The following is a 55412-nucleotide window of genomic DNA, read 5'->3' as shown; positions in this document are numbered from 1 at the left end:
CCAAAATCATCTCCCGGCAACATGACGCACAGCCAAGCACAACTTGTCGCTCATGCTATCTCTTTTGATTCTAAACCATCAAGGCGCATAAACCTAAAAACAGCAGTTGCCGTAGGTGCTTTGCCGCGACTTTTGTTCTGAGCCGTTGTTGTTCTTGGCGAAATCCTGCGCCCGTCAGGAGAGCTGTTTGAGCCCGTAGGGCGAGTTCTCTCCTGACAGCAGGATGAGCCATAGAACAACAGGCGAGGAACAACGGAGCAAAAAGCACCCATGGCAACTGCTGTTAGGATAAACACAAAATGCTGCCGCCTTACGCCGCTTGTCGCCGACGGTCTTGACGTTTAGACTCTTCCGGCTCTGTTTGATGATTAGAAAAGCACACAATGCCTGCTCAGATACCCGCTGATTCCGTTGGACTGGTAACCCCGCAGACGGTCACTTTTCCAGCTGACCTGCAACTGGAGTGTGGGCGCAGCTTGCCGGGTTACACCCTGGTTTATGAAAGTTATGGGGCCTTGAACAAGGATCACAGTAACGCGATTTTACTCTGCCATGCGCTTTCTGGTGATCATCACGCTGCCGGGTATCATCACATGGATGATCGTAAGCCGGGCTGGTGGGAGCATCTGCTTGGACCCGGCAAGGCCATGGATACTGAACAGTTTTTTTTCGTCTGCGCCAATTTTATTGGGTCCTGCAAAGGCTCAACGGGTCCAGCCAGCATCAATCCTGAAACCGGCACTCCCTGGGGTCTGGATTTTCCTATGGTCACCGTCCGCGACTGGGTAAAAACCCAGGCCGACCTGGCCGATCATCTGGAGATTGAACAATGGGCAGCGGTTATTGGCGGCAGCCTGGGTGGCATGCAGGTTATGCAATGGAGCATGGATTATCCGGACCGGCTGCGTAACGCCGTGGTCATTGCTGCTGCGCCCAAACTGACGGCGCAGAACATCGCCTTCAACGAAGTTTGTCGCCAGGCCATCATGACGGATCCGGATTTTCACAATGGCCGCTATTATGCCCATGACACCAAACCGCGCCGGGGACTGTCACTGGCACGGATGATCGGCCACATCACCTATCTTTCCGACGACGCCATGCGCACCAAGTTCGGCCGGGATACCCGGGGCGGCAAGGCCTTTTCCTTTGGCTTTGATGTGGATTTTGAGGTGGAAAGTTATTTGCGCTATCAGGGTTCAAGCTTTGTCGAACGCTTTGATGCCAACAGCTATTTATATATTACCAAGGCATTGGATTATTTTGATCCGGCCAGTGCGTATGGCGGCAGCCTGGCGGAAGCCTTTGCGCGGGTGCAGGCGGCATTTTTGGTAGTCTCTTTCAGTTCTGACTGGCGGTTTTCCCCGGAACGCTCCCGCGAAATCGTGCAGGCACTATATACCTGTAATCGCGATGTCAGCTATGCGGAAATTGAGGCCACCCACGGCCACGATTCCTTTTTAATGCCCATTCCCCAATATGTCGCCGTTCTCGGCACTTATCTGCAACGCGTTGCAGAGGAAATCGGACTATGAAGCTACGCCAGGATCTGGCCATTATCGCCGAATGGATTCCCCCGCAAAGCCGCATTCTCGATCTGGGCTGCGGGGAAGGAGAACTGCTGGCCTATTTGCGCGCCGAAAAGGGCGTGCAAGGTTATGGGGTGGAAATTGAGGAAGATCGGGTCGTCGCCGCCATCCGACGCGGAATTCCGGTCATTCAGCAGGATCTTGATCAGGGACTCAAAAATTTTGCAGACCAGAGTGTCGATACAGTAGTACTTTCCCTGACCCTGCAGGCTTCTACCTATCCCCGTCAGTTATTACTGGAAATGTTACGCGTCGGCCGTGAGGTCATTGTCACCTTTCCCAATATGGGACACTGGCATGCGCGCTGGCAACTGGGCGTGCTGGGCAAAATGCCCACCACAGACGCCTTGCCCCATACGTGGTACGATACCCCCAACATCCATCTGTGTACGATTCGTGACTTTGAACAACTCTGTGCCGACAACGGCATCGCCATCCATCAGCGGGTCGTGCTCAATGAGCGGCGGCGCAGCACTTGGCGCAACCGTTTGTTACCCAACCTATTTGGAGAAGTCGCTTTATATCGTTGCGCCCTGGTCGCACGCTGAAGCTCATGCGAGGAGAACGCCATGACCCTGGAACTGATCAGCTTCCCCCTCTGCCCCTATGTACAGCGTTCGGTGATTACTCTGCTGCACAAACAGGTAGTCTTCAAACTGACGCACATTGATCTCGCCCACAAACCCGAATGGTTTCTCGAACTTTCGCCCATGGGCAGGGTCCCCTGCCTGAAAATCGGCACTGACGCCGTACTGTTCGAGTCTCAGGTGATTAATGAATATCTGGATGAAACCATTGCACCGCCACTGCATCCTTCTGACCCGCTGGAACGCGCCCGGCACCGCGCCTGGATTGCCTTTGGCAGCGAAATGATTGGTGATCAGTTCCAGATGATGGTGGCCCAGGGTGAAGAACCTTTTACGGCGGCCAGTCGCCAGCTTTTTGACAAGCTTGAGCGGTTGGAAAAAAACATGGCCGAAGGACCATTTTTTGCGGGTCAACATTTCAGTCTGGTGGATGCTGCCTTTGCTCCCTTATTCATGCGCATGGAAATTCTGCACGCATTACGGCCATTGCCGCGTTGGGAATCCTTGGGCAAACTGCGCCGCTGGACGGCCTTACTCATGGAATTACCCGAGGTAGCAGGCTCCGTAACCGCCGACTTTCCAGAACGGCTGCGGAATTATATCAGCGAAAAAGGCAGTCTTCTGCTACGCTCAGTCTGAATACAAGCTGCCGCATTTACGATTTGCACAGGAGTCATGCGTATGAGTGATCAACAGGGAGAGGACATGCAGGATCAGGCGCTCGTGCCCACCACCCACTTTGGTTATCAGGAAGTTCCGGAAACGGAAAAAGAACACCTGGTCAAAGGGGTTTTCAGCAGTGTCGCGGGTAAATACGACCTGATGAACGACCTGATGTCACTGGGTGTGCATCGCCTGTGGAAACGCTTCACGGTTGACCTCGCCCGTCCCCGTCCCGGCCAACGGGTGCTAGATCTCGCCGGAGGCACGGGTGACCTGGCTGCCGCCATTTATCCGCGCATCAAACCCAATGGTTCCATTGTGGTCTCCGATATCAATCCGGAAATGCTGGCGGTTGGCGAAAACCGCCTGGCTGATAGGGGCATCATCGCCGGGGTTGAGTTTGTCGAAGCCAATGCGGAAGAACTCCCCTTTCCCGACCGCGAATTCGACCTGGTCACCCTGGCCTTTGGCATCCGCAACATGACCCATCCCGAACGGGCCTTGAAGGAAATTCACCGCGTCCTCAAAACCGGCGGGCGGGCGTTGATTCTGGAGTTTTCACACCCGCGCTGGCCGGGGTTGCAGTCCATTTATGATCTGTATTCCTTCAAGTTACTGCCGCGCATTGGCGAACTCGTCGCCAGGGATCGGGACAGCTATCAATATCTGGTGGAATCCATCCGCCGCTTCCCCGATCAGGAAACCTTCAAAATGATGATGGAAGAAGCCGGTCTGGAACGGGTTGACGTGTTCAACCTGTCGGGTGGTATTGTCGCCCTGCATCGTGGCTTTCGCATGGACTGATGAATGCTTTTCATCTGAACGCCTAAAAATTCCCTCTTGAGCAGAGACTCCGGGCAGGGCATGATGGCGACAATTTTCGCAGAGGAGTAATGCCCATGACGTCCGTTCACAGTCTCGGTTTTCCGCGTATCGGTCATAAACGCGAACTCAAAAAAGCACTGGAAAGCTTCTGGTCCAAAGAAATTGATGAGCAGGAACTGCAGTCCCGCGCTGCCCAGTTGCGTGACCGTCACTGGAAAATCCAGCAGACCTGTGGGATGGACTTCATCCCGGTTGGTGATTTCAGCCTCTACGATCACATGCTGGACATGAGCTGCACCCTCGGTGCCATTCCTCCCCGTTACGGATTCTCCGGCGGTCTGGTGGGTCTGGATACCTTTTTTGCCATGGCACGTGGCTCCAGCACCCAGCCCGCCATGGAAATGACCAAATGGTTTGATACCAACTATCACTTCATTGTGCCGGAATTCCATGAAAACATGGAGTTTCACCTGAGCAGCGAACGCCTGTTCGACCAAATCAAGGAAGCCCAGGCCCTGGGCCTCAAGGCCAAGCCCGTACTGGTCGGTCCCATCACCTATCTGTGGCTGGGCAAGGAAAAAGATCTGAATGCCGAAGCCCATCACGAAGCCCAACATCATCATGACGACAGCGCCTGTCATGGTCATGGTGCACCGGTGGGTAATGCCTGCTTTGACCGTCTGACTTTGCTGCCCAAGGTGCTGCCTGTTTATGCCGAAATACTCGAGCGTCTTGCCGGCATGGGCGTGGAATGGGTGCAAATGGATGAACCCGCTCTGGCACTGGACCTGCCCGCCGAATGGCACCAGGCTCTGACCTCTGCCTACCAGACCCTCAGCAAGGGCAAAAGCCCCAAGGTATTGCTGGCCACCTATTTTGATTCTGTAGCGGAGCATGCCGAGGCTCTCAAAGCCCTTCCCGTCGCCGGCCTGCATCTGGATTTGCGGCGCGCTCCGCAGCAGCTGGACAGCTTCCTGAAAAATTATCCGGCTGACAAAGTGCTTTCTCTGGGCGTGGTAGATGGCCGCAATGTTTGGCGCGCCGACCTGGATGCTGCCATCAAGATCCTGGAACCTGCACATAAACAGCTGGGAGACCGTCTCTGGGTAGCGCCTTCCTGCAGCCTGTTGCACACCCCGGTTGATCTGGATCAGGAAAACGAACTCGACGCCGAATTGAAATCATGGCTGGCTTTCTCCGTACAAAAGCTCGATGAAGTTGCCATTATTGGTCGTGCCCTGAATGAAGGCGTGGCAGCCGTAGCGCAGGAACTGTCAACCGCACGTGCCGCCGTACAAGCACGTAAAACTTCACCACGTATCCACAACCCGGCCGTTGCCCAGCGTCTGGAAGGTTTGGGCAACGATGATGGCCAGCGCAAAAGTGCTTTCCAGACCCGTGAAGCCGCACAGCGTGCCCGTTTCAAACTGCCGGCCTTCCCCACCACCAGTATCGGCAGTTTCCCGCAGACTCCCGAAATTCGTAAAGCCCGCCTGCAAAATCGCAAGGGCGAACTGAGCAATGCCGACTACCAGAAAGCCATGGAAGCAGAAATTGCGCTGGTCGTGAAAGAACAGGAACGTCTGGGTATTGACGTGCCGGTCCATGGCGAGCCCGAACGCAATGATATGGTGGAATACTTCGGCGAACAGCTCGCTGGATTCGCTTTTACCCGGCATGGCTGGGTGCAGAGTTACGGTTCACGTTACGTCAAGCCGCCGTTGATTTTCGGTGACGTATCCCGTCCTACCCCCATGACCGTGACCTGGAGCAAATATGCCCAGTCTCTCACCCAGCGGCCCATGAAAGGCATGCTTACCGGCCCGGTGACCATCCTGCAGTGGTCTTTTGTACGCGATGATCAGCCCCGTGAAAAAACGGCACTGCAGATTGCGCTGGCCATCCGCGACGAGGTCAAGGATCTGATCGACGCCGGTATCGGCATCATCCAGATTGACGAACCCGCCTACCGTGAAGGACTCCCCCTGAAGCGCAAGGACTGGGATCAGTATCTGAACTGGGCATCGCGTGCATTCCGCATTTCTGCGCAAATTGCGCCTGATGACGTGCAGATTCACACCCATATGTGCTACTCGGAATTCAATGACATCCTCCCCGCCATTGCGGCCATGGATGCAGATGTCATTACCATTGAAACTTCCCGTTCACAAATGGAGTTGCTGGATGCTTTTGCCACTTTCAACTACCCCAATGAAATCGGACCTGGCGTATATGACATTCACTCTCCCCGCGTTCCCAGCGTGGAAGAAATGGTCGGCCTGATGGAAAAAGCGGTCAAAGTGGTTCCCGCAGAGCGGCTGTGGATCAACCCCGACTGTGGTCTGAAAACCCGTAAGTGGGCAGAAGTCACCCCGGCTCTGGAAAACATGGTCGAGGCAGCCAAACAGGTACGTGCCAAACACGCCTGATTGAAGACCGGCTTCAAACTGACAAGGCCCCATCCGGGGCCTTTTTTAATGCTTGCTGATTACCAGCCCCCCCTATACACTCACTGGCAATTAAAAAGATACCATGTGATTGCTTGCACCGTGCTCCGCGACTCATAAGTTTCCTGCTATCTTTTTGGAACTTTTCATGAATCAGTCAATCAATCTTTCCCCACTCAAAAATCTACGGGCCGATGCGCCTGCCGCCGTGGTCGTCGCTCTGGTCGCCATGCCCCTCTGTCTTGGAGTCGCCCTGGCTTCCGGCACCCCACTGATTGCGGGTTTGATCGCTGGCATCATGGGTGGGGTTCTGGTTCCTCTGTTCAGCCGCTCGCCCCTGGCCGTCAGTGGCCCCACCCCAGCCATTGTGGCCACGCTGCTGGTGGCCATGGAAACCCTGCACAGTTTTCCGGCGTTACTGCTCGCTGTGGTTATTGCTGGCGGCATTCAGATTATTCTGGCGCTCTTGCGTGCAGGGGTGGTGGCTTATTTTTTCCCGTCGGCCGTCATCCAGGGTATTTTGTCGGCCATCGGGATTATCATCATCCTCAAACAATTTCCCTATGCCATTGGTTTTGATATTGGCGAATTTGGTAATCAGGATTTTTTTGATGCCCATGGAGAAAACACCTTCAGTGCCGTTATTGCCGCACTCGCCCATGTGGAATGGGGAGCGCTGCTGGTCAGCGTACTGGCCCTGGTCATCCTGATTGTCTGGGATAAGATAGCCATCCTGCGCAAACAGACCTGGCTCTCCGGCCCGTTGATGGCGGTGGTGTTCGGAACCCTCCTGAATGTGCTGTTTGTCCATGCCCTGCCCGGGCTTGCTATCGACAAAAGCAATCTGGTCAACCTGCCTGAAATTCGTTCTCTGGCGGACTTAAGGGGCATGCTGCAAATGCCTGACTGGGGCATGATCGGTTCAAAAACCGTATGGATGACCGCTATCGCCATCACCTTTATTGCCAGCCTGGAAAGCCTGCTTTCCACAGAAGCCTCCGACAAACTGGATCCTTTCAAAAGACGCACCCCTCTTGACCGCGAACTGCTGGGACAGGGAGTGGCCAACATCGCCAGCGGCCTCATTGGTGGACTTCCGGTTGCCGCCGTCATAGTGCGGAGCACGGCCAACGTGGCGGCCGGGGCACGCACCAAAGCCAGCGCCTTTCTGCACGGGATTTTTCTGTTGCTGGCCGTCCTGTTTCTGGCTACGCTGATGAATCACATTCCGCTGGCTGCCCTGGCTTCCATCCTGATTTTCGTCGGTTTCAAACTGGCTCATCCGAAAATTTTTCAAAAAATGTTCAAGCTGGATAAATCCCAGTATTTGCCCTTCCTCATCACCATTATTGCGATTTTGTTCACCAGTCTGATTACCGGCGTAGTCATCGGACTGCTGGCCGGTATTTTCTTTGTGCTCAAGGCTAACTATCACAGCGCCATCGACATCGGGCGGGAGGGTAACGCCTACAAAATCTCCCTGAACAGGGAGGTAAGTTTCGTCAACAAGGCACGTCTTTCCCACATTCTGGAAAGGCTGCCCAGAGACGCCGAAGTGATTCTGGATGGCAAAAAGGTCCGTTTCATTGATCACGACGTGCTGGAAGTCATTCGTGAATTCGAACGTGCCGCCGAACTGAAAAACATCCAGTTACGCGAACAGAATTTCGACACACCGATACTCAAAGCCCCCGTATAATCCTTACAATCGGCCCTGGGAGAGCAGCTCCGAGTTGCCTCCTGCTGCCGTGGTGTTGATGCTCACCGTCTGTTCGGCCACCATGCGCAATAAATAATGGGGACCACCGGCCTTCGGGCCGGTTCCACTCAAGCCTTCGCCACCAAAAGGTTGCACACCAACCACCGCGCCAATCATGTTGCGGTTGACGTAAACATTGCCGCAGCGCGACCGCGCGGCGATATGGGCCGCCCGCCCATCAATCCGCGTTTGGACACCTAAAGTCAGCCCAAATCCCAAAGCGTTGATGGCATCCACCAGGGCATCGATTTGTCCGGCTTTCCAGGTGACCACCTGCAGCACCGGACCAAATATTTCCTCGCGAACCTGACTGACATGAGTAATGGCATACGCACAGGGGGCTACAAAATGCAGATTACGCTGCTGATCGTCCTGCATGGTCAATGCTACAGAATCATCCGTAACCCGGGCATTTTCCAGCAAAGCCGGGGGCCAGGCACAACGGGCCAGCAATTTTCCCCCGCCCTGCTCCACCCGGGCAATTTGCGCCAGAATATTGGTCTGTGCTTCGACATCAATAACGGGTCCGACATCAGTGGCATAATGGATGGTCGGTCCGATCACCAGTTCCTGCATGGCCCCTTTGAGCATGGTCAGAATTTCTTCTGCACATTCTTCCTGTACACAAAGCAAACGCAGTGCCGAACATCGTTGTCCGGCGGAACGAAATGCCGAGGCAATCACTGCATCGACCACCTGTTCCGCCAGAGCCGTAGAATCCACAATCATGGCATTAATGCCGCCGGTTTCAGCAATCAAGGGCACAATGGGGCCTTCCTTGGCCGCCAGACCCTGATGAATGTGGCGAGCAACACCTGTTGAACCGGTAAACACCACGCCGCCAGTCAGCGGATGCTCTACCAGAGCCGCGCCTACGGTTTCTCCAGCACCGGGCATCAGCGCCAGCACATCACGGGGAACTCCGGCCTCCCACAAAAGTTCGACAAAAGCCTGGGCAATGGCCATGGTCTGCTCGGCGGGCTTGGCTGCCACACTATTGCCCGTAACCAGCGCCGCAACGACCTGACCGGCAAAAATTGCCAGGGGAAAATTCCAGGGGCTAATGCAGACAAATACGCCACGCCCCCGCAAACTCAGGGAGTTGGCCTCACCAGTGGGACCGGGCAGAGCTTCCTTGCGCATGAGCGCCTTGGCCTGAATGGCATAATAACGGCAAAAATCTACGGCCTCACGCAGTTCGGCAACCGCATCTGCCAAAGTTTTATGTGCTTCGCGCATAATCAGAGCAAGCAATTTGTCCTGTCGGGTTTCCAGCAGCTCAGCCGCCTGAGCCAAAATTTCGGCACGACGCTCGACGGGTACCGCATCCCAGCGCATTTGCCCGGCGTGCAGTGTGTGCATTAAGGGGTCTACTTCTTCCACCTGTATTTCTTCGGGGGTCTTTACCCGCAGAGCCAATGCGGCTTCCAGGGCGGGGCTACGTTCGGCAATGTAAGTCATATCCATTCCTTGGCTGTTCAGTCGTAATTCACCATGAAGATGGCCGTAAATCTCTACGGGTTTGGGCAAGGCCGTCTCTTCCGCCCGCCAGAGCGGACTGACCAGCAGATCTTCGGCAGCCACATGCTGATTAGCCAACTGATGAACAAAAGAGGTGTTGGCAGCGTTTTCAAGAAGCCTCCGGACCAGATAGGCAAGCAGATCCCGATGACGACCCACCGGGGCATATATCCGCAAGTGCTGAATGCGGGCGTGGCGTAAAACCTCCCGATAAATTCCTTCTCCCATGCCATGCAGACGCTGCATCTCAAAACGGGCATCGGGTTGTTGATCCGCCAATTGCAAAACAGCAGCAATGGTCGCTGCATTGTGGGTGGCGAATTGCGGGTAGACCAACGCCTGAGGACCGTTGGCGTTTTCAAGGAGCCGCGCCGCACCGGCCAGATAGCTGATATCAGTATGATGTTTATGGGTAAACACCGGATACCCGGACAAGCCCATCTCCTGGGCTCTTTTGATTTCCATATCCCAGTAAGCGCCCTTGACCAGCCGCATCATCAAACGGCTCTGATTGCGGCGCGTTCGGGCCAGAACTTCGTCAATGGCAGCATCTGCCCGGCTCTGATACGCCTGCACGGCAATGCCGAGACCGTCCCAGCCCGCACAAGTGGCCTGCCCGGCAATATGCTGTTGCAAGGCATCCAGCAAATCGAGCTGCAACTCAAGACGATCGCTTTCTTCCGCATCCAGCGTCAGATTCAAACGCCCCTGAGCCGCCAGCTCGGCCAGTTGCTGCAACTTGGGGAACAGCTCTTTCCACAGACGGGCGCGCTGGGCTTCTTCAAAACGCGGATGCAGTGCTGACAATTTGATGGAGATGCCATCCCGCTCCCGGGAACCCCCACTGCCGGGTTGGGTAGCCAAAACGCGCAAGGCAGATTCATAAGAAGCCGCATAGCGGGTTGCATCGGCACTGTTGCGGGCACCTTCTCCCAACATATCGTAGGAATAGCAGAGTGCGGGCTGTTTTTTTCGGGCTTCGGCAGAGCGCCGGCGCGCCTCACCAAGATCCTGCCCCAGTACAAACTGCCGCCCCAGTAGCGCAATGGCCCGCACTGCTGCTGTCACGACGGTATTCATGCCCAGTCGTTGCACCAGACTGCGTGTTTCTTTTTCGGCAAGCAGACGGCGGGATAGAATCAGCACCCGACCCGAAATCTGGGTAATCCAGGACTGTTTTTCCTCACCGGCAAAGCGCGCCCTGCCCAGCTGATCCGCCGCCAGCAAGGCCGCCGTACCCGTATCGGGCACGCGCAGCAGGGCCTCGGCCAGACGCATCAAGGCCAAGCCTTCGGCGCTGGTGATGGGGTACTCCCTTAACAGCGACTCCAGAGCCCAGAACGGGGCTGGCTGCTTGCGCACCGCTTCCACCCAGGGCCGCGCCTGATCGATGACGTTCAGCCAGTTCAGATTGCCGCTGAGCGCCGACAGCAGTACTTCAACCTGCTGATTTTCATCCCGGTACGGGGGTGGCAGTGTCACAGATTCCCGAAGAAAATCCGGAGAATCATTGAAATCACTGGGCAAAATGGTATGTAAACGGGTTTGAGACATTCCTACAAGGCTCCTTGCAGCAGGTAATCGGGTCCATGATCAGCCTGTGCCTGCCTCCTTTTTTCATTTACGGGTTTTTATGCGCTTTTGGCTACTGCAGCGCTACAACCTCTTGTAATCAGGTTGTCATACTTGGGGTGCCTGATGCAAGTGATTGGACAAGGCATCCCAGATGCTTACCCGCCATCTACATTTCAACTCATTCAGGTGGGTTGTTAGCTACCACATAACGGGATGTTGGCATTGCCAGCAAGTTCCATCTATGCCAAGGTCCATTCCTCTATAAATACGAGTCTTTCCATGCATATCTGGGTCGATGCCGACGCCTGCCCCAATGTCATCAAGGAAATTCTGTTTCGCGCCAGTACGCGTCTGAAACTGCCCTTGACCCTGGTCGCCAATCAGCCCCTGCGTATACCCCAATCGGCTCACATTCGCAGCGTGGTAGTACCGGGCGGCTTTGATGTGGCCGATGATGAAATTGTGCGCTGCATTGAAGCGGGCGATCTGGTCATTACCGCCGATATTCCCCTGGCCGCTGCCGTACTGGAGAAAAACGGCCAAGCGCTCAGCCCACGCGGCGAGCGGTACTCCCCAGAAACCATCCGTGAGCGTCTACGCATCAGGGATATGATGGAGCAGCTGCGAGATTCCGGCGTGCGTACTGGCGGCCCCGCCACCCTGAGCCAAGCCGACCGGCAGGCCTTTGCGAATGCTCTGGACCGCTTATTGCCCCGCACTTGAGTGGTTCGCTCAGACAATTTATGCGCCGATGCAGATCAGTCAACAAAACAAGTCCTCATCCTCTTGCGTTAATAGACTGATAACGCTATCCTTGCGAACTTTTCCGGACAGTACCGGGTAAAACCCTTGTTGGAGGTTTGTGATGTACGCGGTCATTGAAAATGGTGGCAAGCAGTATCGGGTGACGGTGGGCGACAAGCTCCGGCTCGAAAAGATGGAAGCAGAGCCAGGTGCGGAACTCGCGCTGGACCGGGTACTGATGGTCGGCGTTGGCAGTGATGTAGTGGTCGGTCAACCGCTGGTAGCAGGTGCAGCCGTCAAGGCCACCGTGCTCAGTCAGGGACGGGCTGCCAAGGTGCATATTTTCAAGATGCGTCGGCGCAAGCATTACCGTAAGCAGCAGGGACATCGTCAGTATTTTACTGAAGTCCGCATTACCGGCATTGAAGCCTAAGGAGCACAGTCATGGCACATAAGAAAGCGGGTGGCTCTTCGCGCAATGGACGCGATTCAGAATCCAAGCGCCTGGGCGTGAAACGTTACGCCGGACAGCTGGTTATCCCCGGCAACATCATCATTCGTCAGCGTGGCACCCAGTTTTATCCGGGTAGCAACGTCGGTATCGGCAAGGATCACACCCTCTTTGCCACCGCAGAAGGGGTCGTAAAATTCGAGCGCAAGGGACCGCGCCAGGTACGTACCGTCAGCGTCGTATCCGTGGCCTGAACCGGCCTCTGCGCAGAGGGACCCCGCCCCGTTTTTGCGGGAGCGGGGTTTTTTATGAAGTTTATTGATGAAGTACGCATCCATGTTGCTTCGGGTACCGGTGGGCACGGCTCCCTGAGCTTTCGTCGGGAAAAATTTATCCCCTTTGGCGGTCCAGATGGTGGTGATGGTGGCCGCGGTGGCAGCGTTTTCCTCGTCGCCCAGGCCAGCCTCAATACCCTGATAGATTTCCGCTACCAGCGCCGTTACCGGGCCGAAACCGGGCATGGTGGTGCGGGTAGACAAATGACCGGGCGCGCGGGTCTGGATAAGGAAATCCACGTCCCGGTGGGCACCTTGGTCTACGATGACGACACCCGTGAATTATTGGGTGATTTGCGCGAAGATGGGGAACGTTTGCTGGTCGCTCAAGGCGGACGCGGCGGACACGGCAATTTGCATTTCAAATCCAGCATCAATCGCGCACCCCGTCAATATGAAAAAGGCACGCCGGGAGAAGAACGCAATCTTCGTCTGGAGCTACGGGTTCTGGCCGATGTCGGCCTGCTGGGCCTGCCCAATGCGGGCAAAAGCACTCTGATCAGGGCAGTCAGTGCGGCCCGCCCGAAAGTGGCAGACTACCCGTTCACCACCCTCTACCCCAATCTCGGTGTAGTCCGGGTGGCGACCCACGAATCTTTTGTTCTCGCGGATATTCCCGGCCTGATCCCCGGAGCCTCCGAGGGCGCCGGGCTAGGTACCCGTTTTCTGAAACATCTCAGTCGTACCCGCCTGCTCCTGCACATGGTCGACATGGCTCCTGTGGATGAGAGTAACCCTGCCGAGAACATTCGCGCTCTGGAAGAAGAGCTGCTCGCTTACAGCCCCGCCCTCGCTCAGCGCCCGCGCTGGCTGGTAGTCAATAAGGCCGACCTGTTCAGCGCTGAAGAAGGCGAGGCGCGTTTTCAGGCGATTCGTACCGAGCTTTCCTGGGATGGTCCGGCATTTTTGATTTCCGCTGCCAGCGGTGCGGGCTGCAATACCCTCACCCACGCCATCTGGCAGGCACTGCCAGATCTGCCACCCGCACCTGATCCAGTACAGTCGGAAGAATGGGGCGATGAAGAGGAAGAATATCTGGAAGAGTGGGAAGGTGATGATTTGAGCGCCGACTGGGATGACGATGAATGAGCCGCGACCTTAAAAATGCCCAGCGCTGGGTCATTAAAATTGGCAGCAGCCTGCTCACCAATAATGGCCAAGGTCTGGACCTCCCTGCCATTGAGGCCTGGGTCAAACAACTGCTGGTGCTACGCCGGCATGGCCTGGACATCGTACTGGTTTCTTCCGGCGCCGTGGCAGCTGGCATGGAGCGCCTGGGCTGGACGAGCCGCCCCAATGCCCTGCACCAGCTGCAGGCGGCAGCCAGCGTCGGCCAGGCAGCACTGATTCAGGTGTATAACGAATTCCTCCGCCGGGGCGGGGTTCACGGCAGTCAGGTCCTGCTGACCCACGAAGACCTTCAGGAACGCCATCGCTATCTGAATGCGCGAGCAACCCTGCGTACGCTGCTGGAACTCGGGGTCATTCCCATCATCAATGAAAATGATGCCATTGCCAGCACCGAAATCCGTTTTGGCGATAATGATACCCTGGCCGCCATGGTTGCCAACCTGCTGGAAGCTGATTTACTGGTGATTTTGACGGACCAGGCGGGTTTGTACGACCAGGATCCCCGTAAAGCCCCTGATGCCCGTTTACTGACCGAAGTGGAGGCTGGGGATCCTGCCCTGCTGGGCATGGCCGGGGGCAGCGGCAGCGCCGTCGGCACCGGCGGAATGAGCACCAAGGTCCACGCAGCCAGCCGTGCGGCACAATCTGGTGCGGCCACCATCATCGCGCCGGGTGGCGCTGAGGATGTCTTGCTGCGCATCTGGGCGGGGGAACCTTTGGGCACCTATTTTCGGCCCGGCGTCGCCAAGCTGGCGGCACGCAAGCGCTGGCTGGTCGGTCAGCTCCGCCCCAACGGGTTGTTGCATCTGGATGCCGGTGCGGCCAAGGTCTTGCGCGAAAAAGGTAGCAGCCTGCTACCTGTAGGGATTACTGCTGCCGAGGGCAATTTTCAGCGCGGCGATCTGTTATGCTGCGTCGACCCGGAAGGACAGGAAATAGCCCGTGGCCTGGTGAATTTTGCTTATGAAGATGTCCTGCTGAGAATGGGAAAAAGCAGCAAGATGCTTTTGGAATTATTTGGAGATATTGACGAGGTGGAAATCATCCACCGTGATAATCTGGTACTCAGCAACTAACTTTGCAAATGTTCAGAAAATTATTTGCCCGCTGGAGCCTGCAAAGAACAAACCCCGGATTCCTGCATTCCCAGACAGGTCCCGTACAAATACAGGCTATGATCGCTGATGAAAAACCCCTGAGCTCCGGCGATTTCATTTTGACGGGCTTCCAGCGCCTCATCAAAAAACTCCAGAACCTTGCCACAAGCCGTACAGACCATATGGTCATGGTGACCGGTTTCGTTCATTTCAAAAACGGCCTTGTCCCCTTCAAAGTGATGACGGCGTACCAGACCAGCCATCTCAAACTGGGTCAATACCCGATAGACCGTGGCCAGACCCACTTCTTCGCCGGCATCCAGCAACTGACGATACACTTCTTCCGCCGTTAAATGCCGGGTGTCACTGTCCTCAAAAATGCGGAGAATCTTCAGACGTGGCAATGTAGCTTTCAGACCAGCCCGCTTCAATTCGTCACTATTCAATTTTTCGTAGTTCATGTGCTCGTAGCAATTCCCATGCGTAATGGTTTAGGATAGTTGTACCTGACGCTTAAGACAAGGACTATGAGAAGCCTCCGCCTGATTACCCTGATTACCTTTTGTGCCCTCTCGCTCGGAGCCTGCAGTATTTATCGGGTTGCCGTACAGCAGGGTAACGTCGTCACCAGCCAGCAACTGGCAGAATTGCATCCGGGTATGGATGCGCTGCAAGTGCGTACCATTCTGGGTTCACCACTGCTGAAGGACCCTTGGCACCCCCATCAATGGATTTACTCTTATAGCTATAAGCCAGCCTATAGCAGTACCCAGGTTCGCAAGGTGATTGTCCTTTTTGACAAGGACGACAAGCTCATCGGCGTGCAGGGGGATGTGAAAGGCACAGTTAAAAGCCCGGAAAAACCCGACGCCTAGACGGATAAATCTAAAAACGGCATCTGCCGTGGGTGCTTTGCAGCGACTTTTGTTTTGAGCCGTTGTTGTTCTTGGCGAAATCCTGCGCCCGTCAGGAGAGCTGTTTGAGCCCGCAGGGCGAGTTCTCTCCTGACAGCAGGATGAGCCTTAGAACAACAGGCAAGGAACAACGGAGCAAAAAGCATCCACGGCAACTGCCGTTTTTAGGGTGAAAGCCTAAGAAGATGGACGGTCCCCTGTTACCGGAATGGCTGCAGGGGGGCCATATACAGCGCGCGCTCTTTGCGCAAAACGCTGCACCATGGTTTCAGCTGCCTGCTTAAAAATGGGCTCCAGAAACGCGCCCACCAGCCGTGAAGCAAATTCGAAGCGCATATCCAGCGTCACCCTGGTGCCCTTGGAGTCAGGTTCAAGCTGCCACAATCCTTCCAGAAAACGAAAAGGACCATTCACCAGACGCACTTCTGCCAGCTTGGGGCGCTGATAGCGGTTTTTGGTGGTAAATGATTTACCAAATGCACCATGAGAAATGGTGATTTCGGCAATCACTTCTTCGTCCCGATCCTGAATGATTCGGGTTCTGCCACACCAGGGCAGAAATTGTGGGTAGGAACGAATATCTTCAATTAGGGCCATAACCTGACCCGCGCTGTACGGCAACACAGCCGTTTTACAAATATGATGCATGCATCCTCTCAATAACGGCGTTGACCCATGGCATGGGCCTGCACCCAGCGATCGAGCTGAGCCAGGCACCATTCCGGCAAACGTCGCCAGTAGGGGCGTTTACGCCAGGGTTCCAGATCGATTTTTCGGGATATGGCAAATTCACGCACAAATAATCCGTGCAACAGCAAGGATACCCGGGCCAAACGCAGTTCAAGATTGAGCTCGTGATTAAACCACAAACTCAGGAAATCAAAATTTGCCGAACCCAGTGTCGCCCAGGATCGGTCTACCAATACGTACTTGGCGTGGAGGAAAGCGCCCTGATATTCATATATATGCACACCTCTACGCATCAGTTTTTGATAATACGCCTGAATCCCGAATCGCAAAAGTGGATGATCAGTAATGCGTCCAGCCAGCAGCAGCCGCACATCCACCCCGCGCTGCACCGCCCGATAAATACTGCGCAATATCACCGGATCAGGATTGAAGTAGGGCGTCGCAATCCAGATGCTTTGGCGCGCCCCCCGAATGGCCGCCAACAAGCGTCGGCGCACCGCATAACTGGCAGGAGGAGTTCCTTCGAGAAATCGCCCTTCGCCCCAGGATTCTGGAGAGAACGCCATTTCTTCACTCACTCCGGCAGGCAGGGCTGGCAGATGTTCCGGCCGGTGCCGGAAAAATATTTCCCGACCACGATCCACCAGGGAACCACGACAGGCAAACAGCATGTCCCGGTAAGGCGGACTTCCTGGTTTGGCATCCAGCCACTCATCATCCAGGGCAAAGCCACCAACGGCCAGCCATTGGCCATCAATCGCGACAATACGACGGTGGGTACGCCGCAAGCGCTTTTCCAGCCCCTTCAGTTGCAAACGGTGATAAAAATGCAGGTGCGCTCCAGACTGGCGCAGCTCGCTAATCCAACTTTCGGGAAAGCTGCGACTACCCAGGGCATCGAGCGTAATGTATACCGCCACTCCGGTCAGGGCTTTGTCGCATAATATCCGCAAAATTTGCCGGGGCCAGAGGCCCGCCGCGAAAATATAGTTTTCCAGTAAAATTTCCCTGGACGCGGCGCTCAAGCGGGTTTCCAGCCATGCGGCAATGGACTGCATGTCATTCAGCAGCGCCCAGTCAGGAATAGCCTCCTGTTGCCGGGTACGACGTCGTAGCAAGTGCCCCGTCAACAATCTGGACTCCACCATGTTCCTCCCTTCGCACTGCGCAAAAATTCCACAGGAGGGCATGTAAAGTCAATGCCACTTTCTGCATACCCCTTTTTTCACGTACAATCATCGGCTGACTGGCACGGGAGTTGTGCAATGAGCAGCACCATCGCCCTGAATCGTGAGGCGAAACACGATTATTTCATAGAAGAACGTTTTGAGGCGGGAATCGTCCTGGAAGGCTGGGAAGTCAAATCCATGCGCGCCGGGCGCCTGAACCTCAAGGACAGTTATGTCATTGTCAAAGACGCTGAGCTCTGGCTGCTGGGTGCGCATATCAGCCCCCTGCTGACCGCCAGCACACACATTCACCCTGATCCTACCCGAACCCGCAAGCTGTTGATGCACCGCGAGCAAATCAACCGGATGATTGGCAGCGTGGAACGCAAGGGTTTTACCATCGTCCCTCTGGCCATGTACTGGAAGCAGGGCCGGGCCAAGGCAGAAATAGCGTTGGTCAAGGGCAAACAGGAACATGACAAGCGGGCAACGATCAAAGAGCGGGAATGGCAAAGGGACAAGGCCCGGATCATGAAAGGCGGGTCCAGGGATGTTTGATGGGCTGCACGCCCAAATGATATCCATTTTGCCTCACAACTGAAGCATACAAGGAATTATGCCCATGATTCATGCACTGAAAAATTTGCACCGGACTTGTCTGACGCTTTGCTTATTGCTGGGGGTTCTACTTGTTCAGAGCGCCTCGACCGTTGCCGTCGCTGGACCAGCAACAGGCAGTGACGGGGATCAGGATTATTGGCAGGCCCTGACCCACACCCATTACATTCAGGAAGGCAGCAAGGGACCGATTATTTATGATTTTTACGACCCCAATTGTCCTTATTGCCATGAAATCTATACCTGGCTGCAAAACCCAATCCATAACAAACAAATACAGGTCAGATTTATTACCGTAGGTTTTCTGACACCCAGTAGCGCCGGTAAAGCTGCTGCCATTCTCGCGGCCAAGGAACCGCTAGCCGCCCTGAAACTGAATGAAAATAAATTCAGTACCAAAGATGGTCCAGAAGGGGGCATAGATCCTGCGCCCATTGCCGTACAAAATAAAATGAGTGATGTACTGAATTTCAATGCTTCGCTTTTGGTCAACAAGGAAGCCGAAGTGCTCGGGATTCCCGGAGCCAGTGTGCCTTTTCTGGTCTATCGCCAGGATGGCAAAATTCGTTATGTCCCTGGTTTACCCAACAACAAACAATGGTCAGAAATTATTCACGCACAATGACTGCGTCCAGATACGCATCCTGGCTGGCGGCTCTGGTCATTCTGGCTGGCATCCTTGCCTTTTCGCTGGTGCTGTGGCTGCAGTTTGCGCAAGGTGAGCAACCTTGCAGCATTTGTGTTTACCAACGTCTGGCTGATCTGGCCGTCATCGTCATTGTTACCATGGGCTTTTTCTGGAAAGGCACGGTACGCCGGGGTTTATGGATATTGGCAGCGTTATATGCCCTGCTGGGCGCAGCCCTGGCAGGGTGGCAGTGGCACCTGACGCAGATGGCGGCAGATCAGATAGAAACCTGCTCTTCGGTCCAGGTTTTTCAGAGTAGTCCCGCCCTGGGCGGCTTGGGAAATGATTTAGCCTCGACCTTATCCGGCCATGGTTCCTGTGCGCTGGCTGGCAGCAAAAGCCTGGCAGGATGGCCCATCACCCACTGGAGTATGGCTTTTTTTGTGGGTTGCGCCGTCCTGCTCCTGATCGCCCAGTGGTTGAGCCGCCGCGTTCAGACTTAATCCTGAAAACGGCAGTTGCCGTTTTTTCAGCGGGCAGGCAGTTAACGCGGCCAGTTCCAGTCCTGGCGCAGCGTCTCCAACACCGCCAAAGCCCGCTCGGCATCAGAACTCAAGGCATTTACATGGCCCATTTTGCGACCGGGGCGGGCTTCCTTCTTGCCGTACAAATGAACCTTGATTTGCGGATGCTGGAATAGTTTCTGCCAATCCGGTCCGCCTTCTTCCCACAAATCACCCAGCAGATTCATCATGACTACGGGGCTGAGCAGACGGATATCTGCCAGGGATAACCCGCAAAGCGCACGTACCTGCTGATCAAACTGACTGCTGACACAGGCATCAATGGTATAATGACCACTATTGTGGGGGCGCGGGGCCATTTCATTGACCAACAGACGGCCCTCTTCCTCCACAAAAAATTCAACGGCAAGCACACCGACATAGTTCAGCGCCTCAGCAATGCACGCCGCGCTTTGTCGCGCCTGATTTTGTAGTGCCTCTGGAATTCGGGCGGGCACAATACTGAGATCAAGCACAGCATGGTGATGACGATTTTCTGCCAGGGGATAAAACACCATCATCCCCTCCACTGAACGCGCCAGCACTACGGAAAACTCCTGCACCAGTTTAATCCGTGACTCCAGAATGGCTTCCGGGGTATTCAGGCTGGCCCATGCGGCTGGAAGTTCGCTGGCCGTGGTCACATTCTGTTGCCCCTTGCCATCATACCCAAAGCGGGTAGTTTTCAGGATGGCAGGAAAACTCAGCTTTCGTGCCACAAGCTCCACATCATCCTCTTGCCTGAGCAGTGCAAAGGGTGCGACCTCCAGACCGAGGTCCTGAAAAAAGGTCTTTTCCCGGACCCGGTCCTGGGCAATAGCCAACGCCGTGGAGCCGGGGCGCACAGGTATTCGCGCTTCCAGATAAATCATGGCCGAGGCAGGGACATTTTCAAACTCGGCGGTCACCGCTGCACAGTGATCCGCCAAAAGCGCCAAGGCAGAAAAATCATCATAGGGCGCACAAAGATGACGGTCTGCCACGGCCGCCGCCGGACAATCCGGATCAGGATCGAGAACCCATACACCATAACCCATGCGCCGGGCCGCCAGCGTAAACATTTGACCCAACTGCCCACCTCCCAGAATTCCGAGGGTGGCACCGGGTAAAATCATGGCTCAGAATCCGGCAAAGTCATGGCTAATACGGCTGCTTCCTGTTGGTGACGAAAATCCTGCAGGCGCCGGGCAAGCATCGGATCACTTGCGGCCAACAAGGCTGCGGCGAAAAGACCGGCATTGGCGGCACCCGCAGTGCCGATGGCAAAAGTGGCTACCGGAATGCCCTTGGGCATCTGTACAATGGACAGGAGTGAATCCATGCCGTTCAGGTGTCGGGAAGGCACCGGCACTCCCAATACCGGCAAGAGGGTTTTGGCGGCGAGCATCCCCGGCAGGTGGGCAGCGCCGCCCGCTCCGGCAATAATGCAGCGCAGCCCCCGAGATGCGGCCGTCGCGGCATAATCAAAAAGCAGGTCCGGGGTTCGATGCGCCGAAACCACCCGCTTTTCATGGGGAATATTCAATGCCTGCAGTTGTTCTGTCGCAGCGACCATGACTTCCCAGTCACTGTTGCTGCCCATTACCACCCCGACCAGGGGATGTTCCATGCCTGCTCTCCTCTCTAGGCCTGCACATTAAACGGGTTATAATGCCTGTCATGGAAGAAGCGCTCAATACCGGGCAACGCCCGATTCGCAGTTTTGTATTACGCCAGGGACGTATTACCGCCGCACAACGTCGGGTGATTCAGGACGCCCTCCCCGCTCTGCAAATCCCAACCGGGGAACCCTGGCAGGATCCCTGGAATGGGCAACGGAACATCACCCTGGAAATCGGTTTTGGCAACGGCGAACATCTTGCCGCCCTTGCCGCCGCAAATCCCGATCAAAGTTTTATCGGTGCAGAAGTACACACTCCCGGAGTCGGCTCTCTCCTGTTGCAGATGGAAAAAGCGGGCATTGATAACATCCGTATTGTTCATGATGATGTCGCGGCCTGGATGAAAACCCTGCCAGATGCTTTATTTGCGCGCATCATCATTCAGTTTCCCGACCCCTGGCCAAAAACCCGGCAACAAAAACGTCGCCTGATTCAGACTGAGTTCGCAAACACCTTGCAGCGCCTGCTCAAAACGGGTGGAGAATTACAACTGGCAACGGACTGGGCTGATTACGCAGAACAAATGCTGACCGTCCTCAATCAGACCCAGGGCCTGATAAATACGGATTCTGGAAATAGCTTTTCGGAGCGACCCGCCAATCGTATTCCGACCCGTTTTGAACGTCGTGGCGAAAAACTCGGACACAGTGTTTATGATCTGGTGTATCGACGCACAAGTTGATCCATAAACGGCATCTGCCGTAGGTGCTTTTTGCTCCGTTGTTCCTCGCCTGTTGTTCTAGGGCTCATCCTGCTGTCAGGAGAGAACTCGCCCTGCGGGCTCAAACAGCTCTCCTGACGGGCGCAGGATTTCGCCAAGAACAACAACGGCTCAAAACAAAAGTCGCTGCAAAGCACCCACGGCAGATGCCGTTTTTAGGATAAAACTTTTCGGTATGCTGCCTTCCGTTATGGTGCAATATCCCGGAAAAGGTTTTGCGATATACTCATGAATCGAAATGGATGCTTTTATATGGAAACCCATGAACGAGGACCGATAACATGCACAAAGTCAGCATTATAGGAGCAGGGTTTGGGGGTTTGACCGCCGTGCGGCAAATCCGCCGGCAGTTACCCGATGCCGAAATCACCCTCATCGCCCCCAAGGCAGAGTTCATTTATTACCCCAGTTTGATCTGGATTCCCACCGGTCTCCGTCAGGGTGAGCAGCTCCGCATCCCCCTGGACCGGTTTTTTCAGCGCAAAAATGTGCATTTCCATGCCGGGCGGGTGACGGAATTGCGCGACGAAGGTCGGACGGCGGTTACTGATCAGGGTGAAATAATCAACGATATTTTGATTATTGCCAGCGGTGGCCGGGGTCTGCGCAAATTGCCGGGCATCGAGCATAGCCTGGCCATCTGTGACGGTATTGAGGCTGCCGAGCAAATTCGCGATCGCCTGGCGGCCCTGGACAAGGGCACTATCGCCTTTGGCTTTGCCGGTAATCCCCAGGAGCCCACCGCCGTGCGCGGCGGGCCTGTTTTTGAGCTGCTGTTTGGCATTGATAGCTATCTGCGCAAAATCGGCAGGCGTGAACAGATTGATCTGGTATTTTTTAATCCCATGACCGAACCCGGTAACCGCCTGGGTGCCAAAGCGGTTGCCGGATTACTTGCCGAAATGGAAAAACGCCAGATCAAGACGCATCTCGGTCATAAAATCACTGGATTTTCTGCAGATAAAGTCATGACGGAAGGTGGCGAAATCGCGGCGAATCTGATTCTCTTCATGCCCGGCATGACGGGGCCAGATTGGGCGCAACAATCCGGTTTACCGCTTTCGCCCGGTGGCTTTATCCAGGCGGATGAATACTGTCAGGTTCCCGGACATCCAGGGGTTTTTGTGGTGGGCGATGCGGGATCCTACGCCAACAGTCCGGACTGGCTGCCCAAGCAGGGCCATACCGCCGACCTGCAGGCCGAAGCCGCCGTGCACAATGCGGTTTTAAGTCTCCAGAACAAGGCTTCTGACAAGCCTTTCCGGGCTGAGCTGGTGTGCATTGTGGATGCGCTGGACAGCGGCATCATGGTGTTTCGCAATAAGGACCACGCCAGCGTTCTCCCCAATCCCCTCTGGCATGCCGCCAAAATGGCTTTTGAATGGCGGTATCTACTGCATTATCGATAAGAACGCATCCATTCTGCGCCATTTATCAGTGTTTTTCTCCAGACTGGTCATAGTGGCGCCCTTTCCAGGCGCCCCCTTTGCCCAGATAGTGACGGCGTGCAGAATCCAGCGTCATGAGCATGTAAAGCATGGCTGCAAGGGGCAAGGTCAAAACCCAGAGGCTGTTCTGTGCATAGAGGCGGACGCTGGGTAAATAAGCCCTGAACATCAGGGCCAGGGTCAATGCCAACAGGATCAGCCCTAGCCATTGCTGCTCCCAGCATCCGGCAATCAACAAAATCAGTGGTACGGCGTAAAGAAAAAGCATGGCCACTGTCGCCGTCAACAGCCGCCATGGACTGAACTCCAGCTGCACGTAGGCCGAACGTGTCACCATCCGCCATATTTCGCCGAGAAAACGATAGTCACGCAGGCTGTAACTTTCGGTACCCAACCCTAACCAAATCGGGCCCTGAATTTTCAACAAGGCAGCCAGCGTACAGTCATCAATCAAGGCCCCGCGCATGGCAGCAAAGCCCCCTGCCTGCATCAGCAAATCCCGCCGCAACAACATGCACCCGCCTGCGGCTCCAGCCAGCTTGCGGCGCGGATCATTCACCCAGGGAAAAGGATAAAGCATCTGAAAAAAGAAAATGAAGGGCGGGATCAGCAGGCGCTCCCAGAAACTGTGACAGGACAACATCACCATCAGCGACACCAATGCGCGGTTTCCACGCTGCTGCAGGGCCACCAAGCGGGTGAGCACATCAGGACCATGGACAATGTCCGCATCGGTAAACCACAGCAGTGACACATCCTCAGCAGCCAGCGCACCCTGGTGCATGGCCCAGACTTTGCCCGCCCACGCTTCGGGTAGCGTTGTTCCACTGAGAACCTGCAGACGATCTGAAGCCCCTGCCTTTTCAGCGGCTATTTTCGCACGCTGTGCAGTTCCGTCCTCACTTTGATCATCCACTACGATGACCCGCAGCTCTCCCGGATAATTCTGGCGCAGCAAAGCCGTTACACAGGGTCCGATGCCTTCGGCCTCGTTACGTGCCGGGACAATGGCCGTCACCGCCGGAAGACCGGCGGTAGTGGTTTCAGCGGCTTTCAGGAATTCTGCGGAGAGCGCCGGCAAGCGCTGATCAGCGCGCCAGAAAAATCCCCGGGCAAAAAACAGCACCAGCCAGGCCAGGAGAACCAAGGCTGCTAGTGCATCCAGAAACCAAAACACAGGGCTTCCCGCTATATTTGCCACTTATCCTCGGAAGAATGCTTAACCCCTGGGTCATCCAAACCGCGACGCAAGCAATCCTGCTTGATAGCCAAACGTAAATCATTTTGAGAATCGGCGGCACGGAGCGCATCTTCATATTCCACCAAACCCTGAGCGTATAAATTCAGCAGACTCCGATCAAAGGTTTGCATGCCCACATCATTGGTGCGACCCATGGCTTCCTTGAGCATTCCGACTTCGCCTTTGTAGATAAGATCAGCAATCGCCGGCGTATTAATCAACACCTCAATGGCGGCAATACGTCCCGCCTGCCCCTTGATGGGCAGAAGTCGCTGGGAAACAACGGCTTTCAGATTCAGGGATAAATCCATCAGCAACTGCTTTTTCCGATCTTCGGGGAAAAAGTTGATGATGCGTTCAATGGCCTGGTTGGCATTATTGGCATGCAGGGTAGACATGCATAAGTGCCCGGTTTCTGCGTAGGCCATGGCGTGATCCATTGTATCCCTATTACGCACCTCACCAATCAAAATCACATCAGGCGCCTCACGCAGGGCATTTTCCAGTGCTCTTTCATAACTAAGCGTATCTATGCCGACTTCCCGCTGATTGACAATCGATTTCTGATTCTTATGAATAAATTCAATAGGATCTTCGATGGTCAGGATATGACCGGCAGCATTCTGATTACGATACTGAATCATGGAAGCCAATGAGGTACTTTTACCCGAACCGGTCGCGCCCACAAACAGCACCAGACCTCGCGAAGTCATGGCGAGATCCTTCAGAATGGGTGGCAATTTGAGCTGCTCCAGGGTCGGGATTTGGGTTTTAATGGCACGCAACACAAAACTCAGTTCACCACGCTGATAAAATCCATTGACCCGAAAACGCCCGATGCCTGTAGCTGAAATAGCCATGTTGATTTCTTTTTCGTGCTGAAATTCCTGCAGACGCTCCATCCCCAGAATTTCCTTGGCGAGACTGAGCACTTGCCCGGGTTTCAACATATCTGTACCCAGATTTACGGCGCGTCCATCAATTTTCATGACCGGCGGAGAACCCACAGTCAGATACAAATCAGAACCGTTTTTTTCGACCATCAATGCCAGCAGATCATCCAGTACAGACATTCAATATTCCTCAGGCCACATTCATAAAACTGTCTTTGTTCTGCACCCGGCGCATTGCCTCTTCGCGAGTAATTTTATGGGCACGCACCAAATCTGCCAGGCATTGATCCAGCGTTTGCATGCCCTGGTTTTGTCCGGTCTGAATGACTGAGTACATTTGTGCCACTTTATTTTCGCGAATGAGATTACGAATAGCCGGCGTGGCAATCATGATTTCATGAGCTGGAACCCGCCCTTTTCCATCGGCAGTTTTCAGCAGGGTTTGCGAAATGACCGCCCGTAAGGATTCAGACAACATGGAGCGGACCATGTCCTTTTCCCCGCCCGGGAAAGAATCGACAATACGATCAATGGTTTTAGGTGCTGAACTGGTATGTAGCGTCGCAAAAACAATGTGTCCGGTTTCTGCTGCCGTCAAGGCAAGCCGCATGGTTTCCAGATCACGCAACTCACCGACCAGAATAATATCCGGATCTTCACGCAGCGCCGAACGCAGGGCGTTTTCGAAGGAATGGGTATTCGGCCCCACTTCACGCTGATTAATCAGGCACTTTTTAGCCGTATGGATGAACTCTATAGGATCTTCGATGGTAATAATATGATCTGGCCGATTAGCGTTGATATGATCCACCATAGCCGCCAGGGTCGTGGACTTACCAGACCCGGTTGGTCCGGTAACCAGTATCAGTCCACGCGGGATATTAATAATTTCCGTAAAAGATTTTGGCGCATTGAGATCTTCCAGACTCAACACCTTGGCCGGAATGGTATGAAATGCCGCAGCGGGACCCCGATCCTGATTAAAAGCATTCACCCGAAAACGCGCAATACCGGGCAGTTCATAGGCAAAATCGATTTCCAGATTTTCTTCATACCATTTTCGCTGGGAATCCGACATGATGTCGTAAATCATTGCGTGGACGGCCTTTCCGTCCAGTGCTTCAACGTTGATGGGACGTATATCGCCGTTAATGCGCAACATGGGTGCGAGGCCCGCAGATATGTGCGTATCTGATGCGTTATTTTTCACCGCGAAGCTGAGTAGTTCAGCAATATCCATCTATAAATCTCCACATGGCATGGTAATACCCGGCATTTGGGCATTGGGACTCATGCGCGTTACTATAGTCGACCTTGGCCATTTCGCCCACGTTTCATGGAGCAGCATGTCCCTCGCTGAAAATCTGGCAAATATAAGGCGCACGCTACAGCAGCCCGACCGCCCCATGTTACTGGCGGTGAGCAAAAGGGTTCCGGCGTCGGTCATCCGCGAAGCCCATGCCTTGGGATTGCGTCATTTCGGTGAAAACTACCTTCAGGAAGCGCTGGACAAACAGGATGAACTACGCGATCTAAAGAATATTTGCTGGCATTTTATCGGCCGGATTCAGCGTAACAAAACCCAAGAAATTGCCCGGCACTTTGCCTGGGTCGAAAGCGTTGACCGTCTGCTGATTGCCCAACGGCTGGACAGTGCCAGACAGGAGGTTTCGACGCCCCTGAATGTGCTGATTGAAGTGGCCGTCAGCTCGGAAGACAGCAAGGGAGGATGCCCACCTGCTCAGCTTGCGAGACTTGCAGAAGGCATCCAGCAACTCCCCTTTCTCCGTTTGCGTGGCCTGATGGCATTGGTCCATCCCGACCCTGACCAGGCAAACGTCAATTTTCAGCAAATGCACAGCTTATTCAACACGCTGCTACAAAGCGGGAATTACCCTGACCTGGATACTTTGTCCATGGGAACTTCGTCTGATTTTGTGCAGGCGCTGGAGCATGGAGCCACAGAAATCCGCTTGGGTACGCGCTTGTTTGGCAGCCGTCACCAGGAGGCAACATGATTGAACAAAATATCGTATTTATTGGCGCAGGCAATATGGCTCGTGCCCTTATTTCCGGAATGCGCCAGCTTGGCGTACCAGGTAGCCAGATTCAGGTACATGCCCCCAGTACCCAGCGTCGTGAGGCCCTTGCCGAAGAATTCGGCCTGCGTAGCCGTCCTGCCAAGGCCGAAAAGCTGCCGCAGAACAGTCTGGTGATTTATGCCGCCAAACCCAAACAGGTAGATGGGATTCTCAGCGAATGGCGGGAATCATTCGCGGATGCCCAAGTCCTTTTTGTATCCGTTGCAGCGGGCATTTCCAGCCAGCAAATGCGCAGCATCCTGGGAGAGAATGTGGCCGTATTCCGCGCCATGCCCAATACGCCTGCGCAGGTGGGAGCGGGAGCGACGACCCTCTTCGCCCAGGCAACGGTCAAGGCAGCGCAGTGCGACATCGTGCAGCAAATTTTCTCCGGGGTGGGCAAGGTGTTCTGGCTGCATGACGAATCCCTGATGGACGCAGCTACCGCCCTGGCTGGCAGCGGTCCTGCGTATGTGTTGTTATTTCTGGAGGCGTTGGAAGACGCCGCCGTACTTGAAGGACTGGATCGGGTCACCGCCCGGGCCCTGGCTTTACAGACGGTGTGGGGTACCGCCCAGATGGCTGCAGCAAGTCCTGCGAGCCCCAGTGAACTGCGTCACCAGGTCACCAGTCCCGGTGGTACGACCGCTGCCGGTCTAGCGGTCTGGGAAGAGCAGTTGCGGCCTCTGGCCCAGCGTGCCCTGGCTGCCGCCGCCGCGCGCAGTCGTGCTCTGGGTCAGTCACTGAAGACCAAAGCATGAATGCAATCAGCATTGAAGCCGCTCGTCTGACGGATCTGGTACTTACCCTGCTGTTCTGGGCCATCCTGATTCGCGCCATTTTATCCTGGGTCCAGCCGGATCCCCGTAACCCCATTGTCCATTTTCTGGACCGGGTTACCGGACCCATTCTTTATCCCCTGCAGCGGATTATTCCGCCCATTGGCGGAATGGATCTCAGCCCTCTGGTGGCCCTTTTACTCATTGAGTTATTGAAAGGTCTGCTGGTCAATGCCATTCTGAACCTCGGCGGCGTTTAATACGCCAGGCACTTCTCGACGCGAACCGGAAACTCACATGACACCTTCTAAGCACGCTTACAGCCTGGACAACATCCTGGAAATCTATGCACGTCCTTTCAACGATCTGATTTTTGAGGCGCAGCAAATTCATCGTCAGCATTTTGATGCCAATACCATCCAGTGTTCCACCTTACTGTCCATCAAAACCGGTGGTTGCCCGGAAGACTGTGGTTATTGCTCGCAAAGCGTCCATCATGAAAACAGTCTGAAACCGGAAGCTCTCATGGATATTGAAGCCGTGCGCAGTGCCGCCGCCGCCGCCAAAGCCAACGGTGCGCAACGCCTGTGCATGGGGGCAGCCTGGCGGTCTCCACATGACAAGGATATTGAAAAAGTCGCCGCCATGATTCAGGTGGTCAAAGAGCATGGGCTGGAAAGCTGCGTCACCCTGGGCATGCTGAAAAGCGGGCAGGCAGAACGTTTGCAGTCTGCCGGACTTGATTACTACAATCACAATCTGGATACCTCCCCGGAATTTTACGGTGAGGTCATTCATACCCGCAGCTTTCAGGATCGTCTGGATACCCTGGAAGCCGTCCGCGATGCGGGCATCAAAATCTGTAGTGGCGGTATTCTGGGCATGGGTGAATCGCGCCGGGATCGGGCCCGGATGCTGCAGGTGCTGTCGCAGCTGCCGCAGCCACCGGAAAGCATTCCCATCAATGCCCTGGTTCCCATTCCCGGCACGCCTCTGGAAGCGGCCACGCCCATTGACGGCCTGGAGTTTGTCCGCACCATAGCCGCTGCCCGGATCATCTTTCCGCAAGCCTATGTCCGCCTTTCTGCAGGACGGGAAACCATGAGCGACGAATTGCAGGCTCTGGCTTTTCTGGCTGGTGCCAACAGTATTTTTCTGGGGGATCGATTACTGACCACCAGCAATGCCAGCAGCGGACATGACCAGATTTTATTTGAAAAGCTGGGGCTTCACGCCGGATAAGCTGAAAGCCCTCTGACCCATAAGGAATCAGAGGGCGTAGCCAGCTCTAAAAACTCAAATCAGGAATGCTCCCCGAAGGACAAGGGCATGGAATAATTGAGCATGATTTCATCTTCGCCCGGATCGCTATCCTTGATATAAGCATTCGAAATATGAGCGATTTTCAGGCCGAAACGGGACTGATTGGCAAACTGGTAATCGAGACTGAGCTCCAGACGAAACTGAAAAGTGCCATCCAGATATTTGCCCCGCCCTTGATGATAACCACCCATGGCCAAAACGGGGGTCAGCACCCAGTGATCCCAGGCAACATCCGTATAAAAGCCCGTATACCCCATAAAGCCGCCATTGGTATTGGCCATCAGACCATAGACAGCACCAACCCCGAATAACTTGGCACCCGTTTGATATTCGAGGTTAATCTCTGGAAGTGTGGCATTAGTATAGCCTGGACCAGGAGTCACACCTGCCGCATTAAATGCGCCAAGACCAATATTAAAATACGAAGGTCCGCCCTGAATCACGTGCAAACCTTCGCTATCCGCCAGTGCTGGAGTTGCCGCCAATAATCCGAGAACGGCACTGCCTAAAATACCCGTCCAGGCCCACTGTTTGTTTTTCATGATTACTCCTTGTATCCAGTTCATTCATGCATCATCTTGCCGACTTGAAGTGTTTAGGTTAAGGTATCAACCGAACGGTCAGTATGCGATTTACTTCCGAGCCTGTCAAAATTTAACAACAGGACTGAACTTACGCTACTGACTCACCGGAGTACCCTGGAGCCTAGTATATATGGAATATTATGCTTCGTTGATGGGGTGCTTCTGGAATTGGCTGCTGTAATTGCAACACAAGGAAAGCTATGCGCTGGCTCAAACGCTTTTTGGTCCTGATCATTCTCATTATTGTCGCTTTCGGTGCCTATGCCTATTTTCAGATTGCCAATTATTACCCCAACACCGATGACGCTTACATCCATGCCCACGTGGTCAACATTTCGCCACGCGTGACTGGACATATTGTTCATATTTATGTGCGCGACAATCAGGTGGTACACGCCGGGCAGCCTCTGGTCAAAATAGACCCCGAGGCCTACCAGTACGATGTAGAGAAAGCCGAGGCAGAACTCGCTCAGGCAGAACGCCAGACGGATGCTATTCAGGCCAACATTGCGGCAGCCGAGGCGCGAGTCAGTGCCGACCAGATCACTTACCAGAACGCCCAACGCAATGCCCAACGCGCTGCGGCACTGGCAGCTCAAAAATATCTGTCTGCGCAGGAAGCAGATAACCGGATGACGGCTGCAAAAGGCGCCATGGCACAATGGCAAGCCGAAAAGGCCAATTTGTCTGCTACCCGCGCCCAGCAGAGCCTGAATGCAGCTCGAATCGCCGCAGCCAAGGCCGCACTGGGGACCGCCAAAATGTATCTTGCGGAAACCACTTTGTATGCGCCAATCACCGGGGTGGTTAGCAAAGTCGACAAAATTCATGTGGGCGATGTCGTCAGCATCAACCAGGATCTTTTCCCGTTGATCGGAAACGCTCAATATTGGGTGGAGGCCAATTACAAGGAAACCGATCTAAATCGGGTTCACCCCGGTCAAGCTGCCAGTATCCACGTAGACATGTACCCCAATCACCAATTCAAGGGGACGGTGGTCAGCCTAAGCGGCGGTGCCGGCAATGCTTTTTCCTTGTTACCACCGGAGAATGCGACAGGTAACTGGGTAAAGGTCACGCAACGGGTACCCGTACGGGTGATGATTACCAACCCTGATCCAAAGCTGCCCTTACGTATTGGTACCAGCGCTTCGGTCACCATCAATACCGGCGGTGCACCGGGTTGGGTCAAGTTTCTGAAACCACTTCTGTAGTCTCCTGAAACGGCAGTGGGGCTTGTAAGCTTTGCAGCGACTTTGGCCCGCGCCGTTGTTGTTCTTGGTTAAATCCTGCGCCCGTCAGGAGAGCTGTTTGAGCCCGCAGGGCGAGTTCTCTGCTGACAGCAGGACGAGCATTAGAACAACAGGCAAGGGACGTTGGAGCAAAAAGCTTACAAGCCCCACTGCCATTTCAGGACAAATCGTAACGCCAGCCCATGATTGATGGAACCCGGCTATGGGCGCTACGCGAACGCCTGCGATTTTTTTCAATGTGTACCGTACGCATGCCCATCCAGCGAGCAGTCCGCAAATTAGCCAGCGTGTCATCAAAAAAAACACAACGCCAGGCGGGAACTTTCAATCTTCCAAGAACCTGATGATAAGCATGATGCTGGGGTTTCCCCTGAAAACCTGCGGTCTCCATATCAAATACATCCACCACAATATCCGCCACGCCCAAACGCTCCAGCACCCGCCAGGCATGACTGGCCACGCTGTTCGTAAAAACGAATACGGGGCCGGGAAGTTGCACGAGCCAACGACGTAATTCCGGATTTTCGGGGACCTGGGCAGACAGAACCGGGGGATGAATGGCCTTCAGGAAAACCCGGGGATCAACAGTATGATGCCGCATCAAACCCGCGAGAGTGGTCCCATAAGTCCGCCAGTAATGGCGCCGCAACTGATCGGCGGCTTCCATCTTCAGGCCAAGCTCCTCCATCAGGAAGGCATTGATGTGCTCATGCATCCAGGGAAAGCAGTAACGGTCTGCATCATACAGGGTATTGTCGAGATCAAAGAGAAAAACCGGCAGCGGGCCGCGTCGCCAGGCTAACAGACGACGCTTGCGGGCTGCCGCAGAAAAAGCGTGTCTGTTACGCTGTGGAGCAGGAACGGAAAGCTTTTTCAATGGCTGCCAGCAATCAATGTCCCCACCCCGGCGTCGGTAAAAATCTCCAGCAACAAGGCATGGGGGACTCTGCCATCAATAATATGCGCAGCCTGCACACCGGCAGCCACAGCATCCAGACAACACTGAATTTTGGGCAGCATGCCACCATATATCTGACCATCGGCAATCATTTGTGCCACTGCGCCAGCCTCCAGCCGGGTTTGCAGGGTACCCTCTTTATCCAGTACCCCAGCCACATTGGTCATTAAAATCAGCTTTTCGGCTTTCAGGGTGGCGGCCAGCGCTCCGGCGACCAGATCGGCATTGATGTTGTAAGACTCGCCCCGAGCGCCGACGCCAATGGGGGCCACTACCGGGATAAAGTCGCCCTGGTCCAACCAACGAATGACTTCCGGATTGACGGCGGCCACTTCACCGACCATCCCCAGATCAGCCACCGCATTGCGCAGCGGACGGGCGCGGAGCAAAGCCCCATCTTTGCCGGTCAGCCCCACTGCCCGCCCACCGGCCCGATTGATTCCCTGAACAATTTCCTTGTTGACGCGACCGCCGAGCACCATTTCCACCACTTCCATGGTGGCTGCATCGGTTACGCGCATGCCATCTACAAAGCGGGTTTCGACGCCCAGACGTTCAAGCATGGCGCCAATTTGCGGCCCCCCGCCATGAACCACCACAGGATTCATCCCTACTTGCTTCATCAAGGTCACATCATAGGCAAACTGCTCTTGCAGATGCGCCTCTGTCATCGCATTACCACCATATTTGATGACAATGGTTCGTCCATGAAAGCGTTGCATATAGGGCAGGGCTTCCACGAGAACATGGGCTTGCAGTTGAGGATTTTTATCCATAAGAATCTCTTGTGTTATCAATCAAAATTCAGGATGAGGCCGGAACCAGACCACGCAAAAGAATTTCGACAATACCCGCATCATATCCGGCAGGGTCGTCTGCAAAAGTAATGGGGGGATAGTGCCGCAATATGTCTCGCGACTGGAAAAAAAACACGTTGGCACCCAAGAGGAGCGTAGCGACCAGAGCCGGATCAAAGTCCTGGCGAAATTCGCCTCGGCTCTGTCCCAGCTTCAGAACATCTACCAGAGCAGAAAACATATCCGCGAAACCCTGCTCGGCAAATTCCTGTGCTCGTGGCGCGCCCCTTTCCAGGATCTCCCGCCAGACCAAACGCACCAGTTGTGGCCTGTTCAGCAGTGCCTGCAGATGATTGCGGGCAAAATGCCGCAATACATCCAGAACCGAGCCGTGGGCACTGACGGCTTCGTTCAGCACCGCACGCAGATTATGGCTGGCCACGCGCAACACCGCGAGATACAGCGTGTCTTTATTCGGAAAATAGTGGTAAATATTGGCTTTACTGATACCAGCCTCGCAGGCAATGGCATTCATGGAAACCGCATCAAAGGCTTTATCCGAGAAGAGTTTTTCGGCAGCAGCGAGGATACGTTGCCGCCCCTCGCCTTCTACCATCGCCAGCGTATTATCCATAAAATCCCCTCAGCGATCTCTTTCCACATATTATCAGCCACTTGAAAAACACCCGACCAATCGGTCAATATCAGGTCAGTGTAGCATCAACAAAGGCGATTGTCGCTTTACAGTAAAAATCTAACCGTTATCCTTGGCATTCATCCTCAAGATCGGTTACTGAAAAAGGAAGCTCCCATGTTTAGTCATTCTCCCAGTCAGGGAGACCTGTCTTTTTCGCTATTACTGCGCGCATTACGGGGAATCACCCTCTGGCAACCCATTTTGGTGTATGTCCTCGCCGTTTTTATCGGCATGGCGGGCCTTGAATTTTTTGTGCAGTGGCTAGGTGGGATGCTGGGTGCCAGCATCGGAATGCTGATTTTGTTCGTCAGTTTTGGGGTGGGGTATCTGGGTGCTGGCGGGGTACTATTACATGAAGCCCGGGGTGACTCCTTACCCGGGATTTTGCGTAGTCTCCGCTTTGGCTTAAAAGCTCTGCCCCGGCTGATTGGCTTGCTGATCATCGAAAGTCTTTTGCTCTTTGGCATTTTTGTGGTTGAGCTACTGGGATTTCTGGCCTGCAAAATACCAGGAATAGGAGCGATTTTGTTTGTACCGCTTTTCCCGGTGGCCATGTTGATAAATGCCGTAGTTTTCGTTCTGGCCATCATTGTTTTCAATCTGTCCGGTCCAGCGCTTTGGCATGGTGAATCGGTCAGCAACTCCCTGCGCCACACCATTGGTATTGCCCGTAACAAACCCGGCTCCATTTTGCTGATGATGTTGTTACTCGGGGCGTTATCTGCTGGTCTGGCAATCATTATCGCCATCATCCTTTACACCGGATACAGTATGGCACTGTCCGCTGCGGCCCCAGCTCTGGCCAGCGAACTGAGCCGTAGCGCCGATATGTTTTGGCAGATGATGGATGCGATCACGGGTTATCCTTTTATGCTGGACCATGCAGCGCATTCCAGCATCACTGCGAATACTGCCCTGTATAATGTCGGGCTCAGCATGGGGATGGGCGTTGCCACCGCATTGGTTTTCATTATACCCAACGTCGTATTTTTGCTGGGCATGGCCCATATTTATATTGAGGCCCTTGAACTGGTTGCCCCTGAGGATGTCTAATTTGCTTATGAAAAAATGGTTACGCCAGCTGGAAATCGAAAAAAACCGCTGCCAAAGTTGTGGTATGCCTTTACAGTTTGATCCGCAAGGCGGTGGCACGGAAAGCGATGGCAGCCACAGTCGGGATTACTGCAGTTACTGCTATGCAGATGGCACGTTCAAGGACCCCCAATTAACCCTGGAAGCCATGCAACAGCGAGTAAGGCAATTGCTGCGCAAAAGACAGGCCCCTTGGTATATCCGTGCCTATATGGCCCATCGGGTGCCCATGTTAAAGCGTTGGCGCAGTTGCAAACGCTAATGCCCGACGTAAAAAAGCCCCCGAACTTAGTAATTCGGGGGCTTTTAACTACATGAAATTAGAGCGCGCTGCGCGGACGCCGTCCACGACGTGGCTTTAGTTCCTGCATCAATGCATTTCCATGAGAATCCAGTTCCTGCAATGCATGATGGTTATCGCCTACCCGATCCCGTACTTCGGCAATAGCTGCCAGAATCTGGGTAGGTTCCCAATCAGGTACCAGACGGGAAATGCGATCCATCAAAGAACGCCGCTGTGCTTCACGTTCGCGTTTGGCACGCGGATTTTCCTGCAAAGACTTTTTCTGCTGCTCAATTTTGGCCAATTGCTCGCGCAGGCGCAATTCCGTTTGACGTTGCTTCTCTTCCAAATCAGCAAGGCGCTCTTCGGCACTACGACGATGACGTTTTTTTGTTTGAGATTCCATACCCGCTCACTCCTGAAAAAATAAGTTGAAATTTTGGCTAAAGTCGCCAATAAAATTATTATGTCAGCTTGTTTTTGCTTTGGCAAATACAAATGCGTCTGCGAATATATGTTCTGAATCCAATCCTGCCTGAGCTAAAGCCGCAGATAAAGAAAAAACCATATCCGGATGGCCGCAAATATAAGCATCAAAAGCACTGGCATCAGGAAAATCTTTAATCACCTGCTCTGTTACATATCCCGTAGGGCCCGACCACCGGCTATCCGGTTGTGAGACAATTTTGGTCAGATTAAAATGGTTATGGAGCGACTGCCATTCCTGTAACAGATCTTCATAATAAAAATCTTCAGAATGACGCACCCCCCAATAAAAGTGTATTGGCCGTATTGATCCCTGAGCAAAAAGTGATTCAAGCATCCCCTTGAGCGGCGCAAAGCCTGTCCCTGTGGCCACCATCAATAACGGTCGGGTTGATTCCTGGCGCACAAAAAAAGTGCCCAAAGGTCCCTCAAATCGCACAATATCCTTTTCTTTCATTGCTGAAAAAACGTGCCCGGTGAACGTACCACCCTCTACTTTCTTGATATGTAATTCCAGCAAAGCGTCATCATTGGGGGTATTCGCCAGCGAGAAACCCCGACGCCCGCCATCCTTCAAAAGAATGTCTATATACTGGCCGGGGAGGAACTGCAGGCGCTCTGTACTGGGTATTTTGAGGAACAGTGCGCGCACGTCTGGAGCCACGTCCTCTATTTTAGCCACCCGTGCCGGCAGGGTTTTAATCTGAATATCCTTGGCTGCACCAATTTCGCGTACTTCAATTTTCAGATCAGATAGGGGCATAGCCTGGCAAAACAGGGCCAAACCGTCCATTTTTTCTGCCTCACTGAGCACTTTTTCTTCAATATCCCCATAATCTACCGTGCCACTTAAAATACGCCCCTTACAGGTTGCACAAGTACCATTGCGACAGCTGTAGGGAATATTAAAGCCATGACGCAGTGCCGCCTCGAGTATGGTTTCATCACTATCGCAATCCATCTCGTGACCGCTGGGTTCAATTGTCAGACGATAAGGCATGTTTTGCCCCTCTTAAAATGGTAGATGCAGATATTCTAACAGAAGCACCGGATGTTGACTGCTGTTGCAACAATTTCAGGGATATTCCCGATTCAGGTCAAAACCATTCACTATCTTGCAGAATAGTTCAGCCGTCTGGCGCGCATCATATAACGCTGAATGTGCCTGCTCATGATCCCAGGATAAACCTGCCGCCAGTGCCGCTTTGGCCAGTACCGTTTCACCATAAGCGAGACCCGCCAGACTGACGGTGTCAAAAGTACTGAACAGATGAAATGGATTGTTTTTCACTCCGGAACGTTTTTCTGCTGCCTTGATAAAAGACAAATCAAAGGCGGCATTGTGACCTACCAGAATCGCCCGTCGGCACTGTGCAGCCTTAACCGCCGTACGAATGGCGCGAAAAATGTTGCGCAGTGCTTCTTCTTCGGAAACCGCTCCGCGCAATGGCTGAAAAGGATCAATTCCGGTAAAAGCCAGCGCCGCAGGATCAAGCACCGCGCCCGTAAAGGGCATGACGTGAAAGTGATGGCTGGCTACCGGTTTCAGTTGTCCCACTTCTCCACCGATAATGACCGCCGCCACCTCCAGCAGAGCATTACGCTCCGGGTCAAAACCCGCCGTCTCCACATCCACCACTACGGGCAAAAAACCACGAAAACGTCCAGCCAGTGCGGCCATATCAATTATCCTTCGGTACGCTGCGAAAAGGTCAGGGCGTAGGGTGCCGCCAACAAGACCGCCGTAGAAACACTCAAGGTGACTGAGGCGGTCAGCATCAACATCACCACCAACTGCATGGAAACCGCCGCCAGCGGCGCCATGCCCGCCAGAATCATGCCCGCTGTAATTCCTGGAATATGAATCATGCCGACACTTTTCAGGCTATCAATGGTAGGAATCAGCGAACTGCGCACCACAATGCCATAGAGACTGCGCATGGCCTGGCGACGTCCGGCCCCAAGCGCCAGCATCGCCAGCAACATATCCTCACGTTGGTCGATTTCACTGCGTAAGCGATTCAACGCCAGAGAAACAGCATTCATGGCGTTGCCAATGATCATTCCGCCAATAGGCACCAGAGACTCGCCGCGCCAGAATACCAAACCCGAGAACAGCATCCAGGTCAGCGTGACTGTTGCAGCAAGGCCTATACTACCAACACCAATCCAGTAGGCGTGGGGGATACCGGCGCCCCGTTTGCGATTGAAGCGACCGGCCATCAGAATCATCAGGACGAGAAACACCAGCAACAACCAGGGTTGATGCTGGCGGAACAGCCAGCCCAGCACAAAACCCATGATTCCCAGTTGCACTGTCGCGCGCGCAGCGGACCAGAGCAGGTCCTTGCCGACCCCCAATTTCTGCCATGCCGACAGGGCCCAGGCACTGCCCAGAAGTCCCAGTACGCCGGTCAGGGCCCAGGGTGAAAAGGTACGGAATATATCCGGTGCGGCATTATGCATAGATGCGATTTTCTATCTGGATTAACGATGGATGGAAAGCGGTCGCCATGCACCGGCGACAAAACCTTCCAGGGGCGAAAAACGCCTTTTATAATCCATTTTTGGACTTTCTGCGACCCAATAACCCAGATACAGGTAGGGAAATCCCTGGCTGCGGGCCCATTCGATCTGACTCAAAATCGCAAAAATACCCAGGCCGCGCTTCACCAGGTCGGTTCGGTAAAATGTATAAACTGCCGACAACCCGCGACCTACCTGATCAACCAGAGCTACGGCCAAGGGCTCATCATCTTTTTCAAAAATCAGCAGCCGCGAATCCACAGGGCTGGTATCTGCCATCATTTCTGCATACAGACGCTCAGCCTCTTGGTCCATGCCACCATGCGGATGACGCAAACGCTGATAATCGGCAAACAGGCGGGCATGTTGCGCATTCCGGTATGGTCGTGCCACACGCAGACTGAGATCCTGATTCCGTGCCCAGGTGCGTTTTTGCCCCCTGTCCGGCTGAAACTGATCCACCGGGATACGCACGGAAATACATGCATCACATTGCGGGCACATAGGCCGGTACGCGACGGGACCGTTGCGTCGAAAGCCATTCTGCAACAGTTGATCGTATTCCCCACGCTCCAGGACTGCGCGTGGATCACTCAACACCAGCAGTTCTTCCTGTTCCGGTAGATAGGGACAGGTTTGCAAGGTCGACATGTAAAAACTCATCGCCAAAAAATTTGCTCCCAGGGCAGGAACTCCTGCCACGCCCCTTGAGTTGCCTGGGCTTTCAATCTGGTCAAAAGCTGCAAAAATTCAGCACGTGGAATTTCAGATGCACCCATACTTTGCAGGTGCGGGGTCAAAAATTGGGTATCAATCAGACCAAAACCCCAATGCGTCAAATGTCGGGCCAACCAGACCAAAGCTATTTTTGAGGCATCGGGAACCCGACTGAACATGGATTCCCCGAAGAAAACCGCTCCCGACTCGACACCATACAATCCACCGACCCTCTGGCCATGTTGAAAAATTTCTACACAGTGGGCCATCCCCGCAGCAAAGAGATCCAGATAGGCATTACGCATCTCGGCAGTTATCCAGGTCCCGCCCTGACCTGAACGCGGGGCCGCACACTCATCCATAACAGCAGCGAAATCCTGATCGAGAACCACCTGCCAGGACGCGACCTTGGCATTTTTCAGCAAACTGCGACTGATATGAATGGCACGGGGTTCAAGCACCCCGCGTGGATCAGGGGACCACCACAAGATAGGGTCTTCTTCTCCGAACCAGGGAAATATTCCCTGAGCATAGGCTTGGAGAATACGTTTCCGGGATAAGTCCCCGCCAACGGCAATCAGGTTACTGTCGGCTTGTTCCGGATCCGGAAAAATGACGGAGGCATTTTGACTGCTGAGGAGAACCGGTTTTACCCGTTCAGGGCGCAATTCTGTCCACTCCCATATTCAGGTACATCTACGATTACTCCCCAGCCAGAATACTAAGGGTAACTATACCCTTTTTGCAGAGCCTGCAAAGCCGCAACCCGTGCCTCAAGACTGGGGTGGGTGGCAAACAGCCCATGCCAGCTTCCCGAAATATAGGCGGTCGCCATGGGATCACGGACCGCATCATGCTCGACGTGCATGGCTGTAGCCCGCTGATGCAGCTTCTGCAAGGCAGAAATCATCGCCCCAGCGCCGACCTGCTCTGCGGCAAAACGATCTGCTGCAAACTCCCGGCGGCGCGAAAACCAGGTGATGGGAATCAGTGCCAAAAACGACAAGGCAACCTGCAGGAACATGGAAACCGCAAAAGCAATCATCGGGCGATCATCAAATTGCCGGGCCGCCAACATCGACAACCAGAATACAAAAGTATTCATTAACCCCTGAAGCAACGTCGTGCTGACCATATCGCCATTGTAAACATGACCCATTTCATGGGCCAGCACCGCTCGAACTTCATTATCATTGAGCAGATTCACGAGCCCGCTGCTGACCGCCACCATGCTGTGGTTACGCCCCGGCCCCGTAGCAAAGGCATTAGGATCATCACTCCAGTAAACCCAGACTTCCGGCATCCGGATGCCCAAACGCGTAGACAACTGTGCCACGGCATCGTAAATCAGCCGCTCCTTGGCGGACTGAGGTTGCTCGATGCGTTGCATCTGCATACCTGCCCGCGCCAGCTGCTTGGACATCAGCAGGGAAATAAAAGCGCCCCCAAAACCAATGACCAGCGCCCAGAGTAAATCTGTCACACTGACTACCCCGCGCAGATCTACGCCAAAAGCGGGTAAAACCAGATTCACCAGGACCGAAAAAGTAATGGAAAGGGTGATAAAAATAAGTAAATTGGTACCCACCAACAAGGCTATGCTCTTGAATGATTTCATGACATTCACGCTCCATCAGAATATCTAGGTTTCACTGTCACGGCTTCCGCTGTAATACCCGCCGCGCCGTGACCAACTGCCCTCTATTTTTTTATGGCAGACGTTTGAATCCTAACATCAATCCCAACACGCCGGAAGAGACAGATACTGACTCCTGCAGACACTGGATGCTTCTGCCTGAAAGGGGATTTCTCCCAGGCAGGGGCTGGGCATTAGTCGCTGCAAAGTTTCCAGGGTTCCCGGAGCGAGATCGGGTTGAAGATGATTAGCCACCCAGCCCGCCATCGGCAAAGCACGGGCAAGAATAGCCTCGGCACTAAGCAGGGCATGGTTGATGGCTCCCAGGCGCAGACCTACGACCAAGAGCACCGGAAATTGCAAACCAAGGGCCAGGTCAGCAAAACTCCAATTATCACCCAGCGGGACCAGAAAACCGCCCGCTCCCTCTACCAGTACGGCATCCATATCTGCTGACTGCTGTTCAATAAAGCGCTGAATCTTGTGCCGGTCCAGGGTCAGGCCGGCTTGTGCTGCCGCCCAATGCGGAGCGATGGGCGGATCCAAAGCATAAAGGCAGGTTTGTTCAAAAGAGCGTGAGGGCGTTGACGCGGTGCGCAGAATTTCCACGTCACTCCACTGCCCATTGGCTTCCACACCGGAAACCACCGGCTTTAAGGCTGCGACCCGGCCCATTTCACGTGCACAGCGTTGCGCCAGAGCAGCTGTCACCGCCGTCTTGCCCACACCTGTATCCGTCCCGGTGACAAAAAGACTCCGGAGCGGCTGCGCTGGCGGATTTTCCAATGTTTCTGACGGATTCATTTTATGTGCCTCCGCATTTGCGGATAGGGCAGGGTAACTGCGCCATCTTCGCGAATCTCGGGGCGCGGGCCACTGCTCCAGGCATGCCCGTAAACCACCTCATAGGTGGCTGGCAAATACCCATCTTTACGAAACTGTTCATAAGCATCGCGTAGGATCTGCAGGCGACGAGGCGTCAACAGGCCGCGTGGGCGATTGACCGAGGCATTGGTCGCACCAATGCTGCGCAAATCGCGCAAAAGATCCTCCAGCACTGCGTAAGTCAATTGAAAATGTTCGACATCCAGCACCGGCATTTCATAACCCTGGCGGACCAGGGCATCGCCAATATCGTGCATATCCATAAATGGTATGACATGGGGTTGATCATCCAGTCTGGCAAAAGACTGGCGCAACTCGCTGAGGGTATCCGGACCCAGGGTACTGAACATCAACAGCCCCCCGGGACGCAGGACCCGGGCAAATTCGCGCAGCACCCGATCCAGATCATTACACCATTGGATGGACATGTTGGCGAAAAGCAGGTCCATGGATCCTGTCGCCAGCGGCAGATGTTCGGCATCCCCCTGACAAAAGTACTGGCGTTGCCGCCAGCTCTTGCGCAGTCGCGCCTGCTGGAGCATGCCGACGGCCAAATCCACCGCCAGCAACCGTGCCTTGGGATAACGACGATTCAGGCGCCGACTTTGCAGGCCGGTGCCACTGCCTAGATCCAGAATCCATTGTGGTTCCAGCTTGACCAGGTCCAGTCGTTCGATGAGTTGCTGGCCTACCTGGTCCTGAAGAACAGCACTGGCCTCATAGGAGCTGGCAGCCTGGTCAAAAGCGCGGCGGATCGCGCGCTTTTCCAGCTGATAATCTGCTGGCGTCGATGGATTCATGCCCAGACCTCCAAAAGAGCATCCCGGCAGGCTTGCGGCTGCGACAAAAAGGGCGCATGCCCTGCCTTTTCAAGCACATGCAGATGGCTGCCGGGAAGATGTTGCTGCAGATAAAAACTGGCTTCCAGAGGCACAATGCGGTCCTGCGCACCATGAATCAGCTGAACCGGCATGGACAAGCTATCCAGCCGATCGCGTAAATCCACTTCGTGGAGAAGAGTCAACCCATCAGCCAGACAGATGGGATCGGGCGACGGCCAGTTGCTCATGCCCTCCAGCGCCCGTCGTCCTTGTGGATCACCCAAAACCTGCAGGGCTAAAAACCTTTTGCGGGTTCCCTGGGGATCACTGTGCAGGCGCTGGCCAAAATCTTCCAGGGTTGCGGCAGGAATCCCTGCCGTCCAGTCTGGACGCTGGCGGAAACTCGGCGAACTCGCCATCAGTACCAACCCTTTCAACGAGGCGGGCTGCGTCAGACCCAGTCCGAGGGCGAGCAGCCCACCCAGAGACCAACCCAACAAAATCGGCGCTTCTACTTCACGATCCAGCATGTCCGTCAACTGTTCCAGAACATCAGCCCATTGCATGCCATCCGCCGTACAGGGGCTGCGGCCATGACCGGGCAAATCGTAGGAAATGCAGGTAAAATGCTTTTCCAGAAAAGGGCGCCAACCCGCAAAAACCCGGCTTTCCATGCCCCAGCCGTGGAGCAACAGCAAGGCTGGCCCTTGACCCGTCTGTTCCCGATACCAACTCATAAAATCTCCCGAAGGGCGGTCACCAACTGCGTGAGGTCTTCGCGATGATGCGCAGCACTGAGGGTAATCCGCAAACGGGCGCTGCCCTTAGGCACGGTCGGAGGGCGCACTGCCGGGCAGTACAGTCCGGCCTCGCGCAATCTGGCAGCCGTTTGCACAGCCGCCGTTGCCTCTCCCAGTACCAGCCCCTGAATGGGCGTGGCGCTGGGCAGCCAGGGTGCATCGGGAAGCTCGGCACGCAGCCAGTCCCGATGCTCTACCAGGCGGGCACGGCGGTCCTCACCGTCGCGCAACAACTGCAAAGAAGCTCGCGCTGCCGCCGCCAGTGCCGCAGGCATGGCCGTATGATAAATAAAACTTCGTGCCCGGTTACGCAGCAGGTCAATCAGATCCTGACTGCCTGCCACAAAGGCTCCATAGACGCCAAAAGCCTTGCCGAGCGTCCCCATGATGACATCCACGGAATGCGTATCCAGTTGATAGTGCGCGAGGGTACCTCGCCCCTCTGCGCCCAACACGCCAAAGGCGTGGGCTTCATCGAGAATGATTCTGGCCTGATAGCGGCGGGCAAGAGTTACGATTTCAGGCAGAGGGGCGAGATCACCGTCCATACTGAATACACCATCGGTGATGATCCACGCCTGCCCCGCAGTACCGCGTTCCAGCAGCTGCTGCAAATGCGCCATATCGCCGTGCCGGTAACGCTGCAGACGCGCCCCGGACAGACGCACACCATCCACCAGAGAGGCATGATTGAGACGATCGGCGTAAACCCGGTCCTGACGGCCGACCAGAGCGGAAATGATTCCCAGATTGGCCAGATAACCACTCCCGAAAAGCAGCACCGCTTCCACACCCAACCAGCGTGCCAAATCTGCCGCCAGAGCCTGATGGGCCGGACGCTCACCGCCCAGCAGGGGGGCTGCGCCGGCGCCCACCCCACTGCGTTCCATTTCGGCAATGGCTGCCTGTCGTAACGCGGGCTCCCTGCTCAGACCCAGATAGTCGTTACTGGCAAAAGAAAGGAGTAAGCGACCTTCCGCATCCACAAACAGTGGACGATCGGCGTCCGGGTCCGGTTGTAGAGACTGCAACTCCCGCCATAGTCCCTGCCGACGAATATCCGCAAGCTGCGTACTCCAGGTATTTTCTGCTGTATCAGGCATAGCTTCTTATAAGGACGGGTATCTACCTTGTCAATGTCAGCCCGAAGCGCCAGAATCCATAAACTGCAGCCTCCCACTTTCGCAAAAGGTGTACGGATTCCCTTGCCCCGCTTCTCCCTGCAACAGCTTTCTCAAAGCAGGCGAAAACTCACTCAGTGGCTTTTCCCGGAACATTGCCGCGCCTGTGGCGTGCCCGGTACTGCCCTCTGCGAGGCCTGCGCCCGGGATTGGCCACGCCTGCCGGAAAACCGTTGCAGTTATTGTGCATTGCCGCTCCTGGCCAACGGTGACTGCCCGGTATGTTCTGTAGAAGCGCCCCAGTACGACCATGTCTACACGCCTTTTGTGTATGCTGAACCCCTCAATGCTGCCATTCTCGCCTGGAAATTCCACCAGCGTCTGGACTGGACCCGCGCCTTGGCGACGACCTGGGCAGACAGTTGGGGCACGCAGCCACCTTCGCATCCCGCATGCTTGCTACCCGTGCCTCTGCACCCCAAACGACTGCGCGAGCGCGGCTACAATCAGGCGCTGTTGCTGGCCCGCTATTGGGGAAAGCGCTGGCGTATTCCGGTAAAAGCTGGCGTGTTACGACGCTGTCGGAATACTCGTCACCAGACCGGACTGAGCGCGGCCGCCCGGCGTGAGAATCTGGATTCTGCCTTCACCATGCGGGGCAAATTGCCCGACCATGTGGCCATTATCGATGATGTGATGACGACGGGAACAACAGCGGGGCAAATTGCCGAGTTATTGAAAAGTGTGGGTGTGCAGCGTATTGATGTCTGGGTTCTGGCCCGCGCCCTACGCGAAACGGTCCCTGCCCATGCCTGAAACTTTTTTGCACGTCATCCTTTATGAGCCGGAAATCCCGCCCAATACCGGCAATGTTATCCGGCTCTGCGCCAACACCGGCGCGCGCCTGCATCTGGTGGAGCCCTTGGGTTTTGCCTGGGATGATCGTCGCCTGCGCCGTGCGGGACTGGATTATCACGAATTTGCCGAGGTGCTGCGGCATCCGGATTGGCAACATTGCCTGAACGCGCTGCATGGAGCACGTATTTTTGCATTCAGTACCAAAGGAAAAAACCTGTATCAGCAAGTAGCTTTTCAGGAAGGCGATGCCCTGCTGTTCGGACCGGAAACGCGTGGTCTGCCCACACCGATTCTGGAGAGTCTTCCCACCAGTCACGTATTGCGTTTACCCATGCGTCCGGGACAGCGTAGCCTGAATCTTTCCAATGCCTGTGCTGTTGGGGTATTTGAAGCATGGCGGCAATTGGGATTCAAGGGCGGCGTTTGAAAAGCAAACCCGGGGAGCACACGTTTCTGGCACAACTTACGGGCGCCGTTTCCGGCATAACGGGGCGGTGGATATTGCTGGTTGCGGGCAGTGTCCTGCTGAGCGTTTTATTCGGGTTCTGGCAGATTCCCGCCGCAGCCCTGTTTGCCGGTGTTGTTACTGGAATCGCCGTCAACAGTCTCGGGAATCTGGCTTATCCCCGTCATTTTTCCCGAGCCGGGCAAGCCATACTGGGCATGGCTATTGGTTTGATGTTTACGACTGCTGCGCTGGAGGCCATTTCCGCCCATCTGCTACCCATATTGCTGGTAACAGCTGGCACCCTGATTTTGAGCCTGGCTTCTGGTTTGCTCTTCAGCCGCTGGACGCAGATCAAAGCCAGTACCGGTCTGCTGTCCATGACTGCAGGAGGGGCCGCCGGGATTACCGCCATTGCCCAGGAATTCGAGGCCGATGTGGGACTGGTGGCGATCATGCAATACCTGCGCGTCATTCTGGTCATGATCAGTCTGCCTCTGGTGGTTCTTTTTGTATTTCATGATCACAGCGCAAATACGGCGACTTTGGCGGGCGCGCATTTACCCGCATCCTGGGCAGGAAGTCTCCTGTTGCTGCTGCCGGGAGCCCCTTTCGGTATCTGGTTGGCCCGAAAAATCCATATCACTGCGCCCTATTTGTTGGGGCCTTTGCTGCTCACTCTCCTGCTGACCTTGCTTCACGTCAATCCAACCCGGGCGCTTCCTGGTCCGCTTCTGGAAGCTGCCTATTTGCTGATTGGCTGGCAAGCCGGGCTGCAATTGTCCATAAGCCGCCTTCGTCTGCACTTACGCCTGATTCCCCGTGCTTTGCTCATTATTCTCGTTCTGAACCTGTGCTGCGCCCTGCTCGGTGTTCTCCTGGCGCATCTGGTCGGCGTCAGTGATCTGGATGGTTATCTGGCGACCGCACCCGGTGCCCTGTATGCAGCGGTTGCCGTCAGCATGGCAGCTCACGGTAATGTCCTTTTTGTCCTCGGTGCCCACCTCATTCGCTTGTTGATGATGCTGCTGATCATGCCGCCGCTGGCGCGCAAATTGCTCGACCCTGCGCGCAACACCTGAGCCTGCTTGCAGGCCCTTCCCAAGCATCCGACCGGACGGTATCTTGTGTTAGACTAGGGATGACAAACAGAAATGACTTAAAAGGAGCAATCATGGCGCGTACACGCATTACTCCACTTCGTCTGGACGGTGAGAATGCTGAACAAAAACGGGAAGAAATTCGCAGGGTTTTCCATGAAACCTTCTCCTTGTATGAATCCTTGTTTGATCACTTGCAGGACTCTGCTGCCTGGGTGGAAAAAGCTATTCCTCTGCGGCATCCCCTGATTTTTTACTTCGGGCATACCGCTACTTTTTATGTGAACAAATTGCAATTTGCGGGACTGATTGAAGTCCGTCTCGACCCGCATCTGGAATCGGTATTTGCCGTCGGCGTTGATGAAATGTCCTGGGATGATCTGGACGAAACCCATTACGACTGGCCTACCCCTGAAGCCGTCCGCCTTTATCGCCAGGAGGTACGGAAAATGGTGGATAGACTCATTTCGGAGTTACCCCTGACTCTCCCCATTACCTGGGATTCACCCTGGTGGATCATCCTGATGGGTATTGAACACGAAAACATTCATCTGGAAACCAGCTCGGTCCTGATGCGCCAATTGCCACTTTCCCGGGTCAGCCCGGTAGTCGCCTTTGCACCCTGGGATCAGGCTGGCACGGCCCCACAAAACGCTCTGCTGCCCGTGCCCGGTGGTCTGGTCAAGCTGGGCAAGGCAAAAGATGACCGCCAATATGGCTGGGACAACGAGTACGGGAACCATCAACATGAACTGCAGCCTTTTACTGCCGCAAAATTTCTGGTCAGTAATCAGGAGTTTCTTGCCTTTGTCGAAGACGGTGGTTACCACAATCCCGACTGGTGGGATGAAGAAGGCGATGGCTGGCGGCGCTTCAGTCGCGCTGAACATCCGCCATTTTGGGTGCCCGATGTTGAAGGATGGCGCTTGCGTCTGATCGCCGCAGAGCGGCCCATGCCCTGGAACTGGCCGGTTGAAGTGAACGCTCTGGAGGCAGCGGCTTTTTGTCGCTGGAAATCGACCCAAACTGGTGAAAACCTGCGTCTTCCCAGTGAGGACGAGTGGCGCCATCTGCGCAATCTCAGTGCTTTGAGTGACAGCGATGGCTGGGAAGATAAGGTCCCCGCCAATATTGGCTTGAGTGCCGGCTGCTCTCCCTGTCCGGTGGATGCATTTCCTCAGGGCGATTTTTACGATTTGATGGGCAACGTCTGGGAGTGGACCAGCACACCGATTTATCCTTTTCCAGGCTTTGAAGTCCATCCGGTGTACGACGATTTTACGGTGCCGACTTTTGATCAGCAGCATAATCTGATGAAAGGGGGATCATTTATCAGCCTTGGGAACGAAATGCAGCAGGAAGCACGCTATGCCTTCCGTCGGCATTTTTTTCAGCATGCCGGATTCCGTTATGTCACCTCGACCAACACCGTTCCTGAAGTACCCATTTACGAAAGCGACGCGTTGGTTTCCCAGTATGCGGAATTTCACTATGGACGCAGTTATTATGAAGTCCCTAACTTTGCGGCTGCGGTCGCTGAGTTGGCGCTTCGTGCCATGGCGGGTAAACCCTTGCGCCGGGCTTTGGATGTTGGCTGCGCGGTGGGGCGGAGCAGCTTTGAACTGGCAAAACACTGCCCGGATGTAACCGGACTGGATTTCTCGGCGCGCTTTATCAGTGTCGGTGTACAACTTCGTGAGCGCGGACATTTTTCCTACACACGGGTTGAAGAAGGCGATTTGCGGAGTTATCAGAGCATCGATCTGGCGGCCCTGGGTCTGCGGGAAACTGCGGACCATGTCCATTTTTTCCAGGCCGATGCCTGCAATCTCAAGCCATTGTATCGGGACTATGATCTGGTGGTCGCAGCCAATCTCATTGATCGCCTGCATCATCCCCGCAAATTTCTGGAGGATATGCGTGAGCGCATTGTACCGGGCGGCATTTTGCTCATCACCTCACCTTACACCTGGCTGGAAGAATATACCGCACGCAGTGAGTGGCTCGGTGGCTACAAAAAAGATGGTGAAAATCTCAGTACCCTGGAAGCACTCAAGGAAATCCTGTCGCCCTATTTCCGGCTTCGGGAAGAAAGCCCGCTGGATATTCCCTTTGTTATCCGCGAAACCGCGCGTAAATATCAACACAGTATCGCGCAAGCTACCCTCTGGGAGCGCCTATGAAAAATCATGGAAATTTAGTCTCGCCATTTGATGCCGTTATTCCGCGCATGGGCACCGGTTCCATAAAATGGGATGAAGCCGCGCATCGCTTCGGCGGCGATGTTTTGCCCATGTGGGTCGCCGATATGGATTTTGCTGTTCCTGAACCTATTATCCAGAGCTTGCGAAAACGTCTGGAACACCCGATTTTTGGGTATCCCAGTGACGGACCGGTCATGTTACGTGCCGCTGACGAATGGATGGCTGCGCGTCATGGCTGGCGCCCGGAACCCGGCGCGACAGGAAGCATCAGCGGAGTGGTACCGGCCTTATTTGCAGCCGTGCGTGCATTTACTCAACCCGGCGACACCGTCATGGTTATGCCGCCCATCTATCCTCCCTTTATGAACGCCGTGCGAAAAAATGATCGGGAGTTACTCCTCGTACCTTTACAAAGGGCCCCGGACCTGACTTACCGTATCGACTGGCAGGCCCTGGAAAAGGCTTTAACCCGATCCCGCCTGCTGTTGTTCTGTTCGCCGCACAACCCGGTGGGGCGGGTCTGGACGGAAGAAGAACTTCAGCGTCTGGCCCAGCTTTGTAAGGCGGCCGACTGCGTGGTAGTCAGTGATGAAATTCACGCCGACCTCAGTTATGCGCAACATATTCCCTTTGCAAAGCTTGCAGCCCGGTCTGTATTACTGAGTTCGGCGGGCAAGAGTTTCAACATTGCCGGCATTGGCGGCGGAATTGCCATTATTCCGGATAGCGAATTACGCCAGACTTTTCGGGATGAACTGTATCGCAGCCAGATTCATCAGACCAATGCCTGCGCCCTGACGGCCATGACCAGTGCCTGGCAGCATGGCGCAGAATGGCAGACAGCATTGCGGGAATACCTATTGGTCAATGCGCAATTCATTCAGGCATTCCTGCGCCGGGAACTACCGGATTTGGGCTATCGTATTCCCGAGTTCGGGTATCTGGCCTGGCTCGATGTGGCGGCTTATGGCGACGACGATCACATTCAGAAAAGCCTGCTCAAGGCCGGGCTCGGGCTCAACCTTGGACCCAGTTTCGGGCCGGGCGGAGAGGGTTTTGTGCGCCTGAATTTTGCAGCACCCCGAACTGTCCTGGAAGAAGGATTATCGCGCTTGCGGAACGCACTGTTGACCTAGGTCAAATCCAGTTCTTCCAGAAGCTGCATGATCTTTTCCAGAGAACCGCGCTGTTTTTGAACAAAGGCCAAAGCCTTTTTTCCCTGTTCCTGAGCGTCCTCGGGTTGGCGCAGCCAGTGCTCCAACCGGGCCTCCAGGGCGTCAGCATTATCAGCCTGAACGGCGGCTTCAGCAGCCAGCATATCCCGCGCAATACTCCGAAAATTTTCCATGTGTGGACCAAAAATAATGGGGCAGGACAGTACCGCCGCCTCTAACGGATTATGTCCACCAACAGGGACAAAACTGCCGCCGATCGTCACCAGATCCGCCGCCGCATAAAAATCCATCACTTCTCCCAAGGTATCCACCAGAAATACATTTTTACTTTCTATTTCATCATGTTGAGAGCGCAGCGCATACAATATCCCAGCCGCTTGCAGCTCCGCTTCTACCGCATGGCATCGGCTGGGATGGCGGGGAATCAGCACCAGCAAAAGGTGGGGCCAATGCACGCGTAAATGTTCGAGTACATCTATCGCTATTTTCTCTTCACCGGCATGGGTGGAGGCAAACACCCAAACCTGCCGGGTCGCCAGATGGTGCCGCCAGATGCGCCCCTTTTCCAGGGCATCCACCGGTTCAGGAAGATCGTACTTGATATTTTCGATGACCAGGACCCGGGAAGCGCCCAGGCTCTTGAAAGCCTCGGTATCTTCGGGACTTTGTGCCGCCACCGCCGTCATGGCGGCCAGCGCCGGGCGAAACAAACCCGGAAAACGTCCATAGCCCCGCTGCGAACGCGGCGACAGGCGCGCATTAATCAATAATAGTGGGACAGAAAACCGGGCCGTCCAATAGCATAAATTCGGCCAGATTTCGGTTTCCATAATCAGACAAAGGCGCGGCTGCTGACGCTTCAAAAACCGTCTTACGGCTGCCGAAGTATCATAGGGCATATAGTGCTGGCGCACCGCCGAACCCAGACGCTGAGCGACGATGGCAGCACCCGTTGGGGTTGTGCTGGTCAGCATAATCGGAAGATTCGGATAGCGTGTTTGCAGGGCGTGCACCAGCGGGATGACGGCAATGGCTTCTCCGACACTCACCGCATGAATCCATAGGGGACGATCCTGATGCATTTCTCCCCAGCCGAAGCGTTCCCGCCATCTTTCCCGGTAAGGTGGACGACGCCAGCCGCGCCATAAGGTGAAAAGCAACAGGAACGGACTGAAAAGACCGAGTAATCCCGCGTAAATACGGCGATTCATCATTCGCGATGCAACAGACGATCGGTCAGCCAATCCAGACGATACCAGGGGCGGAAACTCTTCAGTAGCGCTTCCCGGTCATAATCACGCTCTACCCAGTGGCGCAAGGTGAGTCCCGGTTCATTGCCAAGAGCCAGTCGGTAACTGGTGAAAAACCAGTCAAGAATCCCGGTATTGGCATGACGGATATGACCAAAGGGCCATAAGCGCAATTGTCTCTGCGCCTCCGCAATGGGTTGCTGCAAGACCAGGTGCATGTACAGAACACTCATGAATCCAGCCCGATCTGCCCCCGATTTGCAGTGTAACAAAAAAGGTTTAGGGAGCTCGGTCAACAAATCCATGGCCGCCAGCAAACGCTCTTTTTCAGGTAAATCACGGGAACCGAAACCATGCAGAACAATATGCTGCATTCCGGTAGCGTCGCAAATTTCCTGTTCCAGACGGTAATGAGGTTCTTTAGGTGCGGGCGCCCGCAGGTTCAGCACCGCCCGGAGAGCATGGCGCTGATGCCAGAGCCGCAACTGCCTTGGCGAAGGTTGTGCCGAACGAAATACGCCCGGCGCCATCTCATGGAAATTAGCATAAAACCATTCCCGAAAGATGCCGTGATCGGTCCAGAATTGATGACGCCGATAACGACGACGCTCTTCCGGCAAAAGCCTGAGGGACGAATTCATGAATCGGACGACTCCAGCAAGGAAGATAAAGCGGCCCAGACCCGATCAGGCTCCAGCGCCTCCTGACAAAGTATCCGGCCATTCTGCGCCTCTGGCAATGGACAGCGGGGTTTACCGCAGGGGGCGCAGGATTGCGGGCTTTGGAGGTTGATCTGTTGCTCTCCTCCATGGGCTAGACGTTCTACAGATGTAGGTCCATACAGAGTTACTCCAGCCAGCCCCATAGCAGTACCCAGATAAGACAGTCCAGTATCCATGCCGACAAAAGCCTGCGCTTTGCTCATGATGATTGCTAGAGTTTCCAGATTCAGACGGGGCAGCGCTATAACATTATCAGCACCCGCCTGTATGCTAGCCACCCGCAGGCGCTCGCGTTCGTCCGCTGCGGGTAGCAATAAATTCAAGCCCTTTACGCACAGATGAGAAGCCAGTGTCCTCCAGTGCCGTTCCGGCCATTCCTTGGTTTTCCATGCGGCAGAAGTTGCATGAAAGCCCATGACAAAAGGCTTTCTTACCCATTGCAGCAACGGATCAGCCAACGACTGATCCTGCCATTGCCTACGAAGAGGGGCTAAAGCAAAGTCCGGTGGCGTATCCGGAAGCGGATATTGCAACGCCGCCGCGAACAACTGACGATTGCGGGCAATGGCAGGACTGGACCAGGGAACCGTAAAGCGCTGTTGATACAAGCGGGAAGCCCCAGGCTCTCTGGCACTGTCCGCTGCCAGTCCCGAAACCGGAGCACCCGCCAACCGGGCCAGCAATGCACTTTTATAGAGTCCCTGACTATCCAGCACCGCATCATAGTGCTTCGCAAGCAGGGTGTTGCGGAGCTGGCGCAGTTCGGCAGGAAAAGTGAGTGGTGTTTGTTTCAGAGCTCGCAGAGAAAAAGGCATGGCATTTTTGACGTTCGGATGCCAGGCAACAACCGGAGCGAAAGCAGGCTCCACCAGCCAGTCCACTTCCACATCAGGACAATGCACCGCCAAATCGGACATGGCCGGCAAAGTATGGAGCACATCCCCCAAAGAGCTGAGGCGCAGCAGCAGCAACTTCACGAATTTTCCTTGTCCTGCAACTGCATTTCACGGGCAATAGCATATTTCATGAAGGCACCCAAGGCTGTGGTCCAGGCAATGGCGGCCCCATCGACGCCGTCGAGAATGCCTAGGCGCAAGAAATAAGCCCTGAAAAAAGCCCAAAATGCATGAGTCATAGGCATGTACGCACGTGAGATCCGCCGTTTTTGCAGAACTTGTTCGGCATTAAGAATGGCGTACCGGCGCATTTTATCCAGTAGTTCAGCATAATTTGCGTAGGAATAATGCAGCAAACAAATGTCGGGCAAAATATCACTGGGAGCACTGCTATGCCAGGCTTCATGCACCAAGCTGTTATCATAATGTCCCAAGCGGCGATCAAATAAGCGCAATACCCGATCATGAGCCCAGTCACCGTGGCAAATTTGCCTGCCATGGAATACACTGCGACGTCGCAGAAAATAGGATCCCACCGCTGAAGTGCATGAGAGCACATTACTAATGGCTTGAATTCCCGCATCGGTAAGAATTTCATCTGCATCAAGCATTAATATCCATTCATGGCGGGCAGAATCAACAGCTAACTGTCGTTGTGCCGAGAACCCCTGCCAAGCATGAGAAATAATTCTGACATCATGGGCTTTGGCGATACTTAAGGTTTGATCTCTGGAGCCGCAGTCCACCATCACAATTTCTGCAGCGATTGTCTTTACCTTCTCCAAAGAACTGTTCAGATGTCTCTCGGCATTCAGGGTAATATAAACGACGGAAAGAGGCAGACTGGACATTATCAGCAGGCTTTCTTTGGGCTAGAAAGTCTTTGATGCAGGGGCAAACCCGCCATTAGGGCAATAGTAATAGAATCTGCGTAACCCCAGTTTAAACTATTGTACATGCCACCAACAATGTAAATAGCTATATACATCAGTGCAAACCAATTCTGAGGCATCAACCTGTCTTGCCAAGCTTCTTTAGCCAAGCTCCAAAGAAACCATAAAAAGGCCCCTATACCGATGATTCCCAAAACGGCAGCTTCGCTGATATAACTGTTTGCCGCTGTGTTCATAATGAACAAAGGCGTCTTCGGAAGCAAATGCGCATTCTGCATCGCGGTGATACCTGGCAAAAAATCACCCGTACCAACGCCAAACAGCGGGTGGGCAAAAAACATCCAGACGCCGCCTACCATAGCAATTATTCGCAATCCCCAACTAGAGTTCGTATCGGCAGCATGAATATTAAAATGAATCAATTGATGAACACCAAGTGAGAACATGGCATATACTGAAGGTATGAACAACATTCCCATTGCGCAGGCCAAAACCCCCAGAGAAAGCCAATATCGCCACCTTCCCTCATAAAGAATCCATATCGCTGCTGGAATCAGTAAAATGAATAGCACTTGACCCGAACGGCCTTGCGCCAGAATCAACTGTGCGAAAAGTATAATAGCAATCAAAATGTTCAACCAGGGCTTAAAATTCCACGAAAACTTGAAATCCCAGAGCATCCACAAAAAAACATGGACAATAGCCAGAGAAATGAATATATGCCCACCAAAACCGGTGTAGGGTAGATTGTTCACATTGTGCCATGGCAAAACATGCCAAGTCATCAAAAAGGCTAAAACCGCATTAATCACCAATCCAGCTATAAACATTCTAATCAGAATTTTTATCCATTTTTCCTGCCAAGGTAAGGTAGCCCCCAAAAATGCAAAAACCCCGTAACCCGTAGCCTCAACCACTTTCATCCCAAAAAACATATTCGTTGACCAGGAAAGGCCTAATATGGTCCATCCAATCAATAATAACAAAGGAAACGACCACGATCTTTTGAAAATCTTCCGCCAATCTCGCCAATATCCGCTTAGTACATACACTAACAAAAGGAGTGCGGAAGATATACCAGCGCCAGCAGTACTTAAGGGAAAAAATAACAAAGGTAAAGCATACAATGAAAACATCAATCCGTCTGGAATTTTTATCCAATTCACGATGCTTTCCTCAATAAAATTTTGGTTAGCTCTGTAGAAATTTCATCCGCAATAGAGCAGCATGACTGATGCAACAAAAAAATCTCTGCTTTACTATGATAATGTTCAGGACTCGAGAAGTTGAACAACGCTAAGGTCGGAACGCCCAGGGCCACTGCCATATGATAAGGGCCAGAATCACTGGATACGAAAGCATCACATAGCTTGATAGCTCCAGTAAGGCTTGTCGATGATGTTCTACCGGCAATATCTATTATATGCGCATTATTACCCCATTTTACTTTATATTTATCTATAAATGATTTGTTTATAAAGCTTTCGTTGGGAGCACCTGTCAACAACAGGATATACGGGCTTTCTTTATAAGCTCTCCCGAAAGCCATTACTAATAAGTCCAGGTCAGGACGCTTCTGTTCGGCATCCGGTGTACCGCAACCAATATTTAGACCGATTATCGGCAAGTCTTTTGGCAAGATCTGCTGCATTTCATCACGAAATAATCGACCATCAGAGGTTTCCGTCAGGACTATGGATTGATTTTCTCGATGCAAACCGAGTGCTACCAGCGCTGCGAAGTCCCTTTCGGTATAGTCCA

At 54.2% G+C, this 55412-nt stretch carries 60 protein-coding genes (2 of these 60 cut by a window edge); 29 read left to right on the top strand and 31 right to left on the bottom strand.

The window, feature by feature from the left end; translation table 11 throughout:
* On the bottom strand, positions 1-10 hold the beginning of the coding sequence (locus GCD22_RS01855; RefSeq protein WP_140391094.1) for a hypothetical protein. Its footprint begins 782 nt before the window's first position; only the first 10 of its 792 coding nucleotides appear in the window; it begins with the start codon at positions 8-10; its stop codon lies beyond the left edge, outside the window.
* A 373-nt stretch (positions 11-383) separates the two neighbouring features.
* Here GCD22_RS01855 and metX point away from each other — a divergent pair, with 373 nt between their 5' ends.
* From metX to GCD22_RS01825, 6 genes are all read left to right on the top strand, one after another.
* Positions 384-1535, top strand: coding sequence for a homoserine O-succinyltransferase MetX (metX, locus tag GCD22_RS01850; RefSeq protein WP_031573629.1), 1152 nt, complete (start codon positions 384-386; stop codon positions 1533-1535).
* Positions 1532-2137, top strand: a complete 606-nt coding sequence (gene metW, locus GCD22_RS01845) for a methionine biosynthesis protein MetW (RefSeq protein ID WP_010641373.1) — start codon at positions 1532-1534, stop codon at positions 2135-2137. Before metX ends, metW begins: the two co-directional genes overlap by 4 nt.
* A gap of 21 nt (positions 2138-2158) precedes the next feature.
* Positions 2159-2815, top strand: coding sequence for a glutathione S-transferase family protein (locus GCD22_RS01840; protein WP_010641371.1), 657 nt, complete (start codon positions 2159-2161; stop codon positions 2813-2815).
* 42 nt (positions 2816-2857) lie between these two features.
* Positions 2858-3643: a bifunctional demethylmenaquinone methyltransferase/2-methoxy-6-polyprenyl-1,4-benzoquinol methylase UbiE gene (ubiE, locus tag GCD22_RS01835; protein ID WP_031573627.1), complete on the top strand. Its 786-nt coding sequence runs from the start codon at positions 2858-2860 to the stop codon at positions 3641-3643.
* Positions 3644-3738: 95 nt separating this feature from the next.
* Positions 3739-6093, top strand: coding sequence for a 5-methyltetrahydropteroyltriglutamate--homocysteine S-methyltransferase (gene metE, locus GCD22_RS01830; protein ID WP_031573625.1), 2355 nt, complete (start codon positions 3739-3741; stop codon positions 6091-6093).
* A 166-nt stretch (positions 6094-6259) separates the two neighbouring features.
* Complete coding sequence (locus tag GCD22_RS01825; protein WP_081577440.1) at positions 6260-7810, top strand: SulP family inorganic anion transporter; 1551 nt, start codon at positions 6260-6262, stop codon at positions 7808-7810.
* 3 nt (positions 7811-7813) lie between these two features.
* Here the strand turns inward: GCD22_RS01825 and GCD22_RS01820 are convergent, their stop codons facing one another.
* Complete coding sequence (locus GCD22_RS01820; RefSeq protein ID WP_176212018.1) at positions 7814-10945, bottom strand: L-glutamate gamma-semialdehyde dehydrogenase; 3132 nt, start codon at positions 10943-10945, stop codon at positions 7814-7816.
* Between the two features lie 300 nt (positions 10946-11245).
* Here GCD22_RS01820 and GCD22_RS01815 point away from each other — a divergent pair, with 300 nt between their 5' ends.
* The 5 genes from GCD22_RS01815 (at position 11246) to proB (ending at position 14703) form a co-directional block, all read left to right on the top strand.
* Positions 11246-11689, top strand: a complete 444-nt coding sequence (locus tag GCD22_RS01815; protein WP_031573617.1) for a YaiI/YqxD family protein — start codon at positions 11246-11248, stop codon at positions 11687-11689.
* 142 nt (positions 11690-11831) lie between these two features.
* Complete coding sequence (gene rplU, locus GCD22_RS01810; RefSeq protein ID WP_010641361.1) at positions 11832-12143, top strand: 50S ribosomal protein L21; 312 nt, start codon at positions 11832-11834, stop codon at positions 12141-12143.
* Between the two features lie 11 nt (positions 12144-12154).
* Entirely contained in the window at positions 12155-12415 is a 261-nt protein-coding gene (gene rpmA, locus GCD22_RS01805; RefSeq protein ID WP_010641358.1) for a 50S ribosomal protein L27, read from the top strand.
* A 54-nt stretch (positions 12416-12469) separates the two neighbouring features.
* Positions 12470-13585, top strand: a complete 1116-nt coding sequence (cgtA, locus tag GCD22_RS01800) for an Obg family GTPase CgtA (RefSeq protein WP_031573615.1) — start codon at positions 12470-12472, stop codon at positions 13583-13585.
* On the top strand, positions 13582-14703 hold the full coding sequence (gene proB / locus GCD22_RS01795; protein ID WP_031573613.1) for a glutamate 5-kinase: 1122 nt from the start codon (positions 13582-13584) through the stop codon (positions 14701-14703). Before cgtA ends, proB begins: the two co-directional genes overlap by 4 nt.
* 20 nt (positions 14704-14723) lie before the next feature.
* Here proB and fur read toward each other — a convergent pair whose 3' ends face one another.
* Entirely contained in the window at positions 14724-15185 is a 462-nt protein-coding gene (fur, locus tag GCD22_RS01790) for a ferric iron uptake transcriptional regulator (protein WP_010641352.1), read from the bottom strand.
* Between the two features lie 66 nt (positions 15186-15251).
* Here fur and GCD22_RS01785 point away from each other — a divergent pair, with 66 nt between their 5' ends.
* On the top strand, positions 15252-15599 hold the full coding sequence (locus GCD22_RS01785; protein WP_010641350.1) for an outer membrane protein assembly factor BamE: 348 nt from the start codon (positions 15252-15254) through the stop codon (positions 15597-15599).
* A gap of 216 nt (positions 15600-15815) precedes the next feature.
* Here GCD22_RS01785 and GCD22_RS01780 read toward each other — a convergent pair whose 3' ends face one another.
* Both GCD22_RS01780 and GCD22_RS01775 read right to left on the bottom strand, forming a co-directional pair.
* Positions 15816-16286, bottom strand: coding sequence for a type II toxin-antitoxin system RatA family toxin (locus GCD22_RS01780; RefSeq protein ID WP_010641348.1), 471 nt, complete (start codon positions 16284-16286; stop codon positions 15816-15818).
* Between the two features lie 8 nt (positions 16287-16294).
* Entirely contained in the window at positions 16295-17476 is a 1182-nt protein-coding gene (locus GCD22_RS01775; protein WP_031569979.1) for a phospholipase D-like domain-containing protein, read from the bottom strand.
* Positions 17477-17593: 117 nt separating this feature from the next.
* Between GCD22_RS01775 and smpB the strand changes: the two genes are divergently transcribed.
* The 3 genes from smpB to GCD22_RS01760 all read left to right on the top strand — a co-directional run bounded on the left by smpB (position 17594) and on the right by GCD22_RS01760 (position 19246).
* A complete protein-coding gene (smpB, locus tag GCD22_RS01770; protein ID WP_031569980.1) occupies positions 17594-18055 on the top strand; it encodes an SsrA-binding protein SmpB in 462 nt (153 codons plus the stop codon).
* A gap of 64 nt (positions 18056-18119) precedes the next feature.
* Positions 18120-18740: a thioredoxin fold domain-containing protein gene (locus GCD22_RS01765; RefSeq protein ID WP_176212019.1), complete on the top strand. Its 621-nt coding sequence runs from the start codon at positions 18120-18122 to the stop codon at positions 18738-18740.
* Positions 18737-19246 (top strand): disulfide bond formation protein B, encoded by a 510-nt coding sequence (locus tag GCD22_RS01760; protein ID WP_153940362.1) that lies wholly within the window; start codon positions 18737-18739, stop codon positions 19244-19246. Before GCD22_RS01765 ends, GCD22_RS01760 begins: the two co-directional genes overlap by 4 nt.
* A 41-nt stretch (positions 19247-19287) precedes the next feature.
* On the opposite strand, the gene GCD22_RS01755 is transcribed toward GCD22_RS01760, so the two are convergent.
* Together GCD22_RS01755 and purE are read right to left on the bottom strand one after the other, a co-directional pair.
* Positions 19288-20421 (bottom strand): 5-(carboxyamino)imidazole ribonucleotide synthase, encoded by a 1134-nt coding sequence (locus GCD22_RS01755; protein ID WP_081577442.1) that lies wholly within the window; start codon positions 20419-20421, stop codon positions 19288-19290.
* On the bottom strand, positions 20418-20915 hold the full coding sequence (gene purE, locus GCD22_RS01750) for a 5-(carboxyamino)imidazole ribonucleotide mutase (RefSeq protein WP_031569989.1): 498 nt from the start codon (positions 20913-20915) through the stop codon (positions 20418-20420). Before purE ends, GCD22_RS01755 begins: the two co-directional genes overlap by 4 nt.
* A gap of 41 nt (positions 20916-20956) precedes the next feature.
* Here purE and trmB point away from each other — a divergent pair, with 41 nt between their 5' ends.
* Both trmB and GCD22_RS01740 read left to right on the top strand, forming a co-directional pair.
* A complete protein-coding gene (gene trmB / locus GCD22_RS01745; RefSeq protein ID WP_080707745.1) occupies positions 20957-21649 on the top strand; it encodes a tRNA (guanosine(46)-N7)-methyltransferase TrmB in 693 nt (230 codons plus the stop codon).
* Between the two features lie 320 nt (positions 21650-21969).
* The gene (locus GCD22_RS01740) at positions 21970-23097 is read left to right on the top strand and encodes an NAD(P)/FAD-dependent oxidoreductase (RefSeq protein WP_031569507.1); all 1128 of its coding nucleotides are present in this window, start codon (positions 21970-21972) and stop codon (positions 23095-23097) included.
* 25 nt (positions 23098-23122) lie between these two features.
* Here GCD22_RS01740 and GCD22_RS01735 read toward each other — a convergent pair whose 3' ends face one another.
* From GCD22_RS01735 to GCD22_RS01725, 3 genes are read right to left on the bottom strand one after another with little or no spacing between them, the layout of a single operon-like run.
* Positions 23123-24313 carry a glycosyltransferase gene (locus tag GCD22_RS01735; RefSeq protein WP_031569509.1) on the bottom strand — a complete coding sequence of 397 codons (1191 nt, stop codon included), beginning with the start codon at positions 24311-24313 and terminating at the stop codon, positions 23123-23125.
* 11 nt (positions 24314-24324) lie between these two features.
* Positions 24325-25449 (bottom strand): PilT/PilU family type 4a pilus ATPase, encoded by a 1125-nt coding sequence (locus GCD22_RS01730; RefSeq protein ID WP_024893379.1) that lies wholly within the window; start codon positions 25447-25449, stop codon positions 24325-24327.
* Positions 25450-25459: 10 nt separating this feature from the next.
* Positions 25460-26509: a type IV pilus twitching motility protein PilT gene (locus tag GCD22_RS01725; RefSeq protein ID WP_153940361.1), complete on the bottom strand. Its 1050-nt coding sequence runs from the start codon at positions 26507-26509 to the stop codon at positions 25460-25462.
* A 106-nt stretch (positions 26510-26615) separates the two neighbouring features.
* Between GCD22_RS01725 and GCD22_RS01720 the strand changes: the two genes are divergently transcribed.
* From GCD22_RS01720 to bioB, 4 genes are read left to right on the top strand one after another with little or no spacing between them, the layout of a single operon-like run.
* Positions 26616-27287 (top strand): YggS family pyridoxal phosphate-dependent enzyme, encoded by a 672-nt coding sequence (locus GCD22_RS01720; protein WP_031569511.1) that lies wholly within the window; start codon positions 26616-26618, stop codon positions 27285-27287.
* On the top strand, positions 27284-28111 hold the full coding sequence (proC, locus tag GCD22_RS01715) for a pyrroline-5-carboxylate reductase (protein ID WP_031569512.1): 828 nt from the start codon (positions 27284-27286) through the stop codon (positions 28109-28111). Before GCD22_RS01720 ends, proC begins: the two co-directional genes overlap by 4 nt.
* Complete coding sequence (locus GCD22_RS01710) at positions 28108-28389, top strand: YggT family protein (protein WP_031569513.1); 282 nt, start codon at positions 28108-28110, stop codon at positions 28387-28389. The genes proC and GCD22_RS01710 overlap by 4 nt, the downstream gene beginning before the upstream one ends.
* 37 nt (positions 28390-28426) lie before the next feature.
* Entirely contained in the window at positions 28427-29371 is a 945-nt protein-coding gene (gene bioB, locus GCD22_RS01705) for a biotin synthase BioB (protein ID WP_031569515.1), read from the top strand.
* Positions 29372-29430: 59 nt separating this feature from the next.
* Here bioB and GCD22_RS01700 read toward each other — a convergent pair whose 3' ends face one another.
* On the bottom strand, positions 29431-29994 hold the full coding sequence (locus GCD22_RS01700; protein ID WP_024893374.1) for an acyloxyacyl hydrolase: 564 nt from the start codon (positions 29992-29994) through the stop codon (positions 29431-29433).
* A 242-nt stretch (positions 29995-30236) separates the two neighbouring features.
* Here GCD22_RS01700 and GCD22_RS01695 point away from each other — a divergent pair, with 242 nt between their 5' ends.
* Entirely contained in the window at positions 30237-31250 is a 1014-nt protein-coding gene (locus tag GCD22_RS01695; RefSeq protein WP_010641319.1) for an HlyD family secretion protein, read from the top strand.
* A gap of 196 nt (positions 31251-31446) precedes the next feature.
* On the opposite strand, the gene GCD22_RS01690 is transcribed toward GCD22_RS01695, so the two are convergent.
* From GCD22_RS01690 to GCD22_RS01680, 3 genes are read right to left on the bottom strand one after another with little or no spacing between them, the layout of a single operon-like run.
* On the bottom strand, positions 31447-32166 hold the full coding sequence (locus GCD22_RS01690) for a pyrimidine 5'-nucleotidase (RefSeq protein ID WP_010641316.1): 720 nt from the start codon (positions 32164-32166) through the stop codon (positions 31447-31449).
* Complete coding sequence (gene argB / locus GCD22_RS01685) at positions 32163-33023, bottom strand: acetylglutamate kinase (protein WP_010641315.1); 861 nt, start codon at positions 33021-33023, stop codon at positions 32163-32165. The genes GCD22_RS01690 and argB overlap by 4 nt, the downstream gene beginning before the upstream one ends.
* Before the next feature lie 28 nt (positions 33024-33051).
* The gene (locus GCD22_RS01680) at positions 33052-33678 is read right to left on the bottom strand and encodes a TetR/AcrR family transcriptional regulator (protein ID WP_010641313.1); all 627 of its coding nucleotides are present in this window, start codon (positions 33676-33678) and stop codon (positions 33052-33054) included.
* A gap of 177 nt (positions 33679-33855) precedes the next feature.
* Here GCD22_RS01680 and GCD22_RS01675 point away from each other — a divergent pair, with 177 nt between their 5' ends.
* Positions 33856-34794 (top strand): hypothetical protein, encoded by a 939-nt coding sequence (locus tag GCD22_RS01675; RefSeq protein WP_010641311.1) that lies wholly within the window; start codon positions 33856-33858, stop codon positions 34792-34794.
* Between the two features lie 7 nt (positions 34795-34801).
* Positions 34802-35095: a zinc ribbon domain-containing protein gene (locus GCD22_RS01670; RefSeq protein WP_010641309.1), complete on the top strand. Its 294-nt coding sequence runs from the start codon at positions 34802-34804 to the stop codon at positions 35093-35095.
* A 58-nt stretch (positions 35096-35153) separates the two neighbouring features.
* Here GCD22_RS01670 and GCD22_RS01665 read toward each other — a convergent pair whose 3' ends face one another.
* The 11 genes from GCD22_RS01665 to bioF all read right to left on the bottom strand — a co-directional run bounded on the left by GCD22_RS01665 (position 35154) and on the right by bioF (position 44090).
* Positions 35154-35522 (bottom strand): hypothetical protein, encoded by a 369-nt coding sequence (locus tag GCD22_RS01665; RefSeq protein ID WP_010641307.1) that lies wholly within the window; start codon positions 35520-35522, stop codon positions 35154-35156.
* A gap of 63 nt (positions 35523-35585) precedes the next feature.
* Positions 35586-36602, bottom strand: coding sequence for a CDP-6-deoxy-delta-3,4-glucoseen reductase (locus GCD22_RS01660; protein WP_010641305.1), 1017 nt, complete (start codon positions 36600-36602; stop codon positions 35586-35588).
* Positions 36603-36677: 75 nt separating this feature from the next.
* Entirely contained in the window at positions 36678-37283 is a 606-nt protein-coding gene (gene rnt / locus GCD22_RS01655) for a ribonuclease T (protein ID WP_010641303.1), read from the bottom strand.
* Positions 37284-37288: 5 nt separating this feature from the next.
* Positions 37289-38068 (bottom strand): ABC transporter permease, encoded by a 780-nt coding sequence (locus GCD22_RS01650; RefSeq protein WP_024893370.1) that lies wholly within the window; start codon positions 38066-38068, stop codon positions 37289-37291.
* A gap of 21 nt (positions 38069-38089) precedes the next feature.
* Positions 38090-38779, bottom strand: coding sequence for an arginyltransferase (locus GCD22_RS01645; RefSeq protein ID WP_235180021.1), 690 nt, complete (start codon positions 38777-38779; stop codon positions 38090-38092).
* An 8-nt stretch (positions 38780-38787) separates the two neighbouring features.
* Positions 38788-39513, bottom strand: coding sequence for a leucyl/phenylalanyl-tRNA--protein transferase (gene aat, locus GCD22_RS01640; protein WP_024893369.1), 726 nt, complete (start codon positions 39511-39513; stop codon positions 38788-38790).
* Positions 39514-39566: 53 nt separating this feature from the next.
* Complete coding sequence (htpX, locus tag GCD22_RS01635) at positions 39567-40463, bottom strand: protease HtpX (protein ID WP_024893368.1); 897 nt, start codon at positions 40461-40463, stop codon at positions 39567-39569.
* Positions 40464-40580: 117 nt separating this feature from the next.
* Positions 40581-41285, bottom strand: coding sequence for a dethiobiotin synthase (bioD, locus tag GCD22_RS01630; protein ID WP_024893367.1), 705 nt, complete (start codon positions 41283-41285; stop codon positions 40581-40583).
* Positions 41282-42166: a malonyl-ACP O-methyltransferase BioC gene (gene bioC, locus GCD22_RS01625; protein WP_024893366.1), complete on the bottom strand. Its 885-nt coding sequence runs from the start codon at positions 42164-42166 to the stop codon at positions 41282-41284. The genes bioD and bioC overlap by 4 nt, the downstream gene beginning before the upstream one ends.
* Positions 42163-42924: an alpha/beta fold hydrolase gene (locus tag GCD22_RS01620; RefSeq protein ID WP_024893365.1), complete on the bottom strand. Its 762-nt coding sequence runs from the start codon at positions 42922-42924 to the stop codon at positions 42163-42165. Before GCD22_RS01620 ends, bioC begins: the two co-directional genes overlap by 4 nt.
* A complete protein-coding gene (gene bioF / locus GCD22_RS01615; protein WP_031569520.1) occupies positions 42921-44090 on the bottom strand; it encodes an 8-amino-7-oxononanoate synthase in 1170 nt (389 codons plus the stop codon). The genes GCD22_RS01620 and bioF overlap by 4 nt, the downstream gene beginning before the upstream one ends.
* A gap of 102 nt (positions 44091-44192) precedes the next feature.
* Here bioF and GCD22_RS01610 point away from each other — a divergent pair, with 102 nt between their 5' ends.
* From GCD22_RS01610 to GCD22_RS01590, 5 genes are all read left to right on the top strand, one after another.
* Entirely contained in the window at positions 44193-44924 is a 732-nt protein-coding gene (locus GCD22_RS01610) for a ComF family protein (protein WP_235180019.1), read from the top strand.
* On the top strand, positions 44917-45393 hold the full coding sequence (gene trmL / locus GCD22_RS01605; protein WP_024893362.1) for a tRNA (uridine(34)/cytosine(34)/5-carboxymethylaminomethyluridine(34)-2'-O)-methyltransferase TrmL: 477 nt from the start codon (positions 44917-44919) through the stop codon (positions 45391-45393). Before GCD22_RS01610 ends, trmL begins: the two co-directional genes overlap by 8 nt.
* On the top strand, positions 45360-46493 hold the full coding sequence (locus GCD22_RS01600) for an AbrB family transcriptional regulator (RefSeq protein WP_024893361.1): 1134 nt from the start codon (positions 45360-45362) through the stop codon (positions 46491-46493). The genes trmL and GCD22_RS01600 overlap by 34 nt, the downstream gene beginning before the upstream one ends.
* Positions 46494-46585: 92 nt before the next feature.
* Entirely contained in the window at positions 46586-48694 is a 2109-nt protein-coding gene (gene ovoA / locus GCD22_RS01595) for a 5-histidylcysteine sulfoxide synthase (protein WP_153940360.1), read from the top strand.
* The gene (locus GCD22_RS01590; protein WP_081577444.1) at positions 48691-49851 is read left to right on the top strand and encodes a MalY/PatB family protein; all 1161 of its coding nucleotides are present in this window, start codon (positions 48691-48693) and stop codon (positions 49849-49851) included. The genes ovoA and GCD22_RS01590 overlap by 4 nt, the downstream gene beginning before the upstream one ends.
* On the opposite strand, the gene waaA is transcribed toward GCD22_RS01590, so the two are convergent.
* The 6 genes in view from waaA to GCD22_RS01560 are tightly spaced (at most 2 nt apart) and all read right to left on the bottom strand, a layout consistent with a single transcriptional unit that may run on beyond the window.
* Positions 49848-51104, bottom strand: a complete 1257-nt coding sequence (waaA, locus tag GCD22_RS01585) for a lipid IV(A) 3-deoxy-D-manno-octulosonic acid transferase (protein WP_081577445.1) — start codon at positions 51102-51104, stop codon at positions 49848-49850. The two genes, GCD22_RS01590 and waaA, sit on opposite strands and share 4 nt — an antisense overlap.
* The gene (locus GCD22_RS01580; protein ID WP_081577446.1) at positions 51101-51781 is read right to left on the bottom strand and encodes a protein-tyrosine phosphatase family protein; all 681 of its coding nucleotides are present in this window, start codon (positions 51779-51781) and stop codon (positions 51101-51103) included. Before GCD22_RS01580 ends, waaA begins: the two co-directional genes overlap by 4 nt.
* A complete protein-coding gene (gene waaC / locus GCD22_RS01575; protein ID WP_081577447.1) occupies positions 51778-52839 on the bottom strand; it encodes a lipopolysaccharide heptosyltransferase I in 1062 nt (353 codons plus the stop codon). The genes GCD22_RS01580 and waaC overlap by 4 nt, the downstream gene beginning before the upstream one ends.
* Complete coding sequence (locus tag GCD22_RS01570) at positions 52836-53609, bottom strand: glycosyltransferase family 2 protein (protein WP_010641271.1); 774 nt, start codon at positions 53607-53609, stop codon at positions 52836-52838. The genes waaC and GCD22_RS01570 overlap by 4 nt, the downstream gene beginning before the upstream one ends.
* A 2-nt stretch (positions 53610-53611) precedes the next feature.
* Entirely contained in the window at positions 53612-54817 is a 1206-nt protein-coding gene (locus GCD22_RS01565; protein WP_237747378.1) for an O-antigen ligase family protein, read from the bottom strand.
* On the bottom strand, positions 54814-55412 hold the 3' portion of the coding sequence (locus tag GCD22_RS01560; RefSeq protein WP_010641266.1) for a glycosyltransferase family 9 protein. It continues 502 nt past the right edge of the window; 599 of the gene's 1101 nt are visible here — the last part of the coding sequence; its start codon lies off the right edge, out of view; its stop codon occupies positions 54814-54816. Before GCD22_RS01560 ends, GCD22_RS01565 begins: the two co-directional genes overlap by 4 nt.

This window comes from Acidithiobacillus thiooxidans ATCC 19377 (genome assembly GCF_009662475.1).
GTDB classification, from domain to species: Bacteria; Pseudomonadota; Gammaproteobacteria; order Acidithiobacillales; family Acidithiobacillaceae; genus Acidithiobacillus; species Acidithiobacillus thiooxidans.
This window is presented reverse-complemented; position numbering and strand designations above follow the sequence as displayed.

What these genes read in the sequence shown, in the direction of transcription:
- metX (WP_031573629.1), top strand. Translation starts at nt 384, where the DNA reads ATGCCTGCTCAGATACCCGCTGATTCCGTTGGACTGGTAACCCCGCAG.
- metW (WP_010641373.1), top strand. Translation starts at nt 1,532, where the DNA reads ATGAAGCTACGCCAGGATCTGGCCATTATCGCCGAATGGATTCCCCCG.
- GCD22_RS01840 (WP_010641371.1), top strand. Translation starts at nt 2,159, where the DNA reads ATGACCCTGGAACTGATCAGCTTCCCCCTCTGCCCCTATGTACAGCGT.
- ubiE (WP_031573627.1), top strand. Translation starts at nt 2,858, where the DNA reads ATGAGTGATCAACAGGGAGAGGACATGCAGGATCAGGCGCTCGTGCCC.
- metE (WP_031573625.1), top strand. Translation starts at nt 3,739, where the DNA reads ATGACGTCCGTTCACAGTCTCGGTTTTCCGCGTATCGGTCATAAACGC.
- GCD22_RS01825 (WP_081577440.1), top strand. Translation starts at nt 6,260, where the DNA reads ATGAATCAGTCAATCAATCTTTCCCCACTCAAAAATCTACGGGCCGAT.
- GCD22_RS01820 (WP_176212018.1), bottom strand. Translation starts at nt 10,945, where the DNA reads ATGTCTCAAACCCGTTTACATACCATTTTGCCCAGTGATTTCAATGAT.
- GCD22_RS01815 (WP_031573617.1), top strand. Translation starts at nt 11,246, where the DNA reads ATGCATATCTGGGTCGATGCCGACGCCTGCCCCAATGTCATCAAGGAA.
- rplU (WP_010641361.1), top strand. Translation starts at nt 11,832, where the DNA reads ATGTACGCGGTCATTGAAAATGGTGGCAAGCAGTATCGGGTGACGGTG.
- rpmA (WP_010641358.1), top strand. Translation starts at nt 12,155, where the DNA reads ATGGCACATAAGAAAGCGGGTGGCTCTTCGCGCAATGGACGCGATTCA.
- cgtA (WP_031573615.1), top strand. Translation starts at nt 12,470, where the DNA reads ATGAAGTTTATTGATGAAGTACGCATCCATGTTGCTTCGGGTACCGGT.
- proB (WP_031573613.1), top strand. Translation starts at nt 13,582, where the DNA reads ATGAGCCGCGACCTTAAAAATGCCCAGCGCTGGGTCATTAAAATTGGC.
- fur (WP_010641352.1), bottom strand. Translation starts at nt 15,185, where the DNA reads ATGAACTACGAAAAATTGAATAGTGACGAATTGAAGCGGGCTGGTCTG.
- GCD22_RS01785 (WP_010641350.1), top strand. Translation starts at nt 15,252, where the DNA reads ATGAGAAGCCTCCGCCTGATTACCCTGATTACCTTTTGTGCCCTCTCG.
- GCD22_RS01780 (WP_010641348.1), bottom strand. Translation starts at nt 16,286, where the DNA reads ATGCATCATATTTGTAAAACGGCTGTGTTGCCGTACAGCGCGGGTCAG.
- GCD22_RS01775 (WP_031569979.1), bottom strand. Translation starts at nt 17,476, where the DNA reads ATGGTGGAGTCCAGATTGTTGACGGGGCACTTGCTACGACGTCGTACC.
- smpB (WP_031569980.1), top strand. Translation starts at nt 17,594, where the DNA reads ATGAGCAGCACCATCGCCCTGAATCGTGAGGCGAAACACGATTATTTC.
- GCD22_RS01765 (WP_176212019.1), top strand. Translation starts at nt 18,120, where the DNA reads ATGATTCATGCACTGAAAAATTTGCACCGGACTTGTCTGACGCTTTGC.
- GCD22_RS01760 (WP_153940362.1), top strand. Translation starts at nt 18,737, where the DNA reads ATGACTGCGTCCAGATACGCATCCTGGCTGGCGGCTCTGGTCATTCTG.
- GCD22_RS01755 (WP_081577442.1), bottom strand. Translation starts at nt 20,421, where the DNA reads ATGATTTTACCCGGTGCCACCCTCGGAATTCTGGGAGGTGGGCAGTTG.
- purE (WP_031569989.1), bottom strand. Translation starts at nt 20,915, where the DNA reads ATGGAACATCCCCTGGTCGGGGTGGTAATGGGCAGCAACAGTGACTGG.
- trmB (WP_080707745.1), top strand. Translation starts at nt 20,957, where the DNA reads ATGCCTGTCATGGAAGAAGCGCTCAATACCGGGCAACGCCCGATTCGC.
- GCD22_RS01740 (WP_031569507.1), top strand. Translation starts at nt 21,970, where the DNA reads ATGCACAAAGTCAGCATTATAGGAGCAGGGTTTGGGGGTTTGACCGCC.
- GCD22_RS01730 (WP_024893379.1), bottom strand. Translation starts at nt 25,449, where the DNA reads ATGTCTGTACTGGATGATCTGCTGGCATTGATGGTCGAAAAAAACGGT.
- GCD22_RS01725 (WP_153940361.1), bottom strand. Translation starts at nt 26,509, where the DNA reads ATGGATATTGCTGAACTACTCAGCTTCGCGGTGAAAAATAACGCATCA.
- GCD22_RS01720 (WP_031569511.1), top strand. Translation starts at nt 26,616, where the DNA reads ATGTCCCTCGCTGAAAATCTGGCAAATATAAGGCGCACGCTACAGCAG.
- proC (WP_031569512.1), top strand. Translation starts at nt 27,284, where the DNA reads ATGATTGAACAAAATATCGTATTTATTGGCGCAGGCAATATGGCTCGT.
- GCD22_RS01710 (WP_031569513.1), top strand. Translation starts at nt 28,108, where the DNA reads ATGAATGCAATCAGCATTGAAGCCGCTCGTCTGACGGATCTGGTACTT.
- bioB (WP_031569515.1), top strand. Translation starts at nt 28,427, where the DNA reads ATGACACCTTCTAAGCACGCTTACAGCCTGGACAACATCCTGGAAATC.
- GCD22_RS01700 (WP_024893374.1), bottom strand. Translation starts at nt 29,994, where the DNA reads ATGAAAAACAAACAGTGGGCCTGGACGGGTATTTTAGGCAGTGCCGTT.
- GCD22_RS01695 (WP_010641319.1), top strand. Translation starts at nt 30,237, where the DNA reads ATGCGCTGGCTCAAACGCTTTTTGGTCCTGATCATTCTCATTATTGTC.
- argB (WP_010641315.1), bottom strand. Translation starts at nt 33,023, where the DNA reads ATGGATAAAAATCCTCAACTGCAAGCCCATGTTCTCGTGGAAGCCCTG.
- GCD22_RS01680 (WP_010641313.1), bottom strand. Translation starts at nt 33,678, where the DNA reads ATGGATAATACGCTGGCGATGGTAGAAGGCGAGGGGCGGCAACGTATC.
- GCD22_RS01675 (WP_010641311.1), top strand. Translation starts at nt 33,856, where the DNA reads ATGTTTAGTCATTCTCCCAGTCAGGGAGACCTGTCTTTTTCGCTATTA.
- GCD22_RS01670 (WP_010641309.1), top strand. Translation starts at nt 34,802, where the DNA reads ATGAAAAAATGGTTACGCCAGCTGGAAATCGAAAAAAACCGCTGCCAA.
- GCD22_RS01665 (WP_010641307.1), bottom strand. Translation starts at nt 35,522, where the DNA reads ATGGAATCTCAAACAAAAAAACGTCATCGTCGTAGTGCCGAAGAGCGC.
- GCD22_RS01660 (WP_010641305.1), bottom strand. Translation starts at nt 36,602, where the DNA reads ATGCCTTATCGTCTGACAATTGAACCCAGCGGTCACGAGATGGATTGC.
- rnt (WP_010641303.1), bottom strand. Translation starts at nt 37,283, where the DNA reads ATGGCCGCACTGGCTGGACGTTTTCGTGGTTTTTTGCCCGTAGTGGTG.
- GCD22_RS01650 (WP_024893370.1), bottom strand. Translation starts at nt 38,068, where the DNA reads ATGCATAATGCCGCACCGGATATATTCCGTACCTTTTCACCCTGGGCC.
- GCD22_RS01645 (WP_235180021.1), bottom strand. Translation starts at nt 38,779, where the DNA reads ATGTCGACCTTGCAAACCTGTCCCTATCTACCGGAACAGGAAGAACTG.
- htpX (WP_024893368.1), bottom strand. Translation starts at nt 40,463, where the DNA reads ATGAAATCATTCAAGAGCATAGCCTTGTTGGTGGGTACCAATTTACTT.
- bioD (WP_024893367.1), bottom strand. Translation starts at nt 41,285, where the DNA reads ATGAATCCGTCAGAAACATTGGAAAATCCGCCAGCGCAGCCGCTCCGG.
- bioC (WP_024893366.1), bottom strand. Translation starts at nt 42,166, where the DNA reads ATGAATCCATCGACGCCAGCAGATTATCAGCTGGAAAAGCGCGCGATC.
- GCD22_RS01620 (WP_024893365.1), bottom strand. Translation starts at nt 42,924, where the DNA reads ATGAGTTGGTATCGGGAACAGACGGGTCAAGGGCCAGCCTTGCTGTTG.
- bioF (WP_031569520.1), bottom strand. Translation starts at nt 44,090, where the DNA reads ATGCCTGATACAGCAGAAAATACCTGGAGTACGCAGCTTGCGGATATT.
- trmL (WP_024893362.1), top strand. Translation starts at nt 44,917, where the DNA reads ATGCCTGAAACTTTTTTGCACGTCATCCTTTATGAGCCGGAAATCCCG.
- GCD22_RS01600 (WP_024893361.1), top strand. Translation starts at nt 45,360, where the DNA reads ATGGCGGCAATTGGGATTCAAGGGCGGCGTTTGAAAAGCAAACCCGGG.
- ovoA (WP_153940360.1), top strand. Translation starts at nt 46,586, where the DNA reads ATGGCGCGTACACGCATTACTCCACTTCGTCTGGACGGTGAGAATGCT.
- GCD22_RS01590 (WP_081577444.1), top strand. Translation starts at nt 48,691, where the DNA reads ATGAAAAATCATGGAAATTTAGTCTCGCCATTTGATGCCGTTATTCCG.
- waaA (WP_081577445.1), bottom strand. Translation starts at nt 51,104, where the DNA reads ATGATGAATCGCCGTATTTACGCGGGATTACTCGGTCTTTTCAGTCCG.
- GCD22_RS01580 (WP_081577446.1), bottom strand. Translation starts at nt 51,781, where the DNA reads ATGAATTCGTCCCTCAGGCTTTTGCCGGAAGAGCGTCGTCGTTATCGG.
- GCD22_RS01570 (WP_010641271.1), bottom strand. Translation starts at nt 53,609, where the DNA reads ATGTCCAGTCTGCCTCTTTCCGTCGTTTATATTACCCTGAATGCCGAG.